The 55,422-nt window shown below is 71.0% G+C and carries 56 protein-coding genes and 1 pseudogene (2 of these 57 cut by a window edge); 33 read left to right on the plus strand and 24 right to left on the minus strand.

The annotated features are described in order from the left end of the window. Positions 1-103, minus strand: partial view of a DMT family transporter gene (locus ACFYRX_RS22700; RefSeq protein WP_389102491.1) — the 5' portion only. It extends 1,223 nt beyond the left edge of the window; the window shows 103 of its 1,326 coding nt (coding positions 1-103); its start codon is at positions 101-103; its stop codon lies off the left edge, out of view. A gap of 210 nt (positions 104-313) precedes the next feature. On the opposite strand from ACFYRX_RS22700, the gene ACFYRX_RS22705 reads away from it, so the two are divergent. The 6 genes from ACFYRX_RS22705 to ACFYRX_RS22730 all read left to right on the plus strand — a co-directional run bounded on the left by ACFYRX_RS22705 (position 314) and on the right by ACFYRX_RS22730 (position 7,036). Then, positions 314-1,057 (plus strand): (2Fe-2S)-binding protein, encoded by a 744-nt coding sequence (locus tag ACFYRX_RS22705; RefSeq protein WP_389102494.1) that lies wholly within the window; start codon positions 314-316, stop codon positions 1,055-1,057. Between the two features lie 36 nt (positions 1,058-1,093). Beyond that, positions 1,094-2,260: a glycogen synthase gene (gene glgA, locus ACFYRX_RS22710; RefSeq protein WP_389102496.1), complete on the plus strand. Its 1,167-nt coding sequence runs from the start codon at positions 1,094-1,096 to the stop codon at positions 2,258-2,260. A 49-nt stretch (positions 2,261-2,309) separates the two neighbouring features. Continuing rightward, the gene (gene glgC, locus ACFYRX_RS22715) at positions 2,310-3,530 is read left to right on the plus strand and encodes a glucose-1-phosphate adenylyltransferase (RefSeq protein ID WP_389102499.1); all 1,221 of its coding nucleotides are present in this window, start codon (positions 2,310-2,312) and stop codon (positions 3,528-3,530) included. A gap of 242 nt (positions 3,531-3,772) precedes the next feature. After that, positions 3,773-5,101, plus strand: coding sequence for a wax ester/triacylglycerol synthase family O-acyltransferase (locus ACFYRX_RS22720; protein WP_389102502.1), 1,329 nt, complete (start codon positions 3,773-3,775; stop codon positions 5,099-5,101). A 106-nt stretch (positions 5,102-5,207) separates the two neighbouring features. Then, a complete protein-coding gene (locus ACFYRX_RS22725) occupies positions 5,208-6,728 on the plus strand; it encodes an SDR family NAD(P)-dependent oxidoreductase (RefSeq protein WP_389102505.1) in 1,521 nt (506 codons plus the stop codon). Positions 6,729-6,805: 77 nt separating this feature from the next. Further along, complete coding sequence (locus ACFYRX_RS22730) at positions 6,806-7,036, plus strand: hypothetical protein (RefSeq protein WP_389102507.1); 231 nt, start codon at positions 6,806-6,808, stop codon at positions 7,034-7,036. 5 nt (positions 7,037-7,041) lie between these two features. Here ACFYRX_RS22730 and ACFYRX_RS22735 read toward each other — a convergent pair whose 3' ends face one another. Further along, positions 7,042-7,833, minus strand: coding sequence for an SDR family oxidoreductase (locus tag ACFYRX_RS22735; RefSeq protein WP_389102510.1), 792 nt, complete (start codon positions 7,831-7,833; stop codon positions 7,042-7,044). Between the two features lie 25 nt (positions 7,834-7,858). Beyond that, positions 7,859-8,254, minus strand: a complete 396-nt coding sequence (locus tag ACFYRX_RS22740; protein WP_389102511.1) for a hypothetical protein — start codon at positions 8,252-8,254, stop codon at positions 7,859-7,861. A 472-nt stretch (positions 8,255-8,726) separates the two neighbouring features. Here ACFYRX_RS22740 and ACFYRX_RS22745 point away from each other — a divergent pair, with 472 nt between their 5' ends. Both ACFYRX_RS22745 and ACFYRX_RS22750 read left to right on the plus strand, forming a co-directional pair. Beyond that, positions 8,727-8,900: a hypothetical protein gene (locus ACFYRX_RS22745; protein ID WP_007386357.1), complete on the plus strand. Its 174-nt coding sequence runs from the start codon at positions 8,727-8,729 to the stop codon at positions 8,898-8,900. Positions 8,901-8,952: 52 nt separating this feature from the next. Next, complete coding sequence (locus ACFYRX_RS22750; RefSeq protein ID WP_389102514.1) at positions 8,953-9,435, plus strand: GNAT family N-acetyltransferase; 483 nt, start codon at positions 8,953-8,955, stop codon at positions 9,433-9,435. A 7-nt stretch (positions 9,436-9,442) separates the two neighbouring features. Here the strand turns inward: ACFYRX_RS22750 and ACFYRX_RS22755 are convergent, their stop codons facing one another. Continuing rightward, a complete protein-coding gene (locus ACFYRX_RS22755; RefSeq protein ID WP_389102517.1) occupies positions 9,443-10,786 on the minus strand; it encodes an amidase in 1,344 nt (447 codons plus the stop codon). Between the two features lie 249 nt (positions 10,787-11,035). Here ACFYRX_RS22755 and ACFYRX_RS22760 point away from each other — a divergent pair, with 249 nt between their 5' ends. Together ACFYRX_RS22760 and ACFYRX_RS22765 are read left to right on the plus strand one after the other, a co-directional pair. After that, entirely contained in the window at positions 11,036-12,859 is a 1,824-nt protein-coding gene (locus ACFYRX_RS22760) for a family 20 glycosylhydrolase (RefSeq protein WP_389102520.1), read from the plus strand. A gap of 13 nt (positions 12,860-12,872) precedes the next feature. After that, positions 12,873-14,408 (plus strand): alpha-L-fucosidase, encoded by a 1,536-nt coding sequence (locus tag ACFYRX_RS22765; RefSeq protein ID WP_389102523.1) that lies wholly within the window; start codon positions 12,873-12,875, stop codon positions 14,406-14,408. 64 nt (positions 14,409-14,472) lie between these two features. Here ACFYRX_RS22765 and ACFYRX_RS22770 read toward each other — a convergent pair whose 3' ends face one another. Beyond that, complete coding sequence (locus ACFYRX_RS22770) at positions 14,473-15,174, minus strand: FadR/GntR family transcriptional regulator (RefSeq protein ID WP_389102525.1); 702 nt, start codon at positions 15,172-15,174, stop codon at positions 14,473-14,475. Between the two features lie 189 nt (positions 15,175-15,363). On the opposite strand from ACFYRX_RS22770, the gene ACFYRX_RS22775 reads away from it, so the two are divergent. The 6 genes from ACFYRX_RS22775 to ACFYRX_RS22800 are packed head-to-tail and all read left to right on the plus strand — an operon-like array spanning position 15,364 to position 22,052. Then, on the plus strand, positions 15,364-16,437 hold the full coding sequence (locus ACFYRX_RS22775) for a sugar ABC transporter substrate-binding protein (protein WP_389102528.1): 1,074 nt from the start codon (positions 15,364-15,366) through the stop codon (positions 16,435-16,437). Further along, positions 16,434-17,924, plus strand: a complete 1,491-nt coding sequence (locus ACFYRX_RS22780; RefSeq protein ID WP_389102531.1) for a sugar ABC transporter ATP-binding protein — start codon at positions 16,434-16,436, stop codon at positions 17,922-17,924. The genes ACFYRX_RS22775 and ACFYRX_RS22780 overlap by 4 nt, the downstream gene beginning before the upstream one ends. Further along, positions 17,917-18,942 (plus strand): ABC transporter permease, encoded by a 1,026-nt coding sequence (locus tag ACFYRX_RS22785; protein ID WP_389102534.1) that lies wholly within the window; start codon positions 17,917-17,919, stop codon positions 18,940-18,942. Before ACFYRX_RS22780 ends, ACFYRX_RS22785 begins: the two co-directional genes overlap by 8 nt. Before the next feature lie 34 nt (positions 18,943-18,976). Further along, on the plus strand, positions 18,977-20,326 hold the full coding sequence (locus tag ACFYRX_RS22790) for an L-fuconate dehydratase (protein ID WP_389102536.1): 1,350 nt from the start codon (positions 18,977-18,979) through the stop codon (positions 20,324-20,326). Beyond that, complete coding sequence (locus tag ACFYRX_RS22795) at positions 20,323-21,078, plus strand: SDR family NAD(P)-dependent oxidoreductase (protein WP_389102538.1); 756 nt, start codon at positions 20,323-20,325, stop codon at positions 21,076-21,078. Before ACFYRX_RS22790 ends, ACFYRX_RS22795 begins: the two co-directional genes overlap by 4 nt. Continuing rightward, positions 21,075-22,052, plus strand: coding sequence for an aldo/keto reductase (locus ACFYRX_RS22800; protein WP_389102540.1), 978 nt, complete (start codon positions 21,075-21,077; stop codon positions 22,050-22,052). Before ACFYRX_RS22795 ends, ACFYRX_RS22800 begins: the two co-directional genes overlap by 4 nt. A 20-nt stretch (positions 22,053-22,072) precedes the next feature. Here ACFYRX_RS22800 and ACFYRX_RS22805 read toward each other — a convergent pair whose 3' ends face one another. Continuing rightward, positions 22,073-23,491 carry a lipase maturation factor family protein gene (locus ACFYRX_RS22805; RefSeq protein WP_389102543.1) on the minus strand — a complete coding sequence of 473 codons (1,419 nt, stop codon included), beginning with the start codon at positions 23,489-23,491 and terminating at the stop codon, positions 22,073-22,075. Positions 23,492-23,641: 150 nt separating this feature from the next. Here ACFYRX_RS22805 and ACFYRX_RS22810 point away from each other — a divergent pair, with 150 nt between their 5' ends. Then, positions 23,642-25,729, plus strand: coding sequence for a SpoIIE family protein phosphatase (locus ACFYRX_RS22810; protein WP_389102544.1), 2,088 nt, complete (start codon positions 23,642-23,644; stop codon positions 25,727-25,729). Positions 25,730-25,760: 31 nt separating this feature from the next. Continuing rightward, positions 25,761-26,624: an Fpg/Nei family DNA glycosylase gene (locus ACFYRX_RS22815; RefSeq protein ID WP_389102545.1), complete on the plus strand. Its 864-nt coding sequence runs from the start codon at positions 25,761-25,763 to the stop codon at positions 26,622-26,624. A gap of 9 nt (positions 26,625-26,633) precedes the next feature. Here ACFYRX_RS22815 and ACFYRX_RS22820 read toward each other — a convergent pair whose 3' ends face one another. The 3 genes from ACFYRX_RS22820 to ACFYRX_RS22830 form a co-directional block, all read right to left on the minus strand. After that, positions 26,634-27,290, minus strand: a complete 657-nt coding sequence (locus ACFYRX_RS22820; RefSeq protein ID WP_389102548.1) for a zf-HC2 domain-containing protein — start codon at positions 27,288-27,290, stop codon at positions 26,634-26,636. A 151-nt stretch (positions 27,291-27,441) separates the two neighbouring features. Then, positions 27,442-27,948 (minus strand): hypothetical protein, encoded by a 507-nt coding sequence (locus ACFYRX_RS22825; protein ID WP_389102550.1) that lies wholly within the window; start codon positions 27,946-27,948, stop codon positions 27,442-27,444. A 201-nt stretch (positions 27,949-28,149) separates the two neighbouring features. Beyond that, positions 28,150-28,695, minus strand: coding sequence for a sigma-70 family RNA polymerase sigma factor (locus ACFYRX_RS22830; protein WP_389102745.1), 546 nt, complete (start codon positions 28,693-28,695; stop codon positions 28,150-28,152). Positions 28,696-28,894: 199 nt separating this feature from the next. Between ACFYRX_RS22830 and ACFYRX_RS22835 the strand changes: the two genes are divergently transcribed. Beyond that, the gene (locus ACFYRX_RS22835) at positions 28,895-30,043 is read left to right on the plus strand and encodes a CapA family protein (RefSeq protein ID WP_389102552.1); all 1,149 of its coding nucleotides are present in this window, start codon (positions 28,895-28,897) and stop codon (positions 30,041-30,043) included. Positions 30,044-30,049: 6 nt separating this feature from the next. On the opposite strand, the gene ACFYRX_RS22840 is transcribed toward ACFYRX_RS22835, so the two are convergent. After that, on the minus strand, positions 30,050-30,526 hold the full coding sequence (locus ACFYRX_RS22840) for a MarR family winged helix-turn-helix transcriptional regulator (protein WP_389102555.1): 477 nt from the start codon (positions 30,524-30,526) through the stop codon (positions 30,050-30,052). A 71-nt stretch (positions 30,527-30,597) separates the two neighbouring features. Here ACFYRX_RS22840 and ACFYRX_RS22845 point away from each other — a divergent pair, with 71 nt between their 5' ends. Beyond that, positions 30,598-31,425: an alpha/beta fold hydrolase gene (locus ACFYRX_RS22845; protein WP_389102556.1), complete on the plus strand. Its 828-nt coding sequence runs from the start codon at positions 30,598-30,600 to the stop codon at positions 31,423-31,425. Between the two features lie 20 nt (positions 31,426-31,445). Here ACFYRX_RS22845 and ACFYRX_RS22850 read toward each other — a convergent pair whose 3' ends face one another. Beyond that, positions 31,446-31,907, minus strand: a complete 462-nt coding sequence (locus ACFYRX_RS22850) for a universal stress protein (RefSeq protein ID WP_328752226.1) — start codon at positions 31,905-31,907, stop codon at positions 31,446-31,448. Between the two features lie 335 nt (positions 31,908-32,242). Here ACFYRX_RS22850 and ACFYRX_RS22855 point away from each other — a divergent pair, with 335 nt between their 5' ends. Beyond that, entirely contained in the window at positions 32,243-33,112 is an 870-nt protein-coding gene (locus ACFYRX_RS22855) for a polysaccharide deacetylase family protein (RefSeq protein ID WP_389102559.1), read from the plus strand. Between the two features lie 30 nt (positions 33,113-33,142). Here the strand turns inward: ACFYRX_RS22855 and ACFYRX_RS22860 are convergent, their stop codons facing one another. Then, positions 33,143-33,817, minus strand: a complete 675-nt coding sequence (locus ACFYRX_RS22860) for a class F sortase (protein WP_389102562.1) — start codon at positions 33,815-33,817, stop codon at positions 33,143-33,145. Between the two features lie 332 nt (positions 33,818-34,149). On the opposite strand from ACFYRX_RS22860, the gene ACFYRX_RS22865 reads away from it, so the two are divergent. Then, entirely contained in the window at positions 34,150-34,641 is a 492-nt protein-coding gene (locus tag ACFYRX_RS22865; RefSeq protein ID WP_389102565.1) for a hypothetical protein, read from the plus strand. A gap of 94 nt (positions 34,642-34,735) precedes the next feature. Here the strand turns inward: ACFYRX_RS22865 and ACFYRX_RS22870 are convergent, their stop codons facing one another. From ACFYRX_RS22870 to ACFYRX_RS22880, 3 genes are all read right to left on the minus strand, one after another. Continuing rightward, on the minus strand, positions 34,736-35,269 hold the full coding sequence (locus ACFYRX_RS22870) for a hypothetical protein (RefSeq protein WP_389102568.1): 534 nt from the start codon (positions 35,267-35,269) through the stop codon (positions 34,736-34,738). Between the two features lie 206 nt (positions 35,270-35,475). After that, positions 35,476-36,240, minus strand: a complete 765-nt coding sequence (locus ACFYRX_RS22875; protein ID WP_389102570.1) for a hypothetical protein — start codon at positions 36,238-36,240, stop codon at positions 35,476-35,478. 21 nt (positions 36,241-36,261) lie between these two features. Beyond that, complete coding sequence (locus tag ACFYRX_RS22880) at positions 36,262-36,393, minus strand: hypothetical protein (protein ID WP_389102572.1); 132 nt, start codon at positions 36,391-36,393, stop codon at positions 36,262-36,264. Positions 36,394-37,173: 780 nt separating this feature from the next. Here ACFYRX_RS22880 and ACFYRX_RS22885 point away from each other — a divergent pair. The 3 genes from ACFYRX_RS22885 (at position 37,174) to ACFYRX_RS22895 (ending at position 41,388) form a co-directional block, all read left to right on the plus strand. Then, positions 37,174-38,142, plus strand: a complete 969-nt coding sequence (locus tag ACFYRX_RS22885; protein WP_389102575.1) for an SCO0930 family lipoprotein — start codon at positions 37,174-37,176, stop codon at positions 38,140-38,142. Positions 38,143-38,425: 283 nt separating this feature from the next. Continuing rightward, a complete protein-coding gene (locus ACFYRX_RS22890) occupies positions 38,426-39,247 on the plus strand; it encodes an SAM-dependent methyltransferase (protein ID WP_389102577.1) in 822 nt (273 codons plus the stop codon). Further along, entirely contained in the window at positions 39,244-41,388 is a 2,145-nt protein-coding gene (locus ACFYRX_RS22895) for a putative bifunctional diguanylate cyclase/phosphodiesterase (protein WP_389102580.1), read from the plus strand. The genes ACFYRX_RS22890 and ACFYRX_RS22895 overlap by 4 nt, the downstream gene beginning before the upstream one ends. 13 nt (positions 41,389-41,401) lie before the next feature. Here ACFYRX_RS22895 and ACFYRX_RS22900 read toward each other — a convergent pair whose 3' ends face one another. Continuing rightward, positions 41,402-42,631, minus strand: coding sequence for a PQQ-binding-like beta-propeller repeat protein (locus tag ACFYRX_RS22900; protein ID WP_389102582.1), 1,230 nt, complete (start codon positions 42,629-42,631; stop codon positions 41,402-41,404). A 40-nt stretch (positions 42,632-42,671) separates the two neighbouring features. After that, positions 42,672-43,559, minus strand: coding sequence for a LysR family transcriptional regulator (locus ACFYRX_RS22905; RefSeq protein ID WP_389102585.1), 888 nt, complete (start codon positions 43,557-43,559; stop codon positions 42,672-42,674). 120 nt (positions 43,560-43,679) lie between these two features. Here ACFYRX_RS22905 and ACFYRX_RS22910 point away from each other — a divergent pair, with 120 nt between their 5' ends. From ACFYRX_RS22910 to ACFYRX_RS22930, 5 genes are all read left to right on the plus strand, one after another. Then, positions 43,680-44,351 (plus strand): succinate dehydrogenase, encoded by a 672-nt coding sequence (locus tag ACFYRX_RS22910; protein WP_389102747.1) that lies wholly within the window; start codon positions 43,680-43,682, stop codon positions 44,349-44,351. 2 nt (positions 44,352-44,353) lie between these two features. Further along, complete coding sequence (locus tag ACFYRX_RS22915) at positions 44,354-46,300, plus strand: fumarate reductase/succinate dehydrogenase flavoprotein subunit (RefSeq protein ID WP_389102588.1); 1,947 nt, start codon at positions 44,354-44,356, stop codon at positions 46,298-46,300. After that, entirely contained in the window at positions 46,297-47,046 is a 750-nt protein-coding gene (locus ACFYRX_RS22920; RefSeq protein ID WP_389102591.1) for a succinate dehydrogenase/fumarate reductase iron-sulfur subunit, read from the plus strand. The genes ACFYRX_RS22915 and ACFYRX_RS22920 overlap by 4 nt, the downstream gene beginning before the upstream one ends. A gap of 246 nt (positions 47,047-47,292) precedes the next feature. Beyond that, positions 47,293-48,063, plus strand: coding sequence for a GNAT family N-acetyltransferase (locus tag ACFYRX_RS22925; RefSeq protein WP_389102593.1), 771 nt, complete (start codon positions 47,293-47,295; stop codon positions 48,061-48,063). After that, entirely contained in the window at positions 48,063-48,875 is an 813-nt protein-coding gene (locus ACFYRX_RS22930; protein ID WP_389102595.1) for a lysophospholipid acyltransferase family protein, read from the plus strand. The genes ACFYRX_RS22925 and ACFYRX_RS22930 overlap by 1 nt, the downstream gene beginning before the upstream one ends. On the opposite strand, the gene ACFYRX_RS22935 is transcribed toward ACFYRX_RS22930, so the two are convergent. Further along, entirely contained in the window at positions 48,872-49,870 is a 999-nt protein-coding gene (locus ACFYRX_RS22935) for an LLM class flavin-dependent oxidoreductase (protein ID WP_389102598.1), read from the minus strand. The genes ACFYRX_RS22930 and ACFYRX_RS22935 overlap by 4 nt on opposite strands. Before the next feature lie 47 nt (positions 49,871-49,917). Here ACFYRX_RS22935 and ACFYRX_RS22940 point away from each other — a divergent pair, with 47 nt between their 5' ends. Continuing rightward, on the plus strand, positions 49,918-50,625 hold the full coding sequence (locus tag ACFYRX_RS22940; protein WP_389102601.1) for a DNA polymerase beta superfamily protein: 708 nt from the start codon (positions 49,918-49,920) through the stop codon (positions 50,623-50,625). On the opposite strand, the gene ACFYRX_RS22945 is transcribed toward ACFYRX_RS22940, so the two are convergent. From ACFYRX_RS22945 to ACFYRX_RS22965, 5 genes and pseudogenes are all read right to left on the minus strand, one after another. After that, positions 50,607-51,788 (minus strand): GTP-binding protein, encoded by a 1,182-nt coding sequence (locus ACFYRX_RS22945; protein ID WP_389102604.1) that lies wholly within the window; start codon positions 51,786-51,788, stop codon positions 50,607-50,609. The two genes, ACFYRX_RS22940 and ACFYRX_RS22945, sit on opposite strands and share 19 nt — an antisense overlap. A 12-nt stretch (positions 51,789-51,800) precedes the next feature. Beyond that, positions 51,801-51,971 carry a 50S ribosomal protein L32 gene (gene rpmF, locus ACFYRX_RS22950; protein WP_389102606.1) on the minus strand — a complete coding sequence of 57 codons (171 nt, stop codon included), beginning with the start codon at positions 51,969-51,971 and terminating at the stop codon, positions 51,801-51,803. A 72-nt stretch (positions 51,972-52,043) separates the two neighbouring features. Next, the gene (locus tag ACFYRX_RS22955; protein WP_389102750.1) at positions 52,044-52,454 is read right to left on the minus strand and encodes a (2Fe-2S) ferredoxin domain-containing protein; all 411 of its coding nucleotides are present in this window, start codon (positions 52,452-52,454) and stop codon (positions 52,044-52,046) included. A gap of 53 nt (positions 52,455-52,507) precedes the next feature. Continuing rightward, the gene (locus tag ACFYRX_RS22960) at positions 52,508-52,888 is read right to left on the minus strand and encodes a hypothetical protein (protein ID WP_389102757.1); all 381 of its coding nucleotides are present in this window, start codon (positions 52,886-52,888) and stop codon (positions 52,508-52,510) included. A gap of 295 nt (positions 52,889-53,183) precedes the next feature. After that, positions 53,184-53,573 (minus strand): annotated as a pseudogene (locus ACFYRX_RS22965) (DUF4328 domain-containing protein); the annotation flags it as partial. Between the two features lie 96 nt (positions 53,574-53,669). Between ACFYRX_RS22965 and ACFYRX_RS22970 the strand changes: the two are divergent. After that, positions 53,670-54,161 carry a hypothetical protein gene (locus ACFYRX_RS22970; protein ID WP_389102608.1) on the plus strand — a complete coding sequence of 164 codons (492 nt, stop codon included), beginning with the start codon at positions 53,670-53,672 and terminating at the stop codon, positions 54,159-54,161. A gap of 45 nt (positions 54,162-54,206) precedes the next feature. Here the strand turns inward: ACFYRX_RS22970 and ACFYRX_RS22975 are convergent, their stop codons facing one another. Further along, positions 54,207-54,422, minus strand: a complete 216-nt coding sequence (locus ACFYRX_RS22975) for a dodecin (RefSeq protein WP_389102611.1) — start codon at positions 54,420-54,422, stop codon at positions 54,207-54,209. A gap of 157 nt (positions 54,423-54,579) precedes the next feature. On the opposite strand from ACFYRX_RS22975, the gene ACFYRX_RS22980 reads away from it, so the two are divergent. Then, positions 54,580-55,422: the 5' portion of a MalY/PatB family protein gene (locus tag ACFYRX_RS22980; RefSeq protein WP_389102752.1), read on the plus strand. Its footprint extends 342 nt past the window's final position; the window shows 843 of its 1,185 coding nt (coding positions 1-843); the start codon lies at positions 54,580-54,582; its stop codon lies beyond the right edge, outside the window.

Consider the following 55,422-nt stretch of genomic DNA (forward strand, 5'->3'; position numbering starts at 1 on the left):
CGTCGGGGTGCGACACCGCGACCTGCTCCTGCACGATCGCTCCGCCCGCGTAGGCGACGGCGGAGACGAGGGAGAGGAGCACGGACAACGCGAGGGCACTCATGAGCTGCTCCTCTGCGTGAGGCGAGGGCGGGCTGCCCGGCGCGACGGACTGTCGTCTTCCATGCCCAACACGATGCCGTGAAAAGTTCTTCCCGTCGTCGTACCTGAGCAGGCAATGGGTCCTACTGCCGATGGAGTACAAAAGGGTCCGTGTCCTCCCCAAGACGGGTGACACGGGGTGGAGGCCCCCTGGTGGGTTCCCCTACGGGTCTTGGTACTACTGCTGGTCGTGGACCTCGACCCTGATCTCGCGGCACTGCGACCGCTCGGCGCCTTCTTCGTACTACGGACGATCGGCGGCGCCCCCGGGGCATCGCACCCGGCGCTGCCGACCCTCGCACAAGTCTACGAGAACCAGGCTTCGGATGTTTACGGAAATTCCATGACTTTTCGTGTCCGGAAGGTCGCCCACGCCCTGAACGCGCCCGAGCCGCGGATCGCCGCCTCCATCGCCCACCAGGGCCTCGCGGCACGGCTGTGGTCGGTGGCGCTCGGCTGCGCGGTCCTGTACGGCCACATCCCGGACCTCGCCCCGCACCGGCTGCACTGGGATCCCGACGCGAGCGCGCCCGACGACCTGTGGCTGGACGCGGTGCGGCCGCTCCCGGGCGATGCCGGGGCGATCGCCGACGTCGTCCTGCACGGTCACCTCGAACCGCTCACGGCGGCGCTGCACGCCGAGTACCGGCTCGCCACCGGACTGCTGTGGGGCAACGCCGCCTCGGCGCTCGCGGGCGCCGCCCGTCAGCTGGGCCGCCGCACCGACGTCTCCGCCCGGGCCCGCGCTCTCGCGGCCGAACTCCTCGCCCACCCCCTGCTCGCCGGCACGCTCGACGGAACCACCCTGCGGCGCCGCAGCTGCTGTCTGTACTACCGGTTGCCGGGCGGTGGCGTGTGCGGTGACTGTTGCTTCACACGAGCCCCGCGCTCTTCCCCGCGCGGCGCATCTGGGTGACCATGAAGTCGACCAGCTCTGAGAAGGGGGTTCCGGGTGCGTGTGGGCCTGCTGACCCGGGAGTACCCGCCGGACGTGTACGGCGGCGCGGGTGTCCATGTCGAGTTTCTCGCCCGGGAGTTGAGAGCCCTCGTCGATCTGGAGGTGCACTGCTGGGGCGAGGTCTCCGTGAAGGAGAGGGCGGCCGGCGTCATCCGGCACCGGCCCTGGTCCACGCTCGACACCGCCAACGACGCGCTGCGTACCTTCTCCGTGGACCTGTCCATGGCGGCGGGCCTCGAAGACCGGGAACTGATCCACTCCCACACCTGGTACGCCAACCTCGCAGGCCACCTCGGCAAGCTCCTGCACGGCATCCCGCACGTGATGACCGCCCACTCCCTGGAGCCCCTGCGCCCCTGGAAGGCCGAACAGCTCGGCGGCGGATACGCGCTGTCGAGCTGGGCCGAGCGCACCGCGATCGAGTCCGCCGACGCGGTGATCGCCGTATCCGGAGCGATGCGCGAGGACATCCTCGGCAGCTACCCGGCGCTGGATCCGGCCAAGGTCCACATCGTGCACAACGGCATCGACACCGCCCTCTACCGCCCCGACCACGGCACCGACGTACTGGACCGCATCGGTCTGGACCGTGACCGTCCGTTCGTGCTCTTCGTCGGCCGCATCACCCGGCAGAAGGGCGTGCCGCACCTGATGCGCGCGGTGCGGGACATCGACCCGGCGGCGCAGGTCGTGCTGTGCGCGGGCGCCCCGGACACCCCCGAGATCGACCGGGAGTTCCGGGAGCTCTTCGAGGAGCTGAGCCGGGTCCGTGAGGGCGTGCACTGGATCCCGCAGATGCTGCCGCGCCCCGAGGTCATCCAGCTGCTCACGCACGCGGCCGTGTTCGTCTGCCCCTCGGTGTACGAACCCCTCGGCATCGTCAACCTGGAGGCGATGGCCTGCGGCACTCCCGTCGTCGCCTCCCGGGTCGGCGGAATCCCCGAGGTCGTGGACCACGGCAGGACCGGGCTGCTCGTACCCCTCGACGACGAGTTCGAGACCGGCCTCACGCGGGCACTCGACTCCGTGATCGGTGATCCGGAGACCGCGCGGCGGATGGGCGAGGCGGGACGGGAGCGAGCGGTGGGCGAGTTCGGCTGGGACGCCGTCGCGCGGCGCACGGCCCGGCTCTACGAGGAGATCGTCAAACAGGCGTACTAAGCCCCTCGCGAGGGCAGTGATGGGTCAAACCAGGGTGAGGGGAGCGGCCATGCGTCGTGGCGGACCTTCGGTGCTCGGCATCGTACTGGCGGGCGGAGAAGGCAAACGCCTGATGCCGCTGACCACAGACCGCGCCAAACCGGCGGTCACTTTCGGAGGAACGTATCGACTGGTCGACTTCGTCCTGTCCAACCTCGTCAACGGCGACATCCTGCGCATCTGCGTCCTCACGCAGTACAAGTCGCACTCGCTGGACCGGCACATCACCACCACCTGGCGGATGTCGAGCCTGCTCGGCAACTACATCACGCCGGTGCCCGCCCAGCAGCGCCTCGGCCCGCGCTGGTACCTGGGCAGCGCGGACGCGATCCTGCAGTCCCTGAACCTGATCTACGACGAGCGCCCCGAGTACGTCGCGGTCTTCGGCGCCGACCACGTGTACCGCATGGACCCGCGCCAGATGCTCGCCCAGCACATCGAGTCCGGCGCGGGCGTCACCGTGGCCGGGATCCGTGTCCCGCGCTCGGAGTCCCCGTCGTTCGGGGTGATCTCCCCGGGCTCGGACGGCCTCACGGTGGAGGGCTTCCTGGAGAAGCCCGCCGACCCACCGGGCCTCGCGGACGACCCGGACAGCGTGTTCGCCTCGATGGGCAACTACATCTTCACGACCAAGGCCCTGATCGAGGCGCTCCAGCGGGACTCCGAGGACCCCCACTCCATCCATGACATGGGTGGTTCGATCCTCCCGCAGCTCACCGAACGCGGCGAGGCCCAGCTCTACGACTTCAGCGCCAACCACGTCCCGGGCGAGACCACCCGCGACCGCGGCTACTGGCGGGACGTGGGCACCCTGGACGCCTACTACGACGCCCACATGGACCTGATCGCCGAGCGCCCCGCCTTCAACCTGTACAACCGGCAGTGGCCCGTCTACACGCACTCCGGCCAGCTCTCCCCGGCCCGCTTCAACGCCGGGGGCATCGCCAGCGAGTCCATCATCAGCGCGGGCTGCCTCATCCGCGGGCAGGTCTCGCGCTCGGTGCTGTCGCCCGGTGTCCTGGTCGACCCGGGGGCCGTGGTCCAGGGCTCGGTGCTGCACGACAACGTCAAGATCGGGCGGGGCGCGGTGGTCCGCGGAGCGGTTCTCGACAAGAACGTGGAGGTCCCGCCGGGCGCGACGATCGGGGTGAACCCGGAGCGGGACGCGGAGCTGTACACGGTCTCCAAGGGCGGGGTGATCGCGCTCGGGAAGGGACAACTGGTGTCGTGAGGACCGGCCTCGCCGCGCGCACCCGAACGGCCGGTCGTGGCGCACCCGAACGGCCGGTCGTGGCGCTCCGGCGGGCTGGGGGACAACCGGCCGATGGTCACTTCCGCACCATGAGTCCCGCCTCTTTCAAGAGGGGCGGGACTTTACGTGACGTTAACTGTGCGTAGCTTGATCGTACTTGACCGTAATCGCCGAGGGGCTGTTGACTGCTGGCTCACCCTTCGTCGACGCGAGGCAAGCCATTGACCTCTGACCTGCTCGCACCTCTCGACCTGGCTTTCTGGAACATGGAATCCGCCGAGCACCCGATGCACCTGGGAGCACTCGGCGTCTTCACCGCGCACTCGCCCACAGCCGGCGCCCACGCGGCCGACCTGCTGGCGGGCCGGGCGGCCGCCGTACCCGGCCTCAGGATGCGGATCCGCGACGTGTGGCCGCTGGGCTTCCCGTACGCCTTCGGGGGCGCGGCCCGGGTGTCCGACCCCGGCTTCGACCCGCGCAGGCATGTCCTGCTGCACGCCCCGACCGCGGACTTCCACACCGAGGCCGGCCGGCTCATGCAGCGGCCGCTCGACCGCGAACGGCCCCCATGGGAGGCGCATGTACTGCCCGGCGAGGACGGCACCTCCTTCGCCGTGCTCTTCAAGTTCCACCACGCCCTGGCCGACGGGCTGCGGGCGCTGACGCTCGCCGCCGCCGTCCTGGACCCGATGGACCTGCCCGCGCGCAGGCCACGTCCCGAGGAGCCGCCCAAGGCACTGCTGCCGGACGTGCGCAAGCTGCCCGGCCTGGTCCGGGGCGCCGTCTCCGACCTGGGCCGCGCCCTCGACATCGGCGCCTCCGTAGCCCTGTCCTCCGTGGGCGTGTGCTCCTCGGCCGCGCTCACCGCCGAGTCCAGCGGCACCCGCCGTACCGCCGGAGTCGTCGTCGACCTCGACGACGTGCACCACGTCCGCAAGGCCCGGGGCGGCACCGTCAACGACGTCCTGATCGCGGTGGTCGCCGGTGCCCTGCGGCGCTGGCTGGACGAGCGCGGCGACGGCAGCGAGGGCGTGGCGCCCCGCGCCCTGATCCCCGTCTCCAAGCGCCGTCCGCGCACCGCGCACCCTCAGGGCAACCGGCTCTCCGGCTACCTGATACGGCTTCCGGTCTTCGACCCCGACCCGCTGGCCCGCCTCGACACGGTCCGTACGGCCATGGACCGCAACAAGGACGCGGGTCCCAACCGGGGCGCGGGCGCGGTCGCCCTGCTCGCCGACCACGTCCCGGCCCTCGGCCACCGCCTCGGCGGACCGCTGGCCGGCCAGGGTGCCAAGCTCTGGTTCGACATCCTCGTCACCAGCGTGCCGCTGCCCAGTATCGGACTGAAGCTCGGCGGCAACCCGGTCACGGAGGTCTACCCCTTCGCCCCGCTCGCCCACGGCCAGTCCCTCGCGGTCGCCATCTCGACCTATCGGGGACAGGTCCACTACGGCCTGGTCGCCGACGCCGAGGCCGTGCCCGACCTGGACCGGCTCGCCCGGGCGCTGGGCGAGGAGGTGAAGGAACTGCTGACCGCCTGCGGTTCTTGATCGTTTGTGGATGTGCGGACCGGCTCCGGCGCTGAAGTAAAATTTCCTGTTCGACAGGCGGAAGCGGCCGGAGCGCCGCGCGGGTGACCAGGGAAACGGCAGCGCGATGACGGTGACAGACGACGGCTCGGCGACGATCACGGACGAGGTCCTGCCCGAGCCCGGTGACGAGGTCGTGCACGGCCCCGGTATCGACCCGGAGCGACTGGCCGTCTGCCTCGGCGTGCTCGAGGAACTCGACAAGCTGGATGTCGACCACCCCGACGCCATCACCGTGCGCCGGGCCACCGCGGGCGTCTACCGCACCGTCAAGCAGCGCCGCCGCCAGGACCGCAGGGCCGCCAAGACCGCGCACGACAAGGCGGTCACGGAGGCCACGGCGACCGGCTCCGCCCAGCGCATCGACGACGAGACCGAGGGCATCCTGCCGTCGTCGGTCACCGAGGAGGGCCGGGTCGCGGGGATACTCCAGCGCCCGCGCTCCTGCTACACCTGCAAGACCCGGTACGTCGAGGTCGACTACTTCTACCACCAGCTCTGTCCGGACTGCGCCGCCCTGAACCGCGCCAAGCGGGACGTCCGGGCGGACCTGACCGGCAAGCGGGCCCTGCTCACCGGCGGCCGCGCCAAGATCGGCATGTACATCGCGCTGAGGCTGCTGCGCGACGGCGCCCACACCACGATCACCACCCGCTTCCCGAAGGACGCCATCCGCCGCTTCAAGGCCATGGACGACTCCGGGGACTGGATCCACCGCCTGGAGGTCGTCGGCATCGACCTGCGCGACCCCGCCCAGGCCGTGGCCCTCGCCGAGCAGGTCGCCGAGGCGGGGCCGCTCGACATCCTCGTCAACAACGCGACCCAGACCGTACGCCGGCTGCCCTCCGCCTACGCCGCCCTGGTCGACGGCGAGAGCGCCCCGCTGCCCGCCGGTGAGCTCCCCGCCCACCACGTCATCGGTGCCTTCGGCTCGGGCGCGGTCGACGGACTCGCCTCCCTGCCCGCCGGGATCTCCGGCCTCGACGCCCAGCAGGTCGCCGATCTCGCCCTGGTCGCGGGCAACGCCAGCGTCGCCCGGCACCTCGACGGCACCGCCATCGACGCGGGCGGCCTCGTCCCCGACGTCGTCGACAGCAACACCTGGGTGCAGACCATCGAGCAGATCTCCCCGGTGGAGCTCCTCGAGACCCAGCTGTGCAACTACACGGCGCCCTTCATCCTGATCAGCGCCCTGCGTCCGGCCATGGCCGACGCGGCGAAGAAGGCGAGGAGCGGACGCGCCTACGTCGTGAACGTCTCGGCGATGGAAGGGGTCTTCGGCCGCGGCTACAAGGGCGCCGGCCACCCCAACACCAACGCCGCCAAGGCCGCGATGAACATGGTCACCCGGACCAGCGCCCAGGAGATGTTCCAGAGCGACGGCATCCTCATGACCTCGGTCGACACCGGCTGGATCACCGACGAACGCCCCCACTACGACAAGCTCCGCCTCGCCGAGGAGGGCTTCCACGCCCCCCTCGACCTGGTCGACGGCGCGGCCCGCGTCTACGACCCGATCGTGCGCGGCGAGGTCGGCGAGGACGTGTACGGGGTCTTCCTGAAGGACTACGCGCCCGGCAAGTGGTGAGCCGGCAGCCCTGACGTGTGGGCCGCCGTCGGCGGGGGAACCCGGAGCCCGGATAGTTCCCCGCGCCAGGAGTTGTCATGGCACGTCCACACAGCATCGATCCGCGCGCCTTCAACGATCCGCGCAACCACTACCCGACCGACGAGGAGTTCTACGCGAGCGACCGTCCGGTCCTGCACGAGCTCCCGGAGGACCGTCCCCGCGGCGGTGCCTCCGATCCGATCAGGCACCCCTGGAGCTGGGGCATGATCGCGCTCGTCGTCTTCGCGGGCGTGATCGTCCTCATGGGCATCGCCCTGTTCCCGTGACGCGGTCATGAGTGCGGCGGCGCGCCGGACCGCAGCCGGTCGTGGACGGCGTACCCGCCCGGGTGCGCCGCCCGCACCCGCGTGCCTCCGTCCACCAGCAGATCCGCCCCAGTGATCCACTCGGCCGCGTCGGACGCGAGCCACACCACGGCCCGCGCGATGTCCCCGGGCTCACCGATCCGCCCCAGCGGCAGCTCGACGGGACCCTTCTCCCACACGAACCGCGCCATCTCCGTCCGTACGAGCCCGGGGGAGACGGAGTTCACCCGCACTCCCGGCGCCAGCTCGCCCGCCAGCTGCTGGGTGAGGTGAAGCAGCGCCGCCTTGCTCGTGCCGTACGCGCCGACGTTCGGCCCCACATGCCCGGCGCCCTCCGTGCACACGTTGACCACCGCCCCGCCGTGCTCCCGCATCCAGCCGTGCCACGCGCCCTGCACGAGCCGCAGGGCCGCCTCCACGTTGACGGTGAACGCCTCCCGCCACCCGTCCGGATCGACGTCCATCAGGGGGCCGTACGGCTGGTTCGTCGCGGCGTTGTTGACGAGGACGTCGACCCGCCCGAACTCGCTCAGGGCCAGTTCGACGAGCGCCCGCAGATGCTCCGGGTCGGCGACGCTGCCCGCCAGGCCGATGCCGCCCAGCTCGGCGGCGGTACGGCGGACCTCCGCCGCGTCCCGGGCCGTCACGCACACCAGCGCCCCCGCGTCGGCCAGCTGCCGGGCGACGGCCAGGCCGATCCCGCGGGTGGCGCCGGTGACGACGGCGGCTCTCCCGGCAAGTCCGTACGACGACGTCATCGCTGTACCGTCTCATGACGGGCCGTCAGTCGACAGTCTGCATACGGGAGTTATGGGAGGCGACCAGTTCCAGCACGCCGCGCCAGTCCTCCAGGACACCCGCGTCGAACCCGGCGGTCCGGCTCTCCTCGGCGGCCTGGCGCAGCCGCAGCAGGTCGTCGTCGGTCGTGGGGCCGTGGTGACGCACCAGCCGGTGGACCCGCTCGCCGAGCAACGGTCGTACGGCCTCGGCGGTCCGTGCGGCCCGCAGCACCTCGTCGTCCGGGCACAGCAATTGCCCGATGCCCTGGACGAGCCCCGCGACCTGGAGCTCCTTGTCGGCGGGGCGCCCCCGGCGCAGCAGCGCGGCGGTCCGCAGCGCGTGTTGGTGCCGGCAGGCGTACAGCAGATCCATCAGCTCTTCGATACTGCGCAGCTCCATACGTCAGACCTTCCGCCGGTCCAGCCGTTGCCGTACGGCAGCAGATCATGGGCGGCTTGCGATTCGGCCAACGGGACTTGAACTGCTCACCCCGGGCCGGTCGAAGAGCCGAGCGACGATGTAGGCCGAGCGGGTGAACCGCACAATGCCCTCAACGGGCCGAAATCCACCGGAAACCGGCCGAAGAGTGCGGGCGACTCGTAATGGTTACACCATGTTTTCCGCCCCTATCGAGCGCGCCTCCGCTCATCTGGTTAATCTGTAGCGGACGGACGGCAGTACGGGGTCCTACCCACACCCACGGTCCGTCCCGGGACAAGCCGGTCACCACGGCCTGCTCTCACCTGAGTTACCGGCGCCACCGCGTCCGAACCCGATCTCGACCCAAGACCCGAGCGGACGCCCTGGCACCCGGCCGTAGCAGTGGACAGGTGACGTTCCGAGGGTGAGCCCGACACATAAGGAGTGCGCGGTGACACCGGAGAAGACGAATCGCGAGCAACGCCCCAAGGAACGCCCGGAGCGTGCGGGCCGACGGCCCGGGGACATCGGCAGTCTCGACGTGTGGGCGCGCTCCGCCCCCATCCGTCTCGCGGGCTACGAGGACGACCTCGCCGAGCCCCACATCCTGCCCAGCGTGGACTGACCGCACGACCCTTCGTGATCGCCGACGGCATGGGCGTGCGAGACTGGCGCCCATGCCGATCAGAGAAGCCGCGGCCGACGACTGGCCGCGGATCTGGCCTTTCTGGCACCGGATCGTGGCCGCCGCGGAGACCTACACCTGGGACCCGGACACCTCCGAGGAAGCCGCGCGCGCCCTGTGGATGCACCCGGCCAAGCGCGTGTACGTCGTCGAGGACGAGAGCGGCGAGATCGTCGCCTCGGCCTACGTCACCCCCAACTACGGCGGCCCGGGCGCCCGTATCGCCAACGCCGGCTTCATGGTCGACCCCGACCGGGGCGGCCGCGGCTTCGGCCGCGCGCTCGCCGAGCACATCCTGGCCGCCGCAGCGGCCGACGGCTACCGCGGGATGGTGTTCAACGCCGTCGTCGAGACCAACCCGGCCGTGAAGCTGTGGACCTCGCTCGGCTTCACGATCCTCGGCACCGTGCCGGAGGCCTTCGAGCACCCCCGGCACGGGCGGGTCGGGCTGCACATCATGTACCGAGCCCTGTAGGCGTAGTTCAGTCGAGCGGTGCCGTCCGCCGCCAGGGCTGCCGCTGCTCCAGTTCCGCCGCCACCTCCAGCAGCAGCGCCTCCGACCCCGGCCGCGCCACCAGTTGTACGGCGGTGGGGGCGCCCGAGGGCAGAGTGCCGAGCGGGACCGACATGGCCGGCCAGCCGGTGAGGTTCCACGGCGGGGTGAGCGGCGAGTAGTTGGAGTTGGCCAGGACGTTGCGCAGCCAGCCCCGCTCGTGCCAGGCCTCGGCCTTGGGGGAGCGGCGGGCCAGCGCCGGCAGCAGCAGGACGTCGTGCTCGGCGAAGAACGGCTCCAGGCGCTCACGCAGTGCCTGCCGGGCCGTACCCTTGCGCACGCCGTTGACGAAGCGCCGGCCGATCGCCGCGTGCACCCGGGTGCGCCGCGCCAGCAGCCGTGGGTCCAGCCCCGCCGCGTCCACCGAGGTGCCCGCCGTCCAGGTGGCGAGCGAGGTGACGCCCAGCGACAGCGGGTAGGGCGGGTCGGCGCGCCGCACCTGGTGCCCCGCCTTGATCAGCAGTGCGGCCGCCTCCCGGACCGCGTTCGCGTACGGGGCGCTGATGGTGACCCCGGCGAGCGGGCTGCGCAGGGACACGGCGACGTCGAGCGTGGCGGGTGCGTCCCGGCGCGCGAACTCGGCGTCGGCGATGACCGAGAGCAGCAGCCGGGTGTCCTCGACCGTGGTCGCGAGCGGGCCGTTTTCGGACATGCCGAACCAGTCGCCGTCGCTGATGCCGGCAGGTACCACCCCCGATCCCGGCTTCAGGGTGACGAGGCCGCAGTTGGCCGCGGGGATGCGCAGCGAGCCCATGCCGTCGTTGCCGAGGGCGACCGGGACCAGGCCCGCGGCGACCGCCGCCGCGCTGCCGCCGGACGAGCCGCCCGCGGTGCGCGAGGTGTCCCACGGGTTGCGGGCGGTGCCGTGGACGCCCTCCGTGGTGCCGAAGACGCACAGCTCGGGCACGTTCGTCAGCCCTACGACCACCGCGCCGGCGGCCCGCAGCCGGGCCACGACGGCATGGTCGGCGTCGGCCGGGGTGTCCGGGGTCGCGGCGGTGCCGACGCGGTTGCTCTCGCCGCGCACGGCGAGGTTGTCCTTGACGGCCACGGGGACGCCGGCCAGCGGGAGTTCGCCCAGGTCGCCCCGGGAGCCCACCTCGTCGGCCTCGGCCAGTGCCGCCTCGGCCCGCACCAGCCGGAAGGCCCCGACCCGCCCGTCGAGCTTCTCGATCCGGGCAAGGTGCTCGGCCACGACCTCCCGGGGCGTGGCCCGCTTCTCGCGGACGGCGGCGGCGATCTCGGCGGCGGTGCGGCCGACCCAGCTGGTCACGTGCGCTCCTCGGGGCTACTGGCGAGTACGTAGGGAGAACTCTGCCCGGAGGCGGCTGTCGAGTCGAGAGCGCTCGCGCTTGGACATTCGGTCCGGTGTTCTTGGACTTTTCGCGGCCACCCGGTCGAGGGGCGGCGACTGACGGGCAGGTCATCCGATCAATGAGGCAACTTTGGCTGTGAATGGCCCCATTGACAGGTCCAAGGCTCAGCTCAATTATCAGGCCTCCGATGAATAGGGGAGTCGCTCATGAGGAAACGGCTGAGATTCGCCGCCGTCGTGGCGCTGCTGACGCTGCTCCTGGCGCCGGTTCCGGCGCTCGCCCGCTCGGACCAGGGGCCGCCGGTCACCGTGCCGGCCCTGACCGACTGGACCGCGGAGTCCGGCAGCTATGTGTACCGGGCCGACGGCACGCGTCTGGTGGCCGACAGCCCTGTCGAACGGCGGGTCGCCGCGACGCTGGCCGGTGATCTCCGGACGGCGGGCCACGGGAAAATCTCCGTCGTGCGGAGCCGAGCCCGGGCCGGTGACATCGTTATCGACGTCGAGCCGTCCCGCAGAGCCCTCGGCGCCGAAGGCTACGAACTCCACGCCGGCAGAAGCCTGTCGATCACCGGCGGCACCGAGACCGGAGCCTTCTACGGCACCCGGACCCTCCTGCAGCTCCTCGCCCAGGGCGACCGGATCCCCGCCGGACACACCGTCGACGTGCCGCGCTACAAGGAGCGGGGCGTGGGCGTGTGCGCCTGCTACATCCACATCTCGCTGCCCTGGCTGGAGAACCTCGTCCGCGAGATGTCCTACAACAAGCTCAACCAGCTGCTCGTGGAACTGAAGGTCAAGAGCGCGGCCCACCCCGAGGCGAACACCTGGGGCTACTACACCAAGGACGAGATACGGCAGCTCGTCGCGCTGGGCGACAAGTACCACGTCGAGATCATCCCCGAGATCAACTCCCCGGGGCACATCGACCCGTGGATCGAGAACCGCCCCGACCTCCAGCTCACCGACTCCGACGGCGTCAAGCAGCCCTCGCGGCTCGACATCACCCAGTCGGCCGCCTTCGACTACTACACGAGCCTGATGGACGAGTACGCCCAGGTCTTCACCTCGAAGTCCTGGCACATGGGCGCCGACGAGTACATGCTCGGCTCCGACTTCGCGAAGTACCCGCAGATCCTCAAGTACGCCCAGCAGAAGTACGGTTCGGGCGCCACCCCGCAGGACGCCTTCATCGACTTCGTCAACCGGGTCCACGACTACGCGGCGAGCAAGGGCGTCAGGCTGCGGATCTGGAACGACGGACTGACCGGCGCCAACACCGTCCCGGTGAAGACCGACACCACCGTCGAACACTGGCTGGACGTGGCGGTGAAGCCGAGCCGGCTCATCGCGCAGGGCTACTCGGTGATGAACGCCTCGTACTCGCTGTACCTGATCCGCGGAGGCTTCCACAGTGACACCGCGTCGCTGTACGACCAGAGCTGGGACCCGCGCAGCTTCGAGGGCGAGAAACTGGCGTCCGCGCAGGGCGTGACCGGGGCGAAGATCAGCCTGTGGCCGGACAACGGGCGCGGTGAGACCGAGAATGAGGTCGCCGTGCGGCTCTGGCCGGCGCTGCGCCATGTCGCTCAGGCGACGTGGGGCGATCCGCATCCCGACGCCACCTACGGCGAGTTCGTGGCGCGCGGTACGGCTGTCGGGCACGCGCCCGGATGGCGGGACCTGACCAAGGTGCCGGTGGCGGACGGGACTTATACCTTCGGGCAGTCCTTCACGGCCTCCGTGCAGCGCACGGCGGACGGCTATGTGACCCTCCGGTCGGCGGCGGGCTGTCTCGCGATCAGCGGTGGCAAGCTCACCCTCAACGTGCCGCTGCAGCCAGGAGTCGAGGCGACCTGGGACACCTGCGACGCCACGAACACCTTGCAGCGCTGGGAGTTGGAGCCCGTGGCGGGCGGCCACCGGCTCGTCGACGCGATCACGCAGATGGCGCTCACCGTCACGGACGACGGCCGGATCGTGCAGTACCCGTCCGATCAACGCACCCCCGCGGTCTGGCACTTGAGCTGAGGAGCCCTACCCCATGACTGTCTCCAGACGCCTCTTCGTCACCGCGGCCACCGCGCTCGCCGTGACCGGCATCCCCACGCTTGCCGCCGCGGCTTCCCCCGGCGACCGCTTCTACCGCATCCCCGTCTCGGCGGACGACACCGAGGCCGACCTCGTCCGCAAGGCCTCCCAGGTCCGGCCCACCGCACGGCAGATCGCCTGGCAGAGCCTGGAGCGCACCGCCTTCCTGCACTTCGGCGTGAACACCTTCACCGGCCTGGAGTGGGGCACCGGCGACGAGGACCCGGACGTCTTCCAGCCGGCCGGCCTCGACACCGACCAGTGGGCGGCCGCCCTGAAGGACGGCGGCTTCAAGCTCGCCATCCTCACCGTCAAGCACCACGACGGCTTCGTCCTCTACCCCTCCCGCTACACCGACCACACGGTGGCGTCCAGCAGTTGGCGTGACGGCCGGGGGGACGTACTGCGTTCGTTCGCCGACTCGATGCGCCGGTACGGCCTCAAGGTCGGCGTCTATCTCTCGCCCGCCGACGAGAACCAGTACCTGCACGGCGTGTACGCCAACGGCAGCGCCCGCACCCCGCGCACGATCCCGACCCTCGTGCCGGGCGACGACCGTACGCCGGACCGCTTCCACACCCTCGCCGCCACCGACTACGGCGCCCACATGCTCAACACCCTGTACGAGGTGCTCACCGAGTACGGACCCGTGGACGAGGTGTGGTTCGACGGCGCCCAGGGGCACATCCCGCCCGACAAGGTGGAGAGCTACGACTGGGACAGCTGGTACACCCTGGTGAGATCCCTCGCCCCCGACGCGGCGATCGCCGTCACAGGGCCCGACCTGCGCTGGGTCGGCAACGAGAGCGGGATCGCGCGCGAGGACGAGTGGAGCGTCATCCCGGTCAAGGAGAACCAGTACGGCCGTACCGACTGGGCCCTGTCCTACGACACCCCCGACGAGGGCGGCCGTGCCGCACTGGTGAAGGCGCAGCCGGCGACGGACTACCTCCAGTGGTGGCCCGCCGAGTGCGATGTCTCCATCCGCGACGGCTGGTTCTACCACCCCGACCAACAGCCCAAGTCCGTGGACTACTTGGCGGAGATCTTCTTCGGCTCGGTGGGCCGCAACGCCGTTCTCCTCCTCAACGTTCCGCCGGACACGGACGGTCTGCTGCACAGCACCGACGTCGTGCGCCTGCGCGAGTTCCGCGAGCGGATCGAGCACGAGCTGCCCCGCGACCTGGCACGGGGCGCCCGCAGGACCGTGGCACCGGACCGCGTCACGGTGGACCTGGGCCGCGAGCAGGAGGTGGACCGGATCCGCCTCGCGGAGGACATCCGGCACGGACAGCAGGTGGAGAGCTTCGTCGTCGAGGCGTTCCGCGACGGCGCCTGGACGCAGGTCGCGGAGGCCGGAACCATCGGCGCCAGCCGCATCCTGCTCCTGCCGGCTCCGGTGAGCGCCCGCCGGTGGCGACTTCGGGTGACGCAGGCCCGAAGCACCGTGCACATCGCGGAGTTCGGGCTGTACCGGTCCCGGGTCTGAGGGAGCGGGTGGTCACCGGGCATCGGCGACCCGGTGACCACTCCGTCCCGGCCTCAGCTCCGCGTCAGGCTCCGAGCTGTGCCCGCAGCCACTCCTCCACCTCGCCCACATGCGCGGCGGCCGCCGCCCGGGCCGCCTCCGGGTCGTGGGCGACCAGGGCGCGGTGGATCGCCGCGTGCTCGCGCCGGGTCCGCTCGAAGGCGCCCTCCTCCTGGTACCCCCGCCACACCCGGGCGCGGAACGTCCTGGACGACAGTCCCTCCAGGATCGCCGCCATCGTGTCGTTGCCGGCCGCCCCCGCGATCTCGCGGTGGAAGGCCAGGTCGTGGGCGAGGATCACCTCGGGGTCGTCGGTGGCGTTCATCGCCGTGAGGTGCTTCTCGACCTCGGCCAGCTGGTCGGCCGTGATCCGGGCGGCGGCCAGCGCGGTCGCCGTCGACTCGAGGATGCGGCGCACTTCCAGCAGCTCCACCAGCTGCGGGCCCCGGGACAGATCGGCGACCACCCCGAAGGTCTCCAGCAGGTCGCCGGCCTCCAGCTGGGTGACGTAGATGCCCGAGCCGTGCCGTGCCTCCAGCACTCCGAGGACGGTGAGCGCGCGGATCGCCTCGCGCATCGAACTGCGGGAGATGCCCAGCTGTACCGCCAGATCGCGTTCGGTCGGCAACCGCTGGCCCGGTTCCAGCCGGCCCTCGCCGATCATCGCCTTGATCTGCTCGATGGCGCGCTGCGTCACAGTGCCCTTCTGCGGGGCTGTCTGGTCCACGCCGTTCCTCCACATCACCGGGTGCGCCGCAGTCTAACCGCCGATGTGGTCGGACCACTATGGCCGAAAGTCGGGAAAAAATGCCGTCGAAGGGTATTGCGGGGGTCGAGTGGTCTGATAAGTATGCGGTCATCGCTCGAACTCGCTCAGCTCGATGACGCTCGGACACGCTCGATGAGGAGCCGCAAGATGCCCGTCAGGACAGTGGGGAAGCGGAACAGATTTCGGATGGTCGGCGCGGTGGCCGCGGTCGCCGGGGCCTCGCTCGTGCTCGCCGCGTGCGGCAGCACCAAGGACACCGGCAGCGCCGGCAGTGAGGGCGGCGACGGGACGGGCAAGGTGGGCGTGGTCCTGCCGCTGCTGACCTCGCCGTTCTGGCAGTCGTACAACGACTACGTGCCCAAGATGGCCAAGTCCGAGGGGGTGGACGCGCTGAAGACCGTCAACTCCAACAGCGATCCCTCCCAGCAGATCACCGACATCAACAACGAGCTCAACCAGGGCGTCAAGGGCCTGGTCGTCGCCCCGCTGGACAGTGCCGCCATCGAGGCCGGCCTCGACCAGGCCGAACGCAAGGGCGTCCCGGTCGTCGCCGTCGACGTGGCCCCCGACAAGGGCAAGGTCGCCATGGTCGTACGGGCGAACAACGTGTCGTACGGCGAGAAGGCCTGCCAGTACCTCGGCGGGCAGATCCCGTCCGGCAAGGTCGTGCAGATCATGGGCGATCTGGCCTCCGTCAACGGACGCGACCGCTCCGAGGCCTTCCGGGCCTGTGTGAAGAAGAACTTCCCGAAGCTGAAGGTCCTGGAGATCCCCGCCAAGTGGGAGTCCGACACGGCCGCCTCGCAGCTGAACACCCTCCTCAACGCCAACCCCGACATCAAGGGCATCTACATGCAGGCCGGCGGCGTCTATCTCGCGCCGACCCTGCAGACCCTCAAGTCCAAGGGGATGCTGAAGAAGGCCGGGCAGGCCGGCCACATCACGATCGTCTCCAACGACGGCATCTCGCAGGAGTTCGACGCCATCCGCAAGGGCGAGATCGACGCCACCGTCTCCCAGCCGGCCGACCTGTACGCCAAGTACGGCATGTACTACATCAAGGCGGCGATGGAGGGGAAGACCTTCAAGCCCGGGCCCACCGACCACGACTCCACGATCGTCAAGCTGGCCGGCGGCATCCTGGAGGACCAGCTGCCCGCGCCCCTGGTCACCAAGGACAACGTCGACGACCCCAAGCTGTGGGGCAACACCGCCAAATGAGCACCCCACTGGTTGAAGCCCAGGGCATCGTCAAGCGGTACGGTCCCACGACCGCCCTCGCCGACGGTCGCCTCACCGTCGTGTCCGGCGAGTCCCACGCCCTCGTCGGGCGCAACGGCGCGGGCAAGTCCACCCTTGTCACCGTCCTCACCGGTCTCCAGGCCCCCGACGAGGGCACCGTCCGCTTCGACGGCGAGCCCGCGCCCCCGCTCGGAGACCGGGACGCCTGGCGCGGCAAGGTCGCCTGCGTCTACCAGAAGCCCACCGTCGTACCCGAGTTGACGGTCGCCGAGAACCTCTTCATCAACCGGCAGCCCTTGAAAAGGGGCTTCATCAGCTGGCGCAGGCTGCAGAAGGAGGCCGCCGAGCTCCTCGACACCTGGGACGTCCGTGTCGACCCGGAGGCGCGCACCGCCGACCTCAAGGTCGAGGACCGCCAAATGGTGGAGATCGCACGGGCGTTGAGCTTCGGCGCCCGCTTCATCGTCCTCGACGAGCCGACCGCGCAGCTCGACAAGCGGGAGATCGAGCGCCTCTTCAGCCGGATGCGGGCGCTCCAGGACTCGGGGGTCACCTTCCTGTTCATCTCGCACCACCTCCAGGAGGTGTACGAGGTGTGCCAGACGGTGACGGTCCTGCGGGACGCCCGGTGGATCACCACGGCGGCGGTGGCCGACATGCCACGGGCCGCCCTGGTCGAGGCCATGGCCGGCGAGACCGTCGCCGAACAGGCCGTGGACGTAAGGGGAGTCGAGGACGGTGCCCCCGTCCTGCTCGAGGCCCGCGGCCTCACCTCCGGCGCCTACCAGGACATCGATCTCACCGTCCGCCGCGGCGAGGTCGTCGGCCTCGCCGGGATCAGCGGCAGCGGCAAGATCGAGCTCGCCGAGTCGTTCACGGGACTGCACACCCCGACGAGCGGAACCGCTCAACTGGACGGCAGGCCACTGCCGTTCGGCGATGTGCAGGCCTCTTTGAAGGCCGGTGTGGGCTTCGTGCCGCGTGACCGGCACTCCCAGGGGCTGGTCTTCGGCATGACCATCGGCGACAACGCCACCCTCAGTGTCCTGGACCGCCTCGGCCGCTACGGCTTCGTCGGCACCGATCGCAAGCGCGGCTTCGCCACCGAGCTGATCGACCGCCTCGACATCCACGCCGAGGGTCCCGACCAGCCCGTCTCCGACCTGTCGGGAGGCAACGCGCAGAAGGTCGTCATGGCCCGCGCTCTCGCCTCCGACCCCCGCCTGCTCGTCCTCGTCAACCCCACCGCGGGCGTCGACGTGAAGTCCAAGGAATCCCTGCTCTCCCGCGTGGACAGCGCCCGCGACGACGGCACCGCGGTCCTCGTCGTCTCCGACGAACTCGACGACCTGCGCCGCTGCGACCGCGTCCTCGTCCTCTTCCACGGCCGCGTGGTCGCCGAGCACCCGGCCGGCTGGCGCGACCACGAGCTGATCGCCTCCATCGAAGGAGTGGACCATGGCTGACACCAAGGCCCCGCCGCTGAAGCCGGTGAGCGTACCGGACCCGCGAGCCGCCCGTGCCGTGATGCTGCGCCGGGCCCGCGAACTCGCCCTTGTACCGGCCCTGTTGGTGCTCCTGGTGATCGGCGCCTTCGTCAACGACTCCTTCCTCACCGAACGCAACCTGATCTCCATCCTGGGCGCGTCCGCCGCGCTCGCCATGGTGGTCCTGGCCGAGTCCCTGATCCTCATCACTGGCAAGATCGACCTGTCACTGGAGTCGGTGGTCGGCATCGCACCCGCCGTCGGCGCACTCCTGGTCCTGCCCTCGGCCCAGTCCGGCTGGGGCACGGAATGGCCGACCGCGCTCGCCCTCGTCGCGATCCTCGTCGTCGGCGGAGCCATCGGCGCCTTCAACGGCTTCCTCGTGGTGCGGTTCAAGCTCAACGCCTTCATCGTCACCCTCGCGATGCTGATCGTCCTGCGCGGACTGCTGGTGGGCGCCACCAAGGGCAAGACGCTGTTCGGCATGCCCGACGGGTTCTTCACCCTGGCCACCTCCACCTTTCTGCGCGTCCCGCTCTCGGTGTGGCTGGCCGCGGTCGCCTTCGGTGTCGCCGGGCTGATCCTCAAGTACCACCGGGTCGGCCGCGCCCTGTACGCGATCGGCGGCAACGCGGACGCGGCCCGCGCTGCCGGTATCCGCGTCGACCGTGTGGTGCTCGGGGTCTCGGTCGTCGCGGGCGTCCTCGCCGCGGTGGGCGGAATCATGCAGACCGGCTACGTCGGCGCGATCAGCGCCAACCAGGGCAACAACATGATCTTCACGGTGATGGCGGCCGCGGTCATCGGCGGCCTGAGCCTCGACGGCGGCAAGGGCACCATGTTCGGCGCCCTGACCGGCGTACTCCTGCTGGGAGTCGTACAGAACCTGCTGACCCTCGCCCAGGTGCCGTCCTTCTGGATCCAGGCCATCTACGGCGGAATCATCCTCGTCGCCCTCATGATCGCCCGTGTGACGACGGGGCGCGCCCAGGACTGAGTCCGGCCGCCCGTCACCTACCGAAAGGTCCTCCGTGTCCTCGACCCCCGCCCGCATCACTGCGGTAGACACCTACGACATCCGCTTCCCCACCTCGCGCGAGCTCGACGGCTCCGACGCGATGAACCCGGACCCCGACTACTCGGCGGCCTACGTCGTGCTGCGCACCGACGCGGCCGACGGGCACGAGGGGCACGGCTTCACCTTCACCATCGGGCGGGGCAACGAGGTCCAGGTCGCCGCGATCGAGGCGTTGCGCGGACACGTGGTCGGACGGCCGGTCGAGGAACTGTGCGCGGACCCGGGGACGTTGAACCGCGACCTGATCGGCGACAGCCAGCTGCGCTGGCTCGGCCCCGAGAAGGGCGTGATGCACATGGCGATCGGAGCGGTCGTCAACGCCGTGTGGGACCTGGCCGCCAAACGCGCCGACAAGCCGCTGTGGCAGTTCCTGGCCGACGCCGAGCCCGAGTGGCTGGTCCGGCAGGTCGACTTCCGCTACCTCACGGACGCGCTCACTCCCGAGGAGGCACTGCAGATCCTGCGGCGGGGCCGGGAGGGCGCCCAGGACCGCAAGGTGCTCCTGTCGGAACGCGGCTACCCCGCCTACACCACCTCCGCCGGCTGGCTCGGCTACGACGACGCCAAGCTCACCCGGCTCGCCGCCGAGGCCGTCGCCGACGGCTTCCGGCAGATCAAGCTGAAGGTCGGCGCGGACCTGGAGGACGACATACGGCGCTGCCGCGTCGCCCGCCGGGTCGTCGGCCCCGACATCCGCATGGCGATCGACGCCAACCAGCGCTGGGACGTCGACGAGGCGATCCGCTGGACCAAGGCACTCGCCGAGTTCGACCCGTACTGGATCGAGGAGCCCACCAGCCCTGACGACATCCTCGGGCACGCCACGATCCGCCGGGCCGTGGCCCCCGTGAAGGTCGCCACCGGCGAGCACGTCCAGAACCGGGTCGTCTTCAAGCAGCTGCTCCAGGCCGGCTCCCTCGACGTGGTCCAGATCGACGCGGCCCGCGTCGGCGGCGTCAACGAGAACCTCGCCATCCTGCTGCTCGCGGCCAAGTTCGGCGTACCGGTCTGCCCGCACGCGGGCGGGGTCGGCCTGTGCGAACTCGTCCAGCACCTCTCCATGTTCGACTACGTGGCGGTCACCGGAACCACCGAGGACCGGGTCATCGAGTACGTCGACCATCTGCACGACCACTTCCTCGACCCCGTTGTGATCAGGGACGGCCACTACACGGCACCCACCGCGCCGGGCTTCTCGGCCGCCATGCGCCCCGAGTCCATCGCGCGGTACACGTTCCCCGACGGCGCCTTCTGGGCAGAAGACCTCGCCGATGACGCACAGAAGAAGGGACGGGCCGCATGAGCGACTTCGAGGGTCTCAAGGCGCTGGTGACCGGCGGGGCCTCCGGCATCGGCCGGGCCACCGCTGAACTCCTCGTCGCACGCGGCGCCCAGGTCGCCGTCCTCGACCTGGACCCGTCCTCGGTCGAGAAGCCGCTGCTCGCTTACCGGGCGGACGTCACCGAAGACGCCTCGGTCCGCGCGGCCGTGGCCGCGGCCGTCGCGGACCTCGGCGGACTGGACGTGGTGGTCAACAACGCGGGCATCGGCGCCCAGGGCACCGTCGCGGACAACGACGACGAGGAATGGCACCGCGTGCTCGACGTCAACGTCGTCGGCATGGTCCGGGTGGCCCGCGCCGCCCTGCCCCACCTGCGCGAGTCCGCACACGCGGCGATCGTCAACACCTCGTCCATCGCGGCCACCGCGGGCCTCCCGCAGCGGGCGCTGTACAGCGCGACCAAGGGGGCGGTGTACTCCCTGACCCTCGCCATGGCCGCCGACCACGTCCGCGACGGCATCCGCGTGAACTGCGTCAACCCCGGTACGGCGGACACCCCGTGGATCGGCCGCCTGCTCGCCAAGGCCCCCGACCCGGCCGCCGAACGCGCCGCGCTGGAGGCCCGACAGCCCACCGGACGTCTCGTCTCCGCAGCCGAAGTCGCGGGCGCCATCGCCTACTTGGCCAGTCCCCTGTCCGGTGCCACCACCGGCACCTCCCTCGCCGTCGACGGCGGCATGCAGGGCCTGCGCCTGAGGCCGGTGGGCCAGTGAACACGCTGGGCAGCAGCGGCGTCCGGGTCGGCGGACTCGGCTTCGGCGCCGCCGCCATCGGCAACCTCTTCACCGAGGTGAGCGACGAGCAGGCACACGAGGCGGTGGCCGCCGCCTGGCAGCGAGGCATCCGCTACTTCGACACCGCCCCGCACTACGGCCTCGGACTGTCGGAACGGCGGCTGGGGGAGGCCCTTCGGGAGCGCCCCCGGTCCGAGTACACGATCTCCACGAAGGTCGGCCGCCGCCTGGAACCCTCCATGGGCGGCGGGGACGACCTGGCCAACGGCTTCGCGGTCCCCGCCACGCAGCGCCGCGTCTGGGACTTCAGCGAGGACGGCATACGACGCACCCTGGAGGCCAGCCTGCAACGGCTCGGCCTGGACCGCGTGGACGTCGTCTACCTCCACGACCCGGACGACCACGCCGAACAGGCCTTCCGCGAGGCCTGTCCGGCCCTGGAGAAACTCCGCTCGGAGGGCGTGGTCGGGGCGATCGGCGTCGGCATGAACCAGGCGGAGATGCTCACCCGTTTCGTCCGCGAGACCGACGTCGACGTGGTGCTGTGCGCCGGCCGCTACACCCTGCTCGACCAGAGCGCGCTCACCGAACTGCTGCCCGCCGCCGTCGAGCGGGGCGTCTCGGTGGTCGTCGGCGGTGCCTTCAACTCGGGCCTGCTGGCGGATCCGAGGCCCGAGGCGGCGTACAACTACGCCCAGGCCCCCGCGCGGTTGCTGGACAAGGCCCTGCGCATGAAGGAGATCGCCGAGCGGCACGGCATCAGCCTCCGGGCCGCCGCCCTGGCGTTCTGCGCGTCCCACCCCGCCGTCGCGAGCGTCCTGGTGGGCACCCGCACGGCGGACGAAGTCCGGGACGCGGCCGACCAGTTCGCGATGCCGGTACCCGCCGCCTTCTGGCAGGAGCTGCGGGACACGGGCCTCCTGACCGACCTGGCGGTGCGCGACCCGGGCTGAATCGCCACCCTTCTCGCTCTTCAGGGCGTCGCGCCCCCCGTCAGCCGTGTCGGCGGCCAGAACTCCCGGACGTACGTCCGTTCCCAGTGCGCGCCCGTCTCCCGCAGCTCCCGCCACGTCGTGTACCGGTACCGGAAGAGACGGGCGCGGACATGGCGCGGCGGAGCGTCGGCCGGGAACGGGGAGTGACGCAGCAGCTTCAGCGTGGCCGGGTCGTTCTCCAGGAGCCGTTCGATCATCGGGCCGAACCACGCCTCGGCGTACGCCGGGGACAGCGCGGCGAACCACATCATCCAGTCCAGGCGCAGATGGTAGGGCGCGAACTGACGTGGCCGACGCCGTGGATCGCCCGGCTTGCCCTTGAAGTCGTACTCCTTCCACTCGGAGTCCCTGCGCGGTACGGCGTCCGCCGTGCCCTCGACCACCACCTCGTAGCGGATCCGGCTGACGCTGCCGAACGCGCCGTAGGAGTTGACGAGATGGAGCGGGTCGAAGGAGCGGTTCATGATCTGGCGGCGGGAGATCATGTTGCGGACCGGGTGAAAGCTCAGGCCGAGCAGGAGCGCGGCGACGGCGAGGACCAGGACCTCGTACCAGAGCGGGGCGGCGCGAAGGCCGGGTGCGTCGCCGGGGAGTTCCAGCGCCGGGACCGCGAGCACGACGGTGATCCAGTTCAGCCAGGCGAAGTTGCCCGAGAGCACCAGCCACAGCTGGGTGACGATCATCAGTGACGCGGCTGTCATGGCGATCGGCTGCGGGGTGAACAGCAGGAAGGGCACGGCGAGTTGGGTGACGTGGTTCGCGGCCGCCTCCACCCGGTGCACGGGCCGGGGCAGATGGTGGAAGTACCGGCTCAGCGGACCCGGCATCGGCTGGGTCTCGTGGTGGTGGTAGAGGCAGGTGAGCCTGCGCCAGCAGTCGTCTCCCCGCATCTTGATCAGTCCCGCGCCGAACTCGACCCGGAACAGGAGCCAGCGCAGCAGGAACAGCACCACGACGGGCGGGGCCACGTCGTCGTTGCCGAGGAACACCGCGAGGAAGCCCACCTCCAGCAGCAGCGACTCCCAGCCGAAGCCGTACCAGGTCTGGCCCACGTTGACGATCGACAGATACAGCAGCCACGGCAGCAGCCACAGCAGCATCCCGCCCCACAGCGGCAGCCGGGAGTCGACGCCCGCCGCCAGGGCCACGGCCACCGCGCAGCCCGTCCACGCGCACATCGCGAAGAACCGGTCCGAGTAGTGGAGCTGGAAGAGGCTCGGCGCCCGCCGGAACGGCACCCGCGCCACGAATCGCGGGACCGGCAGCATCCCGCGCTCCCCGAGCAGGGCCCTGAACTGGAGGGCCGCCGCCAGGAACGCGACGACGTACAGCACGGCCAGGGCCCGCTGGAAGACCAGCCGGCCCAGCCAGTAGTCGGGTGCGGTGAACCAGTCCACAGCCGTGCGCTCCTGCCTCCATTGTCACGCCGCCACCCCGCGTGACTCTCCGTGTACCTCCTCCGCACGTGCGTAACCCGGACGAGCATGCCGGGCCCGGCGCGCCTCTCCCCGGTCGAAGAATCGGACAAATCCTGTCAAGGTGGCCCCATGGTTGATCGGGGAGCGAGCGCCCTGTCACTCCCGGACGACTGGCCCGCCCACCCGGATCCGATCCTGGCGCTCAACCGCATGGGCAGCTTCGACTGGGACCTCGGCACCGGTCTGTTCCACATGGACGCCCAGGCCCACGAGGTCTTCGACCTGCGCCCCGACGAATACGACGGACACCCCACGAGCCTTGCCGTACGCGTCCCGACCGCCGAGGCCCACCGGCTCGACGCCCTGGTCGCCCAGGCCATGAAGGACGGCAGCGAGAACTACGGCACCTACTTCCGCCTGCGGTGCCGCGACGGGAGCCTGCGCTGGACCCACACCCAGGGCTACATCCGCCGCGACGAGACGGGCCGCCCGCGCCGGATCATCGGCATCGTCCGCGACGCCACCCAGGAGATGGGCGAACTCGAGGCCCGCAGAGCGCAGGCGGCCCAGGACGAGGCCCAACGCCGGCAGACCAACGTCGTACAGCTCACCACGGCCGCCCTCGCCCACGCCCGGACCGTCCAGGACGTCATCGACGTCCTCAAGGACACCCACGGCCTCACCCACCTCGGCGCGACCAGCCTCGTCATGGGCCTGGTCGAGGCCGGCCGGATCAGGCTGATCGCCGAGGGCCCCGCGGGCAGCTTCGTGCCCGGCACCGACATCACCCGGATCGACGAGCCGTACCCGATGAGCGAGGCCGTACGGACCCTCAGCCCCCGGTTCATCGAGTCGCCGGAGGAGTTCGCGGACCGCTACCCGATCCTGTGGCCGCACATCACCGGCCTGAACATCACCTCCGCCGCCTACCTCCCGCTCATCGCCGAAGCCCGCCCGATCGGCGCCATGGGACTCCTCTACAGCGACCGCCACGGCTTCACCCCCGAGGACCGCAACGTCCTCATCGCCCTCGGCAGCAGCATCGCCCAGAGCCTTCAGCGAGCCATGCTGTACGAGCAGGAGAAGGATCTCGCCACCGGCCTCCAGCAGGCCATGCTGCCGCGCAGCATCCCCAGCGTGCCCGGCGCCGACGTCGCCGTCCGCTACCGGGCCGCCACCGCCGAGGGCTCGCTGGGCCGGGACATCGGCGGCGACTGGTACGACCTGATCCCCCTGCCCGGCGGCCGCGTCGGCGCCGTCATCGGAGACGTCCAGGGCCACGACACGCACGCCGCGGCCGTCATGGGCCAGCTGCGGATCGTCCTGAGGGCCTACGCCGCCGAGGGCCACACCCCGGCCACCGTGATGGCCCGGGCCTCCGTGTTCCTGCACGAGCTCGACACCGCACGCTTCGCGACCTGCCTGTACGCGGAGGCCGACCTGGCCACCGGAGTCGTCCAGGTGGTCAGGGCGGGCCATATCGACCCGCTGGTCCGGTGGGCCGACGGGAGCTGCCACCGGGTGACCGTGGACGGCGGGCTGCCGCTGGGCCTGTCCGCCGAGTTCGGGCAGCTCGACTACCCCGTCGGCACCGTCGAGCTCGACCCCGGGGGCACCCTGCTGCTGTGCACCGACGGTCTGGTCGAACAGCCCGGTGCGGACCTCGACGAGGGCATGCAGACCCTCATGGCCCTCGTCGCCGGCGGCCCGGCCGACGTGTGGGAGCTCGCCGACCGGCTCATCGACGTGGCCGAGGAGCGCAGCGGCGACGACGACGTGGCGCTCCTGCTGCTGCGCCGCCGCGGCCTGGACACCCCGCAGACCGGAGGCCGTCTGCAGCAGCACGTGGCGCCCGGCGACCCCGAGGCCCTCACCCAGGCCCGGCACATGATCAGGGCCGCGGTCGTCGCCTGGGGGGCGCGGGAGCGCTCCGACGAGATCGAACTGGTCGCCGACGAGCTGATCACCAACGCCCTGATGCACACCGAGGGCGCGGCGATCGTCACCCTGCGGGTCCTGACCGGCGCCGGCCGGCGGCTGCGTGTCGAGGTCGAGGACTCCTCCAGCGCCCTGCCACGCCGCAGGGAGGCGGGGGCGTCGGGGGTCTCCGGCCGGGGTCTGCTCCTGGTCGACCTGCTGTCCGACGTCTGGGGCGTGGAGGCGCGGGGCGGCGGCAAATGCGTGTGGTGCGAGTTCGTCGTACCGGAGCGGAACTGACCACAGCCGTCCCCGGTGGCACTCTGGACCTATGCCGGAACTCCCCGAGGTCGAAGCACTCAAGGACTTCCTGACCGACAACCTGGTCGGCCACGAGATCGTGCGCGTACTGCCGGTCGCCATCAGCGTCCTGAAGACGTACGACCCGCCGCTCACCGCGATCGAGGGCCGCGAGGTCGTCGCCGTGCACCGGCACGGCAAGTTCCTGGACCTGGAGACCGCCGACGGCCCCCGCTTCGTCACCCATCTGGCCCGGGCGGGCTGGCTCCACTGGAAGGACCGGCTCCCCGACGGCCCGCCCCGCCCCGGCAAGGGCCCGCTCGCCCTGCGGGTGGCCCTGGAGACCGGTGCGGGCTTCGACCTGACGGAGGCGGGCACGCAGAAACGCCTCGCGGTCTACGTGGTGCGGGACCCGCTGGAGGTCCCGGGGGTGGCACGACTTGGCCCGGATCCCTTGGCGGACGACTTCGACGAGGCCCGCCTGACGGCGATTCTGACGAAGGAACGACGGCAGCTGAAGGGCGCCCTGCGCGACCAGGGCCTGATCGCCGGAGTCGGCAACGCGTACAGCGACGAGATCCTGCACGCGGCGAGGATGTCCCCGTTCAAACTGGCGGCATCCCTGACCCCCGAGGAGACGGAAACCCTCTACCGGGCCCTGCGGACGACACTCACCGAGGCGGTCGAACGCTCCCGGGGCGTCGCGGCCGGCCGTCTGAAGGCGGAGAAGAAGTCCGGCCTGCGTGTCCACGGCCGCACCGGCGAGCCCTGTCCCGTCTGCGGTGACACCGTCCGCGAGGTCTCCTTCAGCGACTCCTCGCTCCAGTACTGCCCCACCTGCCAGACGGGTGGGAAGCCGCTGGCGGACCGGAGGATGTCGAGGCTGCTCAAGTGATCCGGCCGCTCAGCTCGGATCCAGTGTCACCAGGTGCTCCCCGCCCGACGTCCTGACCTCGTAGTGGTCGATCTGGTCGGCGTGGAAGGTGGAGCTGCCCATCATGGTGTCGTCGTCGGTGGCGTGGCCCGTGGCGTTCCAGCCGGTGACGGTTTCCTCCTTGCCGTCGCGGCTGATCGCGACGAGGTGACAGGCACGGGGGCCGGACTCGTCCTTGACCTTGAGTTCCACCTGGGTGCCCCAGTCCTCGTCCTCGGTGGTGACCTGGGCCCACACACCGGAGCGGGCGTCGGTGGCCTCGACGCTGGCGGCCTGCCCCGAGTCGCCACCGGCGGCCGTCAGCGCGAGCGTGGGACCGCCCACCGCCAGGACCACCGAGGCGGCCACGGCGTACAGGACCCGCCTGCGGCGCGCCCGGTGCCGGACCGCGACCTCGGCGAGGAGGCGGTTCAGGAGCTGGGGGCCCGGCTGTGCCATGGGGTGCACCACGCGGGGCGTGGCCCGTCGGTACAGCATCATCTGACGGGTCACAGGACCGAACTCGGTCACGTGTGCCGCGCACTTGGGGCACTCCATGAGGTGGTCCTCGAAACGGAAGGCCTCCGCCTCGTCCAGCACGCCGAGCGCGTACGCGCCGACGTCGCGATGCCTTTCCAAGGACCTCATGCGGAAACCTCGTGCCGTTGAGTGTGGGTGGGGTTACTCCTTGCTCCCACCGGTACGCACCAGCCCGCCGAATCACTCAAGGCATGCGCAGAATCGTGACCAAGGGATTCGGAGCGGTCGGCGCCGCGGATTGGTCCGAATCGAAAGGAATCTAGAACAGGTGGATGGCGAGGTGACCGAGCGGCAGGCCGAGCTGCCACGCAGGCGTCCACACCTTGGGGCCCTCGTCCTCACCGAGGCCCCCTCCGCCGCCCGGCACGGCGTTCAGATCGGGTGCGAGCAGCTCCGTCTCCTCCAGCCAGCGCCATGCCGCCGCCGCGAGTTCGAGGTCCGGCACCGGCTCTCCGGAGGCGACCGCCTCGGCGGTCAGCGCGGCCATCCGGTCGTCCACCCAGTCCTGCCAGGGCTGGTCGTAGGCCGTCAGGGACAGCCAGGTCTCCAATTGGGAGACCACCTGGATGCCGGAGAGTTCGCCGTCGGCGTCGGCGAGGAAGACGGTGAGCGCCAGCGCGTCGCGCCCGGCGCGGAACTCGAAGGACGTCGGCGGCATCAGATCGCCGGAACGCAGCAGCTCGTCGGCGATGTACTCGGCGTACAACCAGGCCATGGGGACGACGAGTTCGCCCCCGTCCGTGCTCTCTTGCCCTCTGTGCAGCATCCCTTCCTGCCTTCCTCCGGTGCGTGCGCGTAACCCGTCGCCGGGCCGGTGGGGTCCGGGCGCGGGATTCCCACCTGCCCTTCGGGCGGACGGTGTGAATCCCGCGCCCGGACCCCATCCGGAACACGGATGAGGACAGCCGATTACTCAACCGGGGTCCTCAGCAAGGCACTTTACGGAGGTTTGACTTTTCCATTGGTTTCACCGCAGGTCGGCCGCGTATCCCGGAAGCACCCGGCGCAGGGCGCGCAGCGCGTAGTACGCGCGGGACTTCACGGTACCGGGCGGAATCCCCAGGATTTCGGCGGCCTCCGCCACACTCGCCCCCTGGAAATACACCAGCACCAGGACTTCACGGTGCTCCGGAGTGAGTGTCTTCACAGCTTCGCGTACGTCGAGGGTGGCCGCCGCCCGTTCCGCGTGATCGGCGCACACCCGCGCGTTCTCCAGAACCGCGTCGCCGACCTCCGCGGGACGCGCCTGCCGGGCCCGCCGGGCGTCGATCGCGAGCCGCCGCCCCACGGTCAGCAGCCACGGCCGTACGGAGTCGAAGTCGTCGGCGCGCAACGCCTCGGGGTGCTGCCAGGCGCGGACGAGGGTCTCCTGCACGAGGTCCTCGGCGCGTTGCCGGTCGCCGTCGCTGAGCCGGAGCAGGAGCGCGAAGAGGGGCCGGCCGTGCTCCCGCTGCAGTGCGGCGAGCTCGTGCTCGGCGGTCGTCCCGTTCGTGAGGGTGGTTCCGGCCGTCATGGCCGTATGGCACCTCAGGCGGGGGCCCAGGGACAGGGCGCGCACAAGGATCTGCGGCGGACGGTCGATCGCGTCGACGAACGGTTCGGTGAACGGTTCGTTCCGCCCCGGAAGGGTCAACCAGCCGTCCGGGCCGTTTGCGGACACGGACAAGCTCATACCTATTCGTCAGTAAATATGACCAGAGTGGGGTGAGCTGATGATTGCACGCAGACGGCAGATTGCCCTGGCCCTCACGGCACTTCTCGCCGGAGGGGCCGCCTGCCAGGCGCACGACCACGAGACGCCCGGGCATCCGGCCCCGTCCGCCGCCGCACCACGCGGCTTCACACTCGTCGCCTCCGGGGACGTCCTGCCGCACAGCTCGATCATCGATCGGGCCCGCTTCGACGCGGGAGGCAACGGCTACGACTTCCGGCCGATGCTCGCCGGGGTCCGATCCGTCGTCTCCCGCGCCGATCTGGCGCTGTGTCACATGGAGACCGTCTACGGCGCGAACGGGGACTACACCGGCTATCCGACCTTCAAGTCGCCGCCCGAGGTGGCCCAGGCCCTGGCCGCCACCGGCTACGACGGCTGCTCCACCGCCTCCAACCACAGCCTCGACGACGGTGCCGACGGTATCCGCCGCACCCTCGACGCCCTCGACCGGGCGGGTGTACGGCATGCCGGATCGGCCCGCACCGAGCAGGAGGCGCGCACGGTCACCGTCCTGCGCGCGGGCCCGGCGAAGGTGGCCCACCTCGCCTACACCTACGACACCAACGGCTTCCCGCTGCCCCAGGGACAGCCCTGGGCGGTCGACCTGATGGACGAGAACAGGATCCTGGCGGACGCCCGGGCCGCCCGGAAGGCGGGCGCCGACGTGGTCGCCGTATCGCTGCACTGGGGCACGGAATGGCAGGACGCGCCCGACGAGCAGCAACTGGCCCTGGCCCGCGACCTCACCGCCGCCCGCACCGGCGGGCGCCCCGACATCGACCTGATCCTCGGCACCCACGCCCATGTCCCGCAGGCCTACGAGAAGGTCAACGGCACCTGGGTCGTCTACGGCATGGGCGACCAGATCGCCGGTGAGATGTTCAACCACGAGGGTGCCCGGGACCCGCGCGGCAACCAGTCCACCCTCGCCCGCTTCACCTTCGCCCCGCCCGCCCGGCCCGGTGAGCGCTGGCGGGTCGCGAAGGCGGAGTTCGTGCCCCAGATGTTCGACGTGGACGCGGGCCGGGTGGTGAACCTGAACCGGGCGATCGCGCAGGGCGCCGACCTGGACGGCGTGCGCGACCGCATCCGGGAGGTCGTGCTGAGTCGGGGAGCGGGCAAGGACGGGCTCACGATGGGGCGGTAGCCCGGGTCAGTCCACCTCCACGTGGTCGAACGTCCGCAGCATTTCCTTGAGTACGCGTACGCACGCCCGAAGCTCGGCGTCGGTCAGCTCGCCGCCACCGACCTGCCGGTTGAGGGCGTGCTCGCGCGCGAGGATCGCGGTGATGACGGCCTCGCCCTCCGGGGTGATGCGGATCAGCGAGGACCGCTGGTGCGCCGGGTTGGGGGCGGTCTCCGCCCAGTCGCGGTCCAGCGCGTCGTTGACCATGCGCTGGACGAACTGCCGGCTCAGTGCCATCAGCCGGCCCATCTGAGGCACCGTCATGGGGCCGTACCTGTGCAGCAGGACCAGGACGGAGCGCACCCCGACGGACGCCCCCTCGACGTCCTCGCCCTGCTCGAGCTTGCGAAGGCCGCGTCGGTAGAGCGCCCCGATCAGGTCGAACACCTCGCTGACCCGGTGGCCGAGATCGTCCGGTGGCAGCGGCTCGTCGATGTCGTTCACCTGGCCATGATGGCACCCGGATCATGACACCTGGGTTGTCAAAGTCGACCGATGATGACACCTTGGTTGTCATGACGGCTGCTTCGGAACTGAGCTTCTTCGCATCTGCCGACGGGGAGATCGCCTATCTCGACACCGGCGCCGGGGACCTGGTCGTCCTCCTGCACGCCGGCTACGTCGACCACCGCCTCTTCGCGGCCCAGACACCGGTCCTGGCCGCCGGCCACCGCGTCCTCGCCGTGGACATCCGCGGCCACGGCTGGACCGCCAACGCCACCAGGCCCTTCCGCTGGGCCGACGACCTCGCCGCCCTGCTGCGCCACCTCGACGTGGGCCCCGCGGTCCTGGTCGGCGTCTCGATGGGCGGAGCCGTCGCCGGGGACACGGCGATCGAGTATCCGGAACTGGTCCGCGGGATCGTCCTGAGCGGCGCCTCCGTCAGCGACTTCCAGTACACCCACGAGGCGACCCGGAAGGTCGTCGAGGACTCCCAACGGACCCTGCACTCGGGCGACATCGAGGGCTGGCTGAAGATCTTCCTCGGGTCCGCCGCCGGCCCGTTCCGCTCACCCGACGAGCTCGACCCCCGCATCCTGGACCACCTGCGCGAGATGGCCCTGCACACCATCGCCAAGCACACGCCGGGCGAGCGGAACTGGCACGTGCCCATGAGCGACACCTGGGCCCGGGTCCCGAAGATCGACGTCCCGGTACTCATGGTCAACGGCGCGCTCGACTCGCCCGACCTGATCGAGGACGCGGAACGCTTCGCCCGTACCGCCCGCCACGGCCGCTCGGTGCTGGTGGAGGGCGCCGCGCACTTCCCGAACCTGGAGCGGCCCGAGGAGTTCGACGCGCTCCTCCTGGAGTTCCTGCGCGGACTCCGGCACCCCGGGTGATCACCCGGCCCCGCCCGGGGTTACGGCACCACCGTCACCGGCCATCGTCCGGCCTTGACCAGCCGTACCGCGACGGAGCCGACGATCCGGTGGCCCGCCTGCTCCGAAGCGCCCACGACGACCGCGTCGGCCTTGAGCTCGTCCGCGGCCTTCGTCAGCCCGCTGTAGGGGTCGCCGCGGAAGGTGTGGAACTCCCAGCGCACATCGAATATCCCCTTGTTCTGCTCGGTCGCGCGCCGGATCTGGGCCACGAGGTCCTCGGCGATCTCGTCCGTGGTCTCGGCGACCGGAGCGCCGAGCGCGGCGCCCGCGGCGAGCACCGGCTGCACGTACACCACGGCGAGCAGCGCGTGCTGCCGCCGGGCCAGGCCTCCGGCGTACGCGGCGGCGCGGAGCGAGGAGTCGGAGCCGTCCACGCCTACGACGATCACCTTGGGCCCGTCCGTGCCCCGTTCGAACTGGTGCGAGTGCTGTTCCGTCACGGCTGTGAGGCTATCGGAAGCCGCAGGTCCGGACGGCATACGAGATCCACGCGACCTGACCGCGCAAGCTTTGCGGAAACGGGGCACCCGAACGGCGGGCCGTGAGCGGGCCATCACCGAAAGCCCGCCGCGGCTCTCGGCACCCGGCCTCGACGGAGTCGCCGGAGGGGACGAGGCCGGGTGCCGGTGCCGATCGACCTCCTACGGCCTCGTCCTGACGTACCGTCGTGCGTCGCCCGCGGGCCCGGGCCTTCGCTGGGCCGGCCGGGTGTATTCGTGCCGCCGCACCGGTGTTGCTGAGGTGCGTCGGTCGTCCGCCGGGCGACTGATGAGTCATGACGAAGGATCAGTTGCTCACACGGCTGTCGTCGAAGGCGGCAGCCGTGCTCACACGGCGTCGGGCCCTGCTGGCCGGCGCAGTCGCGGTCGCGTCCGCCGGCACGGCCGGTGTGCTCACGGCGGTCACCGGCGAGGAGCCGGTCCGCCCGGCCCTCCCCGCCGCCGGCCCCCCGGCCCACCGCGTGGCCAAACCCTCGGCCTACCGCCTGCAGCCCCTGACCGGATACGGCCCGCCGCGCGCCGCCCCCCACAAGACGCTCGTACGCCACGAGCCGTTGCTGAAGATCTCCGGACGCGGCCGGACCATGGTGCTGACCTTCGACGACGGCCCAGACCCGCGCTACACCCCGCACATCCTGGACACCCTCGCCGAGTACGACGTGCGCGCGATGTTCTTCGTGTGCGGCGAGATGGCCGTCGACAACCAGGACCTGCTGGCCCGGATGGCGGACGAGGGACACATCGTCGGCAACCACACCTGGTCCCACCCCCTGCTCACCCGGCTCACCCGCTCCCGGATCCGCTCCGAGATGGAACGCACCTGCGACGTCATCGAGGACGGCTACGGCGAGCGGCCCGAATGGTTCCGCGCCCCCTACGGCGCCTGGAACCGCACGGCCTTCCAACTCGGCGCCGAACTCGGCATGGAGCCCCTCGCCTGGACGGTCGACACCCTCGACTGGACCACCCCCGGCACCCGCAGCATCGTCGGGCGCGTGGAGAACGGCGCCGCCCCCGGCGTCGTGGTGCTCTCGCACGATGCCGGGGGCGACCGCTCCCAGAGTGTCCGGGCGCTGCGCGACTATCTTCCGCAGCTTCTCGATTCCGGCTACCACATCACCGTCCCGCGACGGCAGTACACATAACCGGAACACGCCCGCCCGGTCGGGGAACGCTCAGCGGACCTCGACCAGGCGGGCGAAGGCGACGACGTTCCCGGCGTAACCGCTCTGTTTGGAAAAGCCGCCCCCGCAGGTGATGACCCGCAATTCGGGCGTGCCCTTCGAGCCGTAGACGCGGTCGCCCGGGAAATCGTTCTTCTCGAACACCTCGATGCCGTAGATCTCGAAGACCGCCGTCTTTCCGTCCTTGCGTCTGATCTCGACGCGATTTCCCTTCTTCAGGGCCCCGAGTCCGTAGAACACGGCGGGGCCCTGTTTGTTGTCGACGTGGCCGACGACGACGGCGGTGCCCTTCTCGCCCGGGGAGACCGCGCCGGTGAACCAGCCGGCCAGGTTCGGGTCCTCCGGCGGCGGCGCGCCGACCCAGCCGTCCGCGTCCAGGCCGACCGGCATCACCGGCGCGTCGACCCGGATCGACGGGATGGAGACCCGGTCGGGCGCGGCGTACGGCAGGGGGGCGGGGGAGTTGCCGAAGGTGCTGCCGGGTGCCACCCGGCTGTCCGCCGCGGCCGCCGACGCGGGCTGCGGCGGCCCGACGTCGAACTCCCCCGAACCGTTCCGGATGAGCGCGAGGCCGGTCAGCAGAACTAGCGCTATCACGCCCCAGGGAGCGCGCTTCCTGCGCCGCTCCTCCTCTTCGGCCAGACCGGCCAGCTCGGACGCAGACATTGACTTCCCCTCTCGACACGGCCGTCGCCACGTCATGCGCGCATGGAAGAACGCTAAGTCCCGCGCGTGAATGCGGCGACGGGGCAGACGCGAACGGGTGGCCCCGAATGCGTGTGGTGCGCCATCCGAGTTGCCGTGAACAGGAATTTTCTGACGGTCCGTGACCTGCGGAGATATCCGATTGTGCGATGTTCGTTCGGCGTGTCCTCTCACCAGGACGGAGCATTGCCGAAATGCGGTCCGGCGCAAGGCATCTGAGGGTCTGTCTGGGAGGCGCTTTCTCGCCGATCAACCGGGGGACCGTTCCCGGGGCGTCTTCCGCGGAGGATCACATGCGTACTACTCGTGCCCTGGCGGCCGCCGGCGCCGCGATCGCCGTACTCGGACTCGCCGCCCCGGCGGCCGTCGCGCGGGACGGCATGAACCTGAACCCGAGCAACGCCGTCGCCCTGCCCAGCGTCATCGCCCGGGGCGGCCAACTGACCATCACCGTCAACAACTGCACCAACCCCGCCACCGTGAGCTCGGACGCGTTCCCGGCGACCAAGCTGACGGTGAGTCCCGGCAACGTGGCGACCGGGACCGCCACGGTCAACCAGAACGCCGCGACGGGGTCCCACAGCATGAGCGTCGTCTGCGCCAACGGCACCGTGATCAACCCCACGGCGTTCACCGTCATCGGTGGTGTCCGCGGTGGTCTCGGCGGCAGCAGCTCCACCGGGGCCACCCCGACCGACATGGCCATCGGCGGCGGTCTCGTGGCCCTGGCGGTCATCGGCGGCGGAGTCTTCTGGATGCGCCGCCGGTCCGAGCGGCACATCTGATCCCCGCCGCTTCGGAGAACTCCGACCGCACGTGACACGGACGTCCGCCCCCGGTTGCCGAAAGGGACCGGGGCGGACGTCCGTGTACGTAGGGTCAGCCGCCGTCCTCGCCGGTGCGGCGACGGGAGAAGTGGTACGCCGCCCCGATCGAGCCCGCGATGAGCGCGGCACCCATACCGATCTCCTTGAGGTCGAACCCGGCGAGGCTGCCGCCCTCACCGGCGTGCACGCCGCGGCCGGGCTGGAGCGGCACAGGGGTGGGGCCGACCGGGCGGCCGCCGGCGATGGTCAGGCCCGTGGACCCGCTCACCCCGTCACAGGTGAACGTCACCTGGTACGCCGCGCCGGGTCTCGCGTCCCAGTCGACGACGGCCGTCGCCTGGTTCCTGTGCGAGGGGATGGTGATGGTGTCGAAGACCGCCGAGGTGACCGTCGCCGAGCCCTTGCAGCCGCCGTGGTCCCGCTCCAGGCGCAGCGTCACCTGTCCGCCCGCGGCGATGGTCGAGGGCAGGACACTGAAGCCGAAGGGCGTGATGTTGTTGTCGCCCTTCGCCACGGCGGCCGGCGCGGAGAAGGTCAGGGCGCTGATGCCCAGCAGTGCGGCCGAGGCGACGCGTATCGCGCGCATGGTGGATCCTCCGGTCCCCGAGGAGCAGCTGCGGACCTTTTCCGCCTACGTCGGAAATGCACCTCGATGACCGAAACGCTAGGAACAGGTGTACGTCCGCGCGATCGCAGTCGCGCCGAATGGGGCACACGTGTGGGCCGCTCAGGGGACGCCGGCGGCGTGTCGGACGCCGGACGTCCCCCGAAGGTGCCCGTGGTGAGACGCCGTCAGCCCTTGACGCCCGGGAAGAGCGCGAGGAACGGTTCCGCCGATGCCGTGATGCCACGGCTGTAGGGGGCGTCGAAGTCCCAGATCAGGAAGAGCAGGAACGCGATCAGCGAGGAGAACAGGGCGGCGAGCACCAGTTCACGCGGTGTCCGGCGGATCTGGAGGGCGAAGACCATCCCGATGGTGATGACGCCACCGCCCAGCAGGCCGAACCACACCACCCCGGGCATCGTCGGTGCGACCGAGTCGGCGCGGGCGTTGCGGGCCTGGTCCACGGCCGCCACCTGGTCGACGAGGGGCTGGTAGGCCTGGGCCTCGAAGTCGGACTTCGGCTGGTAGGAGGTGACGTCCGTGCGGAGCCGGTCCAGGAGCTCGGTGCCGCGCTCGGTCGTGCGGTCGTGGTCGGCCATCTCCTTCCACTCGACGGTGACGACGTGTCCGACATAGGCGTTGACATCGCCCCGAATACGGTCACGGACGTCGACCGGATACACCTGGACCCGCTCCGAGACCTCGTGGAGCGCCTGGGCCTCCGCCTGGACGTGGTCCTGGGCGGCGCTGCGGGCCTCCCAGACGCCTGCGATGGCCAGGCCCAGGACGATGGCGTAGACCACCCCGATCCACATCGTCATGTACTCGATGACGTCCGGGGTCTCGCTGGGGTCCTCGTCCACGGCGGCCGTCTTGTGGCGGACGAGGGTGATGGTGACCACCACGGCGCACACGGCCACCATCGCGAGGATGAGAACAAGCCATTCAGGCAAGGTGTGCCTCCAAGATCGGCACTAGCGGGGCCGCAGGGCGGCCACGGCCACCACCGCGGGGACGGTGATGAGCAGGACGTAGATCACGGGTGAGGTCGTGCTGTGCGGCGACCGGTCGGGCGCCTTCGCGCGGTGGTAGACCGGGTAGTTCACCGGGGACGCGGAGGGGCCGGGGGCCGGCCTGGGCGGCGGCGTCCGGCTGGGGGTCGGGGTGGGAGTCGGTGTCGGAGCGGGGGGCGGGGCAGGTGCCGGGGGCGGCGTCGGTCGCGGCCGTGGTGCCGCCGGCTCTGGTGCCGGGGCGGGCGGCGGCGGGGGCGTGGGCGTCGGCTCGGGCGTCGGCGTCGGCGTCGGCTTCGGGGGCCTCGGCGTCGGGCGCGGCGTCGGTGTGGGGTCGGGGGAGGGCGTCGGAGTGCAAGGCGGCTCGGGTGGAGTGGGGGTCGGGGTGGGCGTGGGTTTCGGCTTGTGGCACGACGGCGGAGTGGGCCACGTGAGGCTCCCGGCGGCCGCGACGACCTCGGCGCCGTCGGGACCGACCGAGGCGTAGGCGCAGGCATCCGCCTCGGCCACCCCGGCCGTCGGACCGATGAGCGCCCACGTCAATGTCAACAGGGCCAACATCCGTATGGCGGAGGCCGCTTGGGGCGATTCGGGTCGGTGCACGACGGAGATCATGAGGCCTGCCGCGCCGTCTCACGCGCGGGCGCGAAGAGATTGCTCCGAAAGAGGGATAAAACATCGCCCGATGTTTGAATCCGGAACGCTCGCCCGTCCGAGAAGACGTACGTGTGTGCGACCTGAGGCGGGTGCGGTCACAGTCTCCGGAAAGAAATTTGTGGGACGGCTGAACGCAACCCCTGGTCCGGTGCGTATCCATTGTCGTGCGGCGGCGCAGACGGGCGCTGCAACACCCTTAGCAATTATGGGGAGTTGACGATGAAGACCTCCTGGCGGAACGCCTCACTCGTGGCGAGTGCTGCGGTCGTGCTGGCGCTGACGACGGCGTGCGGCCAGGAAGGCGGCACCTCGTCGGTGGGCAGCCAGAACGTCGGTGCCACAGCGCCGGCGGGCGGCTACGGCGGTGTGGGCACCGGTGTCGGCACCGGCACCGAAACCAGCCCCAGCGCGAGTTCGACCGCGATCGGGCAGGGAAACCTGGGAGCCCAGTCGGCCTCGGCCGGCAAGCTCGAGGTTTCCGCGAACGCCGAGATCGGGAAAGTGCTGACCGACAGCAACGGCCTCAGCCTCTACCGATTCGACGAGGACACCGCGGAGCCGCCGAAGTCCAACTGCGACGGTGACTGCGCCTCGGCCTGGCCCCCGGTGCCCGCGGACGACGCCTCGGCGGGTGCCGGTATCGACAAGGCGCTGCTCGGTGAGGTGACCCGCACCGACGGCACCAAGCAGCTGACCATCGCCGGCTGGCCGGCCTACCGCTACGCCAAGGACACCAAGGCCGGCGATCTGACCGGCCAGGGTGTGGGCGGCAAGTGGTACGCGCTGGCCCCCACCGGCAAGAAGGCGACACTCGCCAGCCTGCCCGGACTGTCCACGCGCAACGACCCCAACCTGGGCGAGATCGTCGTCGACAAGAACGGCATGACGGTCTACCGCTTCGCCAAGGACAAGGCGTGGCCCGAGCCGGTCTCCAACTGCACGGGCGCCTGCCTGGAGAAGTGGCCGGTCGTGGGTCCCGTGTCGGCGAACGACACCAAGGACGTCCAGAAGAAGGGCCTGATGAGCTTCACCCGCTCCGACGGCGTCAAGCAGCAGACGGTCAACTGCTCGCCGATCTACACCTTTGCGGGTGACAAGGCGGCGGGAGACACCAACGGACAGGGCGTCGGCGGCACCTGGTACGCCGTCCGCCCCAACGGAGACATGGTCGGCGTCTCCGACAAGTGACACCGGCCTCACCGATCCACCGGCCCGACCCCTCCGCACCGCACGGAGGGGTCGGACCGGTTTGCCGTCATTCCCCCCAACTCCCCGCGAGTCGGCGCCCACTTCGGAACTCTCCGCAGTGCGGCGCCTACTTTTCGTAGGGATCCGAAAGGGGCGTCACAGCGGCACGTGCCGTAGGCAGTGACCGGGAACGGACGGTCAATTTCCGTTTCCGCTCGCTCCTTTGGCGGGCGATCAGTAGCCTCAGCTCGAACACCGGATCGCCTACGCCTTGGAGAGATACATGGAGCGTCCCGCCTGGGCTCCCCGGAGCATCGACATCTCGGTGCCGAGCGTGGCGCGTATCTACGACTTCTACCTGGGCGGTTCGCACAACTTCGAGGCCGACCGGGAGGCGGCCCGCAAGGCCATGGAGCACGTTCCGGGACTGCCGAAGATCATGCAGGCGAACCGGGCGTTCATGCGGCGGGCGGTGCGGTTCGCGGTCGATCAGGGCATCACCCAGTTCCTGGACGTCGGCTCCGGCATCCCCACCTTCGGGAACGTCCACGAGGTCGCCCAGAGCGCCAGCCCCGGCGCCCGCGTCGTCTACGTCGACCACGACCCGGTGGCCGTCGCGCACAGCCGGGCGGTCATCGCGGACAACGCGGACGCGGGCGTCGTCGCGGCCGACCTCCTCAAGCCCCAGGAGATCCTGGACAGCCCCGAGGTCCAGCGGCTGATCGACCTGAACCGTCCGGTGGCGCTGCTCCTCGTTGCCATACTGCACTTCGTGGAAGACGCGGACGACCCCTACGGAGCGGTGGCGCGGCTGCGCGACGCGCTCGCGCCCGGCAGCCTGCTGGTGCTGACGCATGCCGCGTACGAGGGAATCCCGCTGTCGCAGGAGCAGGTTCAGGGCGCGATGGACGTGTACGAGGACATTCGCAACCCGCTGGTCATGCGCTCGCACGACGAGATCGCACGGTTCTTCGAGGGGTACGACATGGTGGAACCCGGACTGGTGCCGATGCCGCGGTGGCGGCCGGAGTCGGAGAACTGGGACCCCGACGACGAGGACCCGTGGGCCTTCTCCCAGTTCGGCGGCGTGGGGCGGACGGCGTGAGCGCGGAGCCGGACAGCCCGGAGGACAGACTGCGCCGGTTCGTGACGATCTGGAGCCGGGCCGTGTTCCCGGTGACGTCGACGTCCTCGACCCGCCCGGAGTTCGAGGAGCAACTGCTGCCGCTGGCCCGCCGGTTGAGCGAGGCTCTGCTGGCCAGGATCCCCGACACGGACGAGGGCCGGGCGGTCGGCGCCGCCCTCGTCGCCGCGCACTGCACCGACCCGGACGCGCTGACCCGCTCCCTGGACTGCGTCGACGCCTATCTGGTGCTCTACTGCGGCGGCGACGGCGACCCCGAGGACCTGCGCAGCCGGTCCGCGCGGCTCCAGCACGCCATGGCCGCGGGGTTCGCGCAGGCGCTGCGGGAGCGGACGCTGGCCGAGCAGGAGGCCATCGCACAGGCCGCGCTGGAGGCGCAGGGCGTCGTGGCGCAGGCGCTGCACGCGACCGAGGCCCGCTTCCGGGCGGTCTTCGAGGGCGCGGCCATAGGGATCGGCATCGCCGACCTGGACGGCAACGTCCTCCAGGTCAACGGCGCGCTGCTGCGCATGTTCGGCCTCACCGACCAGACGATGCGCGGCCGCAGGGTCCAGGAGTGGACCCACCCCGACGACGCGCCCCAGACCTGGACGCTGTACGACGAACTCGTCCGCGGCGACCGCGAGCACTACCACGTCGAAAAGGCCTTCTCCCGCCCGGACGGAACCGTCCTGTGGACCAACCTGACGGTGTCCCTGCTGCGTGACGCCGACGGCGTCCCGCAGTACCAGCTCGCCCTCATGGAGGACACCACCGAGCGCCGGCTGCTCAACCTCCGGCTGCGCTACGAGGCCACCCACGACGCCCTCACCGGACTGCCCAACCGGACGCTGTTCTTCGAGCGACTGGAGAAGGCGGTCAGCGCGGGCGAGGGCCAGCGGTTCGGCCTGTGCTACCTCGACCTGGACGGCTTCAAGACCATCAACGACAGCCTCGGCCACGCGGCCGGCGACCGGCTGCTCGTCGAGGTCGCCGACCGGCTCCAGTCCTGCGCGACCGCGCCCGGCGAGATGGTCGCCCGCCTCGGCGGCGACGAGTTCGTGGCGCTGACCACGGGCCCGGACACCGAGGCCGAGGTCGACGACCTCGCGGCGCGCATCATGAACGCGCTGCTCGCCCCGGTCCGCATCGAGGGCCGGGAGCTGACCGTGCGCGGCAGCATCGGCATCGTCGAGGGCCCGGCGGGGGAGCGCGGCCCCGCGGAGGTGCTGCGCAGCGCCGACATCACGATGTACCGGGCCAAGTCGGCGGGCGGCAACCGCTTCGAGCTGGCCGACCCGGAGGCCGACGCCCGCGCGATCACCCGGCACGGACTGACCACGGCGCTGCCCGCGGCCCTGGAGCGGGGCGAGTTCTTCATCGAGTACCAGCCGCTGGTCCACCTCGGCGACGGCAGCGTGCGGGGCGCCGAGGCGCTGGTGCGCTGGCTGCATCCACAGCACGGCGTCCTCGGCCCGGACCGGTTCATCCCGCTCGCCGAGCACACCGGGCTGATCGTGCCGCTGGGCCGGTGGGTCCTCGAGCAGTCGGTGCGACAGGTCCGCGAGTGGCGAGAACGCTACGGTGCGGACGAGGCGAACGGCCCTCTCCGCATCAATGTCAACCTCTCGCCGTGCCAGCTCACCCACCCCGGCCTGGTCCAGGAGACCGTGGACATCCTGGAGCGCACCGGCGTCGAACCGGAGGCGCTCTGCCTGGAGGTGACCGAGTCGGCCCTCATCGGCGCCGACGACGACCTGCTCAAGCCGTTGCGCCGGCTCGCCGAGATGGGCGTCGACATCGCCCTCGACGACTTCGGCACCGGCTACTCGAACCTGGCCAACCTGCGCCGCCTCCCGGTCAGCATCCTCAAGCTCGACCGCTCCTTCACCCAGAGCATGCAGCAGTTCCCCGCCGACACCGTCGACCTCAAGATCGTCGAGGGGATCGTCTCGCTCGCCCACAGCCTGAACCTCGCGGTGACGGTCGAGGGCGTCGAAACCGGCGCCCAGGCCGAGCAGTTGCGGATACTGGGCTGCGACACGGCCCAGGGCTGGTACTACGCCCGCCCGGGCCCGCCGGACCGGCTGCACGACCTGGCGCTGGCGGACGCGACGGGCTGAGGCCCGCCTCGGACTAGGGCAGCGGGAGCGAGCGCAGGGAGCCGTGGGTGCGGGCCATGACGACGACATGGCCCGCGTCTCCACCCGGCGCGATGAGCGTGGGGTGTTCGCCGTCCCGCGTCTGCGCGTACGGCGGGGCCATGCGGGGCGCGGCGGTCCCAGTCCCCTGCGGTCCGGCGTGCAGGTCGATCGTGAGCACGCGGCCCCGATTGGTCTGGTCGTTGACGGGGGTGAAGGTCACGAACCGGCCGTCGGCCACGGCGGCGTCCGCCTCGGTGGCGTACGTGCTCCACAGCTTGCGGTCGTTCTTCAGGTCGTACGCGAACCAGTTGCCCGCGCTCGTATCCTCGGCGCCGGCCTCGTACAGCACCAGGACCCCGTCCTCGGAGATCACCCCGCGTACCGGCTTGTCGATCGTGTTCCTGGGGGTCGGCAGCGGCCTCAGCGTCGCCGGATCCAGGCGCCGCATGGGCGGGAAGATGTCCCCGGCGGAGAACGGGCTGCCGGTGCAGACCAGGTAGTGGCCGCCGGTGACGAGGTGCTGGCACTCGACGCTTGCGGGGCTGGTCGCGACCGTGGCGCCGGTACGGGCGTCGCGGGCGGTGACCCGGCGGGTGCCGTCGCCGGTGTAGACACGGCCCCCGAAGGCGGCGAGGGGTTCGCCCGTGCTCCAGGCGACGGTCCGGTGCCAGAGGGGCGCGCCGTCGGATGCGCGAACGGCGTCCAGTACGGCGGTACTTGACGTGGGGTCCGTCGCTCCGACGGCATAGACGACACCGTCCGCCGCGCCGAGGGCGGCGTAGATGCTCCCGGTGGCCGACCGATGGGTCCACGCCTGCGCGCCCGTCCTCAGGTTCGCCGCGCGCAGCACTCCGGCGACCCCGGTCACGGCCCGTTCGGCGGCCGCGTCGACGACCAGTCCGGCGCTCTTGCCGTGGCCGTCGGAGGGCACGGTCCAGGTGATACGGCCGTCGGCCCGCGAACGGCCCACGAATCCGCCGGAGTCGGTCGCGCACACCACCTGGTGCGCCGTCGCGCCGCAACCGCCGTGGGCCTCCTGGCGGGTGAGGGTCGCCGTCCACGCGCGCCACGGGCCCGAGACCGACATCGAAGTCGTCGCCATTGAGGACCGGGAACCGCCGGAAGCCGTCGGGCCCCCGGAACCGTCGGACGCGGCACTACCCGCGCACCCCGCGAGCGCCATCAGCGCCGCGCCCACCGCGATGATCCGCTGTCGTGCCATCCGCCCACCCCCGTGCGAGAAAACCCCATGCTATGACCGCTCACCGCTCCAGCAGCATCCGCTGCAACTCCCGTGCCGCCCGCGGCGGAGCCACGTCGCTGCGGTGGGCCAGCGCGATCGTCCGGTGCAGGCCGGGCCGGGCGAGCGGGGTGACCCGCAGCCCCCGTCCCGAGCGCGTGGCGACCATGCGCGGTACGACGGCCACGCCCAGGCCCGCCCGCACGAAACCCAGCACCGCGTCCATCTCGCCGCCCTCCACCGCGAAGTCCGGCTCGAAGCCCTCGGCGCGGCACGCGGCCACGGTCAGCTCGCGGAGGTCGTAGCCGTGCCGGAACATCACCAGGGGCTCGTTCTCCAGGTCGGCGACACGCACGGTCCGCCGGCCCGGACCGCCGGGCGGGGGCGACTCCGGCGACGAGACGACGACCAGGTCCTCGCGCAGCAGCTCCACCGTCGTCAGTGCGGGGGACGGAGTGGGCAGCGGGAGGACCACCAGGGCCAGGTCGAGGGCGCCGCGCGCGAGTTCCCGTACGAGGTCGTGGGAGCCGCCCTCCTCGATCATCAGCCGGATCCCGGGATAGCGGTCGTGGAAGGCCCGCAGCACGTCCGGCAGCAGTCCGGTGCACAGGCTCGGGGTCGCGCCGAGCCGGACCCGGCCGCTGCGCAGCTGCACCAGCTCCTGCACCTCGTGCCGTGCCGTGTCCGCGTCGGCGAGGATGCGGCGGGCCAGCGGCAGCAGGGCCTCGCCCGCGTCGGTGAGGGTGATGTTGCCGCGCGCCCGCAGGAACAGATCGGCCCCGAGTTCCCGCTCCAGCGCCTTGATCTGCTGGGAGAGGGACGGCTGCGCGACATGGACCAGGTCGGCGGCGCGGGTGAAGTGACGGGCCTCGGCGACCGCTACGAAGTACTGGAGCTGCTGGAACTGCACCCCCTCACGATAGCCGTTCCCTATGGAAACGAGCCGGACCATGTCTTGGACCGATCAGGTCCTCCGGCTCTAGCGTCTTGACCCATGGCTCTGGCAACGCGGACGGACCGACGGCCGTCCATGGCACGCACCGTGTGGGACAGCTCCGTCGGAAAGAAGACCGTGATGGCCGTGAGCGGCCTGATCATGCTGCTGTACCTGGTCGTCCACATGATCGGCAACCTGAAGATCTTCTTCGGGGCGACCGAGTTCAACCACTACGCGCACTGGCTGCGCACGGTCGGGGAACCGTTCATGCACTACGAGTGGACGCTCTGGCTCATCCGGATCGTGCTGGTGGCCGCCGTCGTCGCCCATGCCGTCTCGGCGTACCAGCTCAGCCGCCGTGACATCAGGGCGCGGCCCGGCAAGTACGTCCACAAGAAGCCCCGGGCGAGCTACGCGACCCGCACCATGCGCTGGGGCGGCATCATCCTCGCCCTGTTCATCGTGTGGCACATCCTCGACCTCACGACCGGCACCGTGCACTCCGGCGGCTTCCAGGAGGGCCACCCGTACCAGAACGTCGTGGACACCTTCTCCACCTGGTACGGCAACGTCATCTACATCGTCGCGATGCTCGCCCTCGGTCTGCACGTCCGGCACGGCTTCTGGAGCGCCGCCCAGACCCTCGGCGTCGGCAGCCGCACCCGCGACCGCGCCCTCAAGACGGTCGCCAACGTCCTCGCACTACTGCTCACGGCCGGCTTCATCGCCGTACCCGTGGGCGTCATGACCGGAGTGGTGAGCTGAAGATGACGTACACCGACTACACGACCGGCGAGCCGGTCGTCGACACCAAGGCGCCGACGGGCCCCGTCGACCAACGCTGGGACAAGCGCCGCTTCGAGGCCAGGCTGGTCAACCCCGCCAACCGCCGCAAGCACACCGTGATCGTCGTCGGGACGGGGCTCGCGGGTGGTTCCGCCGGGGCCACGCTCGCCGAACAGGGCTACCACGTCGTCCAGTTCTGCTACCAGGACTCTCCGCGCCGCGCCCACTCGATCGCCGCGCAGGGCGGCATCAACGCGGCCAAGAACTACCGCAACGACGGCGACTCGATCCACCGGCTGTTCTACGACACCGTCAAGGGCGGCGACTTCAGGGCGCGGGAGTCGAATGTGCACCGGCTCGCGCAGATCTCCGTCGAGATCATCGACCAGTGCGTGGCACAGGGCGTGCCCTTCGCCCGGGAGTACGGCGGACTGCTCGACACCCGCTCCTTCGGCGGAGTGCAGGTCTCCCGGACCTTCTACGCCCGCGGGCAGACGGGCCAGCAGTTGCTGCTGGGGGCGTATCAGGCGTTGTCGAGGCAGATCGCCGCCGGGAACGTCGAGTTGCACGCGCGCACCGAGATGCTCGACCTGATCGTCGTGGACGGACGGGCGCGGGGGATTGTGGCCCGGGATCTCGTCACCGGGCGCGTCGAGACCTACTTCGCGGACGCCGTCGTACTGGCCTCCGGCGGCTATGGCAACGTCTTCTACCTGTCGACGAACGCCATGAACTCCAACGCGACGGCGATCTGGCGGGCCCATCGCCGAGGCGCCCACTTCGCCAACCCCTGCTTCACCCAGATCCATCCGACGTGCATCCCGCGCACCGGTGAGCACCAGTCCAAGCTCACCCTGATGAGCGAGTCGCTGCGCAACGACGGCCGGATCTGGGTGCCGAAGGCCAAGGGTGACGACCGTCCGCCGAACAGGATCCCCGAGGACGAGCGCGACTACTACCTGGAGCGCATCTACCCGTCCTTCGGCAACCTGGTCCCGCGCGACATCGCCTCCCGCGCCGCGAAGAACGTCTGCGACGAGGGCAGGGGAGTCGGGCCCGGCGGACAGGGCGTGTACCTGGACTTCGCCGACGCCATCGAGCGGATGGGGCGGGGGGCCGTCGAGGCCAAGTACGGCAACCTCTTCGACATGTACCAGCGGATCACCGACGAGGATCCGTACGAGGTGCCGATGCGGATCTACCCCGCCGTGCACTACACGATGGGCGGATTGTGGGTCGACTACGACCTCCAGACCACCGTCCCCGGCCTGTTCGCGATCGGCGAGGCCAACTTCTCCGACCACGGGGCGAACCGCCTGGGCGCCTCCGCGTTGATGCAGGGCCTGGCCGACGGCTACTTCGTGCTGCCGGCGACCATCAACGACTACCTCGCCCGCAACCCGACCCAGGGCGAGGTGAGAGACGAACACCCCGCCGTGCAGGAGGTGTTGGCGGAGACCGAGGACCGGCTCCATCTGCTCCTCGCCGTCGACGGCGACCGCACCCCCGACTCCTTCCACCGTGAACTCGGCGAACTCATGTGGGAGTTCTGCGGGATGGCACGCACCGACTCCGGTCTGCGCAAGGCGCTCGAGCGCATCCCGCAGATCCGCGAGGAGTTCTGGCGGCGCATCAAGGTCCCGGGCACCGGCGAGGAGTTCAACCAGTCGCTGGAGAAGGCGAACCGTGTCGTCGACTACCTGGAGCTCGCCGAGCTGATGTGCCTCGACGCGCTGCACCGCGAGGAGTCCTGCGGCGGCCACTTCCGTGAGGAGTCCCAGACACCCGACGGCGAAGCCGCCCGCAGGGACGAGGAGTTCACCTACGCGGCGGCCTGGGAGTTCACCGGAACCGGCGAGGCTCCCGTCCTGCACAAGGAAGACCTGGTCTTCGAGTACGTCCACCCCACTCAGCGGAGCTACGCATGAAGCTCACCCTGCGAGTCTGGCGGCAGCGGAACACCGACGCCGACGGAGCGATGTCCACGTACGAGGTGGACGGCATCTCGTCCGACATGTCCTTCCTGGAGATGCTGGACACCCTCAACGAGGAGCTCATCCTGCGCGGTGAGGACCCCGTGGCCTTCGACCACGACTGCCGCGAGGGCATCTGCGGCGCGTGCTCGCTCGTCATCAACGGCGATGCCCACGGGCCCGAGCGCACCACCACCTGCCAGCTGCACATGCGGTCCTTCGCCGACGGCGACACGATCGACATCGAGCCGTGGCGGGCGTCCGCGTTCCCCGTGATCAAGGACCTGGTCGTCGACCGGTCGGCCTTCGACCGGATCATCCAGGCCGGCGGATACGTCACCGCGCCCACCGGAGCGGCTCCGGAGGCGCATGCCACGCCGGTGCCGAAGCCGGACGCCGACTTCGCCTTCGAGCACGCCGAGTGCATCGGATGCGGGGCGTGTGTCGCCGCGTGTCCCAACGGGGCGGCGATGCTCTTCACCTCGGCCAAGGTCAACCACCTGAACGTGCTGCCGCAGGGGGCGCCCGAGCGGGAGACGCGGGTGCTGGACATGGTGGCGCAGATGGACGACGAGGGGTTCGGGGGGTGCACATTGGCGGGCGAGTGCGCGACCGCCTGCCCCAAGGGGATTCCGCTGGTGTCCATCACGAGCATGAACAGGGAATGGCTGCGGGCCACGCGGAAGGCGGGCAAGCGGTAGTTCGCCGGGCGCGGGTGCGTCGTGGCCGGTCGCGCAGTTCCCCGCGCCTCTGAACGGGCGCTGCCCTCCGGTCACCGGTGGGACACCGTCCGGTCGACGGAGTCGCAGGCCCCGGACACCTTGTCCGAGCCGTTCAACCTCCCCACATCCGCGCTCTCCGACCTGGTCACGTACACGCCAACCAGCATCGGGAGAACAGGGACAGCGGCACCGCTCGCCGCCTCCGCATGAGACCTGGAGAGTGCCATGACCGGCGTTTCCACCCTCGACCGTCCCCCGCAGAGCGTCGCCCCCACCCGCTACACCGTCAGCCTGGCCCGCGACGAGGACGACGTACGGGCCGCGCAGCGGCTGCGGCACGACGTGTTCGCCGGGGAGATGGGTGCCCTCCTGCCCACCCAGGAGCCCGGCCTCGACGTCGACGCCTTCGACGCCCACTGCGACCACCTTCTCGTCCGCGACACCGTGACCGGCCAGGTCGTCGGCACCTACCGGCTGCTGCCCCCGGAACGCGCCGCCGTGGCCGGACGCCTGTACTCGGAGAGCGAGTTCGACCTCTCACCCCTCGCCGCCATCCGCCCGGGCCTCGTCGAGGTCGGCCGCTCCTGCGTGCACCCCGACCACCGTGACGGGGCCGTCATCGGCCTCATCTGGGCCGGGATCGCCCGCTACATGGTGGACCGCGGCCACGACTGGCTGGCCGGCTGCTGCTCGATCCCGCTCGCCGACGGCGGGGCGCTCGCGGCCGGCACCTGGGACCGGGTGCGCACCAAGTACCTCGCCCCCGAGGAGTTCCGGGTACGGCCCCTGCTGCCATGGGAGCCGGCCGAGGGCACACCCGCCGCCCACACCGAGCTGCCCCCGCTGCTGCGCGGCTACCTCCGTCTCGGTGCCTGGGTGTGCGGCCGGCCCGCCCACGACCCCGACTTCGGGGTCGCCGACATGTACGTGCTGCTGTCGATGCGCCGGGTCAACGCCCGCTACCTGCGGCACTTCCTCTCGCTGGCCCCGGTCTGATGAGCGTCTGGCTGCCCAGTGCTCCCTGCACCCCCGGGGTGTGCGTGGGTCCGGCGGCATCCGCCACGGCCGTACCCCGTGCCGTGCTGCGGCTGGTCGCGGTCACCGCGGTGCTGCTCGCCGGGATCGCGTTGCTGCCGGTCGGCCGCCGGGTGCCGGCCGGGGCGGTCCGGTGGTGGTGCCGGACGGTGGTGCGGGCCGCGGGGGTCCGGGTCCGCATGACCGGCGCCACCGCGCCCGAGGGCGGTGTGCTCCTGGTCGCCAACCACATCTCCTGGCTGGACATCCCGCTGCTCGCCGCCGTACGCCCCGCCCGGATGCTCGCCAAGTCCGATATCCGGCAGTGGCCCGTGGCGGGCCGGCTGACGGCCCGCAGCGGCGCGCTGTTCATCGAGAGGGACCGGCTGCGGGCCCTGCCGGACACGGTCGCCCGCATCGCCGAAGCCCTGCGTGGGGGCGCCGCGGTCGCCGTCTTCCCCGAGGGAAGCACCTGGTGCGGCCGTGCCCAGGGCCATTTCCGCCGCGCGGTGTTCCAGGCGGCCCTGGACGCGGGGGTGCCCGTCCAGCCGGTGAGCCTGCGCTACCGCCTCGTCGACGGCGGGCCCGGCACGGCCGCCGCGTTCATCGGCGACGACTCCCTGCTCGCCTCGGTGTGGCGGGTGGTGTCGGCGCGCGGGCTGGTGGCGGAGGTGGACGTCCCGGAGCCGGTCGGCCCGGGCAGCCACCCCGACCGCCGCTCACTGGCCCGGGCGGCACAGTCGTGCGCGTGCCACGGGCCGACCGGGGAGCACGCGGCCGGCCCCAGCCGCTAACCGGCGGTGATCGCGGCCAGCCGCCGGTAGGAGTCCACAAGGGCGCCACGGTCGTACGTGCTGGTGGTGACCAGGACCTCCTGCGCGCCCGTCTCCTTCAGCAGCGTCTCCAGTGCATGCGCGACCTGTTCCTCGGTGCCCGCGATGTGCCCGGTGAGACCGGACTCGTAGAAGCCGCGCTCCTTCTCCGACATCGTGAGCCCTTCGACGCGCTCGGCGGAGGGCAGGGGAGGGAAGGTGCCGTGGGTTCGGGAGTACGCCATCGACCAGGCCTCCGGGATCAGCAGACGGCGGGCCTCCTCGGGGGTGGCCGCGACGGCGATCGTGCCGGAGACCACGACGTACGGTTCCGGCGCCCAGGGAGAGGGGCGGAACTGGGCGCGGTAGTGGTCGATGCCGCGCTGCATCTTCTCCCGGTTCCGCAGGTCGCCGATGACCATCGGCAGACCCGCTCGGGCCGCGATCTGGGCGCCCTCGCCCATGGCCAGCACGAAGGGCGGCACGCTCAGGCCCTCGGCCGGACGGGCGTGCACCCCCGTCGGGGAGGTCCCGCGGAACCAGCCGAGCAGTTCCTCCAGCTGTACGGCGAAGTCGTCGGCGTCGTCCTTGCCGCGGCCCAGCGCCCTGCGCACGCCGTCGGTGAAGCCGACCGAGCGTCCCAGGCCCATGTCGATACGGCCGGGGAAGAGGGACTCCAGTACGCCGAACTGTTCGGCCACGACGAGGGGTTGGTGGTTGGGCAGCATCACGCCGCCGGTGCCGACCCGGATCGTGTCGGTGGCGGAGGCGACGGCGGTTGCCAGCACCGTCGGTGCGGAGCCCGCGACTCCCGGCACACCGTGGTGCTCCGAGACCCAGAAGCGGTGGTAGCCGAGCCTTTCCAACTCCCGCGCCAGCTGGACGGTGTCCTGCAGTGCCTGCGCGTTCGTGCCGCCCTCGCGGGTGCGGGAGCGGTCCAGGACGGAGAAGCGGGTGGCGGCGATCACGGAACTCACACAGGGTTCAACGCCCGACCGGCAGCGGTATTCCCCCGGAAAACCTGATGACCGCGATCACCGCAGGTCAGCACAATGGGCCGGTGACCGTCCAGAACATCCTGCTCTCCGGCATCGTCGGTTCGACCGCGTACGGACTCGCCCGCGAGGGCTCCGACGTGGACCGGCTCGGCATGTTCGCCGCGCCCACCGAGACCCTGCTCGGTCTGCACACGCCCAGGGAGTCCCACGTCACCACGGCGCCGGACCGCACCCTGCACGAGGCGGCGAAGTGGTGCCGGCTCGCCCTCGGCGGCAACCCGACCGTCATGGAACTGGTGTGGTTGCCCGACGAGCTGTACGAGGTGCGCGCCCCGCTGGGTGACGAACTCATCGGCATCCGCGGGTCGTTCCTGAGCGCCGAGCGGGTCCGGGACGCCTATCTCGGGTACGCCGCCCAGCAGTTCAGGCGGCTGGAGAACCGCGGCGGCGACCGGCGCACCGCCAAGCACGCCCGGCACCTGAAGCGGCTCTGCCACCAGGGTCTGGAGCTGTACGTCACCGGCCGGCTGGCGGTGCGGGTCGAGGACCCCGAGGAGTACCACCGCTTCGGCGACTCGGTCGCCGCCGACACCTCGGCGGCCAGGTCGCTGCTCGCGCGCTACGAGACCGCCTTCGCCGAGACCCGCAGCGCCCTGCCCGACCGGCCCGACGAGGCGCCGGCCGAGGCGTGGCTGCGTCGGGTGCGCGCCGAGTTCTACGACACTGCCGCGTGAGCGTGGGCTTCGGCGGGTTCGTGGTCGCAGGTGTCGTCGACGCCGTAGGTCTCCCAGGCGGGGAACGGGTCGACCACGGGGGAGTGCTCGTCAGGGGCGAGCAGACAGGCGCTGAGCGCCTTGTGCAGCTCGGCGTGCTCCAACTGGGTGCCGATGAAGACCAGTTCCTGGGCGTACGACGCCTCGGTGTCGCGGGCCGCGGACGGCTCGAAGCGGGCCACCGAACCGGCCTGGGACCACAGGCCCGTCACGTGCGGGCGGCTGGCCAGGGTGAAGAAGCCCTTCGAGCGCAGGATCCGCCCGTACGCCCCGCTGTCCAGGCCCGCGGTGACGAGGTCCCACAACCGGCCGGGGTGGAAGGGCAGTTCGGCGCGGAAGACGGTGGAGGAGACGCCGTACTCCTCGGTCTCGGGCACGTGCTCGCCGTTGAGCTCCTGGACCCAGCCCGGCGCCTGCTGGGCGCGCTCCAGGTCGAACAGGCCGGTGCCCAGGACCTGTTGGAGATCCACGCGCGAGTGCTCCGCCTCGACGATCCGGGCGACGGGATTGAGGCGGATGAGAGCAGCCCGCAGCCGGGCCGCCGCCTGCGCGTCGACGAGGTCGAGCTTGTTGAGCACGAGGACGTCCGCGAACTCGATCTGGTCGACGAGCAGATCACTGACTGTGCGTTCGTCGTCCTCGAAGGGGGCGAGCCCGCGCTCGGCGAGTTCGTCGCCCCTCTCCAGCTCGGGAAGGAAGTTGGCCGCGTCCACGACGGTGACCATGGTGTCGAGGCGGGCCACGTCCCCGAGGGCGGCGCCGTCGTCGCGGGCGAAGGCGAAGGTGGCGGCTACTGGCATGGGTTCGGAGATTCCCGAGCTCTCGATGAGCAGATGGTCGAAGCGGCCCTCGCGGGCCAGCCGGTCCACCTCCTCCAGCAGATCGTCGCGCAGGGTGCAGCAGATGCAGCCGTTGGTCATCTCGACCAGGCGTTCCTCTGTCCGCGACAGCGCGGCCTCGCCGCCGCGCACCAGCGCCGCGTCGATGTTGACCTCGCTCATGTCGTTGACGATGACGGCGACCCTGAGGCCCTCGCGGTTGGCGAGGACGTGATTGAGGAGCGTCGTCTTGCCCGCCCCGAGGAACCCGGAGAGGACGGTGACGGGCAGACGGTCGTACGGCATCCGGTCCGGCCCTCAGCCCTCGGGGCGCAGCAGGCCGCGCTCGTACGCCTTGACCAGGTGCTGCGGGACGAGATGCGCGACGCCCTCGATCGTGACCGGCACCAACTGCGCGGTGGTGGCCTTCCATTGGGAGCGGCGGTGGCGGGTGTTGCTGCGGGACATCTTCCGCTTGGGGACAGCCATGGCGGGAACCTCTTCGGTGGCCTCGGTGGGTGAGCACCGAGGACGCTACATGAAAATGGATCCCATTAACAATCAGCGGCGGCGCCGGGACTTCACCCGGGCCTCCCGGGGCGGCTCGATGAACTGCAACTCCAGCGTGAGCGGCGGCTCGGCGACCCCCGGCCCGCCCGCCGCCGCCCACCGCACGACCTCCTCGGTGGCCTCGTCGTCCATGACGAACCCGATCCAGGCGGCCCGCCCACCCGCCCGGCGCCCGGCGGCCGAGGGGCGCACGACGATGACGTTCGCCTGGTCGCAGGGGCCCAGGCAGTCGGTCGTACGGACCTGGAAGCCGTGCTCCGCCGCACCGGCCCGCAACAGCTCCAGCTGCCAGGCGTGGTCGGTGCCGGGGTTTTTGCGGGCGTCGCCGCAGCAGCAGCCCCGGCAGACGACGAGGGTGCAGGAGCCGGAGCCGGCCAGGAAGGTACGAGACGTCGAGGACATGGGAGAAGCATGCGGCCTGCACCGATCACCGCGTGTGGGTGGGGTGGCTCCCGCTAGAAGCGCGCTCCGATCGCCGCCCCGCCACGCGGCACCAGGAAGGAAGGAGCCGACGGCAGAGAACCATCCGCCGCGCGCGGTCCCGTGATGGCCGCCGGATCCGTGCTCAGGACCGAGGCCGCGTTCCAAGTGCCGCCCAGGTCCCAGGAGTTGCCACTGGAGACGGTCGCCGAACCGAGGGCGGCCGCCTTCGTGTCGGCGACGGACAGGTTCGCGGTCAACTTGGCCGTGCCGCCGGAGACATCGGCGTCGAAGCCGGTTCCGCCGTTGGCCCAGGTCGTGTTCCGACTCACGGCGAGGGCGCCGGTGTTGCCGTTGTCGGTGACGCCGTGGGCGGCGTTCTTGAAGGCGATCGAGTTGCGCAGGGTGTGTGCCACCGCCGGCGCGGGACTGCCCCCGCCGAGCTTGAAGCCGTTGCCGTCGCCTGGTTGCTGTGGGGCGGTGCCGGGGGAGCCGCCCTACGCCTGGGCGAGGGGTGCGACCGGGACCGCGGCGCCGAGTGCGGCACTCTGCAGCGTCGTGATGCGTTCGATGACGAGCCCCAGCAGCACGGCCGCCGCGATCATGAGCGCCTCCGCCACCCCCGAGGGAGACCATCGATCCCGGGGACACCCCGCCCGCCACCACGAGCACGACCGCGTGCCCGATCCAGGCAGCCCACCACAGGTTCACCAGCGTCGTGTCGCGCTTCCGCGCCCACGACGCGGAGCTCGCGCCCCCGATGTCGAGGACGAGCCTGCGCGGGACGAAGAGGTTGACCACCGGTATGAACCACGCGCCGATCGTCCAGCCCGTGCCCGGGACCGGGGACCCGGCCGACAGCTCCTGGGCGTTGCTCCGGGACCGGGCGAGCCAACCGAGGAACAGCACGATCGCGAGCGTCATCAGGTACAGGAAGATCATGGAGATGAGGCCCGACCTGTGCAGGGACGCGTCCGTGCGGCGCACCTGATGATCGCGGACCGCCGCCGCGCGGAACACGTCCGCCACGGCGGCCACCGCTATCGCCGCCTGCGCGGAACGGGCAAGGAACCAGGGAGCTTTGCGGACGCTGCCGGTCATCGTCTTCGGCCTGTCTCGGAGGGCGGGTACGGCCGCGGCGGACGCCGAAGCGGAGCGATCATAGGGGGACCGGCCGCGCCTGCGTAGGGTGGCGGTGTGATCGACAGTGACAAGCGCCCGCTCGCCGTGTTCGACCTGGACAACACACTGGCCGACACGGCCCACCGGCAGCGGTTCCTGGAGCGCGCGCCGCGCGACTGGGACGCCTTCTTCGCGGCCGCGCCCAAGGACCCGCCGCTCGCGCAGGGCATCGCGCTGGTGCTCGAGAAAGCTCAGGAGTGCGAGATCGTCTACCTCACCGGCCGCCCCGAGCGCTGCCGACGCGACACGCTCGCCTGGCTGGCCGCGCAGGGGCTCCCCGAGGGGCGCGTGCACATGCGGCGCAACGACGACCGGCGGCCCGCCCGACGCACCAAGCTGGAGATCCTGAAGCGACTCGCCGGCAGCAGGGAGATCAGGGTCCTGGTGGACGACGACGAACTGGTCTGTCAGGACGCCGAACGAGCCGGGTTCACCGTGGTCCGGGCACGCTGGACCGCCCCCTCCGCCGAGCTCGAGGTGGCGCAGGAGCGGGAGGGGCGGACCTGAGCCGGGAAGTGGGCCCGGGGTGTTGCAGAGGGGTTGGGCGGACCGTCAGTCGGACTCGTCGAGGCGGAAACCGACCTTCAGCCCCACCTGCCAGTGGGCGACCTGCCCGTCCTCGATCTGGCCCCGCACCTGGATCACCTCGAACCAGTCGAGGTTCCGCAGGGTCTGCGAGGCACGCCGGATCCCGTTGCTGATCGCCTGGTCCACGCCGTCGGGCGAGGTGCCCACGATCTCGGTGACCCGGTACGTGTGGTTCGACATGCGGGTGCTCCTCTCCGCCGTGACTGCTGTGTCACGCGTCACTCCACCGTGCCCCAGGCCACGGCGGAACGCGAGCCGTCCGCAGGCACTCTCCGCGCACACCGGGCGATCCAGGGGACCGCAGGAGGCCATCACCTACCTTTGGCCCATGGACGGTATGCCTCGTGACATCCCCGCACCCAGCCCCGCCACCGCCGTGAATCCGCTGCGCCTGCTCTCCCTGGAACAGCTCCGGCGGCGTACGAGCATGAAGTGGCGGACCTATCCGGAGGACGTGCTGCCGCTGTGGGTCGCCGAGATGGACGTCCCCCTGGCCGAACCGGTCGCAGCGGCGATCCGGGACGCGGTGGCGCTGGGCGACACGGGCTACCCGGCCGGGACGGCGTACGCCGAGGCGCTGGCCGACTTCGCCGCCGAGCGGTGGGGCTGGGACGGGCTCGCGGTGGAGCGTACGACGATCGTCCCCGACGTGATGCTGGGCATCGTCGAGATGCTCAAGCTGATCTCCGGGACGGGTGATCCCGTCATCGTCAACTCGCCCGTGTATCCGCCGTTCTACCAGTTCGTCGGCCACATGGGCCGACGGGTCGTCGAGGCTCCGCTCGGAGAGGACGGCCGGATCGACTTCGGCGTACTGGAGGAAACGTTCGGGCGGGCCCGGAAAGGTGCCGGGCGGCCCGTGTATCTGCTGTGCAGCCCGCACAACCCGACCGGCACCGTCCACACCGCCGACGAACTGGCGGCCGTGGCGGCGCTGTCGCAGACCTACGGCGTGCGTGTCGTGGCCGACGAGATCCACGCCCCGGTCATGGCGGCCGGTCAGACCTTCGTGCCCTACCTCGGCGTCCCCGGCGCGGGGAACGGGCTGTCGCTGATGTCGGCCTCCAAGGCGTGGAACCTGGCCGGGCTCAAAGCCGCCGTGGCCGTCGCAGGGCCCGACGCGGCCGACGACCTCGCGCGCATCCCGGAGGAGGTCGGTCACGGCCCCAGCCACGTCGGC

This window comes from Streptomyces sp. NPDC005374 (assembly GCF_042872225.1).
GTDB lineage: Bacteria > Actinomycetota > Actinomycetes > Streptomycetales > Streptomycetaceae > Streptomyces.

What these genes read in the sequence shown, in the direction of transcription:
- glgC (WP_389102499.1), top strand. Translation starts at nt 2,310, where the DNA reads ATGCGTCGTGGCGGACCTTCGGTGCTCGGCATCGTACTGGCGGGCGGA.
- ACFYRX_RS22725 (WP_389102505.1), top strand. Translation starts at nt 5,208, where the DNA reads ATGACGGTGACAGACGACGGCTCGGCGACGATCACGGACGAGGTCCTG.
- ACFYRX_RS22730 (WP_389102507.1), top strand. Translation starts at nt 6,806, where the DNA reads ATGGCACGTCCACACAGCATCGATCCGCGCGCCTTCAACGATCCGCGC.
- ACFYRX_RS22735 (WP_389102510.1), bottom strand. Translation starts at nt 7,833, where the DNA reads ATGACGTCGTCGTACGGACTTGCCGGGAGAGCCGCCGTCGTCACCGGC.
- ACFYRX_RS22740 (WP_389102511.1), bottom strand. Translation starts at nt 8,254, where the DNA reads ATGGAGCTGCGCAGTATCGAAGAGCTGATGGATCTGCTGTACGCCTGC.
- ACFYRX_RS22750 (WP_389102514.1), top strand. Translation starts at nt 8,953, where the DNA reads ATGCCGATCAGAGAAGCCGCGGCCGACGACTGGCCGCGGATCTGGCCT.
- ACFYRX_RS22760 (WP_389102520.1), top strand. Translation starts at nt 11,036, where the DNA reads ATGAGGAAACGGCTGAGATTCGCCGCCGTCGTGGCGCTGCTGACGCTG.
- ACFYRX_RS22765 (WP_389102523.1), top strand. Translation starts at nt 12,873, where the DNA reads ATGACTGTCTCCAGACGCCTCTTCGTCACCGCGGCCACCGCGCTCGCC.
- ACFYRX_RS22775 (WP_389102528.1), top strand. Translation starts at nt 15,364, where the DNA reads ATGCCCGTCAGGACAGTGGGGAAGCGGAACAGATTTCGGATGGTCGGC.
- ACFYRX_RS22780 (WP_389102531.1), top strand. Translation starts at nt 16,434, where the DNA reads ATGAGCACCCCACTGGTTGAAGCCCAGGGCATCGTCAAGCGGTACGGT.
- ACFYRX_RS22785 (WP_389102534.1), top strand. Translation starts at nt 17,917, where the DNA reads ATGGCTGACACCAAGGCCCCGCCGCTGAAGCCGGTGAGCGTACCGGAC.
- ACFYRX_RS22795 (WP_389102538.1), top strand. Translation starts at nt 20,323, where the DNA reads ATGAGCGACTTCGAGGGTCTCAAGGCGCTGGTGACCGGCGGGGCCTCC.
- ACFYRX_RS22810 (WP_389102544.1), top strand. Translation starts at nt 23,642, where the DNA reads ATGGTTGATCGGGGAGCGAGCGCCCTGTCACTCCCGGACGACTGGCCC.
- ACFYRX_RS22815 (WP_389102545.1), top strand. Translation starts at nt 25,761, where the DNA reads ATGCCGGAACTCCCCGAGGTCGAAGCACTCAAGGACTTCCTGACCGAC.
- ACFYRX_RS22820 (WP_389102548.1), bottom strand. Translation starts at nt 27,290, where the DNA reads ATGAGGTCCTTGGAAAGGCATCGCGACGTCGGCGCGTACGCGCTCGGC.
- ACFYRX_RS22825 (WP_389102550.1), bottom strand. Translation starts at nt 27,948, where the DNA reads ATGCTGCACAGAGGGCAAGAGAGCACGGACGGGGGCGAACTCGTCGTC.
- ACFYRX_RS22830 (WP_389102745.1), bottom strand. Translation starts at nt 28,695, where the DNA reads ATGACGGCCGGAACCACCCTCACGAACGGGACGACCGCCGAGCACGAG.
- ACFYRX_RS22835 (WP_389102552.1), top strand. Translation starts at nt 28,895, where the DNA reads ATGATTGCACGCAGACGGCAGATTGCCCTGGCCCTCACGGCACTTCTC.
- ACFYRX_RS22845 (WP_389102556.1), top strand. Translation starts at nt 30,598, where the DNA reads ATGACGGCTGCTTCGGAACTGAGCTTCTTCGCATCTGCCGACGGGGAG.
- ACFYRX_RS22855 (WP_389102559.1), top strand. Translation starts at nt 32,243, where the DNA reads ATGACGAAGGATCAGTTGCTCACACGGCTGTCGTCGAAGGCGGCAGCC.
- ACFYRX_RS22860 (WP_389102562.1), bottom strand. Translation starts at nt 33,817, where the DNA reads ATGTCTGCGTCCGAGCTGGCCGGTCTGGCCGAAGAGGAGGAGCGGCGC.
- ACFYRX_RS22865 (WP_389102565.1), top strand. Translation starts at nt 34,150, where the DNA reads ATGCGTACTACTCGTGCCCTGGCGGCCGCCGGCGCCGCGATCGCCGTA.
- ACFYRX_RS22870 (WP_389102568.1), bottom strand. Translation starts at nt 35,269, where the DNA reads ATGCGCGCGATACGCGTCGCCTCGGCCGCACTGCTGGGCATCAGCGCC.
- ACFYRX_RS22885 (WP_389102575.1), top strand. Translation starts at nt 37,174, where the DNA reads ATGAAGACCTCCTGGCGGAACGCCTCACTCGTGGCGAGTGCTGCGGTC.
- ACFYRX_RS22890 (WP_389102577.1), top strand. Translation starts at nt 38,426, where the DNA reads ATGGAGCGTCCCGCCTGGGCTCCCCGGAGCATCGACATCTCGGTGCCG.
- ACFYRX_RS22900 (WP_389102582.1), bottom strand. Translation starts at nt 42,631, where the DNA reads ATGGCACGACAGCGGATCATCGCGGTGGGCGCGGCGCTGATGGCGCTC.
- ACFYRX_RS22910 (WP_389102747.1), top strand. Translation starts at nt 43,680, where the DNA reads ATGGCACGCACCGTGTGGGACAGCTCCGTCGGAAAGAAGACCGTGATG.
- ACFYRX_RS22915 (WP_389102588.1), top strand. Translation starts at nt 44,354, where the DNA reads ATGACGTACACCGACTACACGACCGGCGAGCCGGTCGTCGACACCAAG.
- ACFYRX_RS22920 (WP_389102591.1), top strand. Translation starts at nt 46,297, where the DNA reads ATGAAGCTCACCCTGCGAGTCTGGCGGCAGCGGAACACCGACGCCGAC.
- ACFYRX_RS22925 (WP_389102593.1), top strand. Translation starts at nt 47,293, where the DNA reads ATGACCGGCGTTTCCACCCTCGACCGTCCCCCGCAGAGCGTCGCCCCC.
- ACFYRX_RS22930 (WP_389102595.1), top strand. Translation starts at nt 48,063, where the DNA reads ATGAGCGTCTGGCTGCCCAGTGCTCCCTGCACCCCCGGGGTGTGCGTG.
- ACFYRX_RS22940 (WP_389102601.1), top strand. Translation starts at nt 49,918, where the DNA reads ATGACCGCGATCACCGCAGGTCAGCACAATGGGCCGGTGACCGTCCAG.
- ACFYRX_RS22945 (WP_389102604.1), bottom strand. Translation starts at nt 51,788, where the DNA reads ATGCCGTACGACCGTCTGCCCGTCACCGTCCTCTCCGGGTTCCTCGGG.
- rpmF (WP_389102606.1), bottom strand. Translation starts at nt 51,971, where the DNA reads ATGGCTGTCCCCAAGCGGAAGATGTCCCGCAGCAACACCCGCCACCGC.
- ACFYRX_RS22955 (WP_389102750.1), bottom strand. Translation starts at nt 52,454, where the DNA reads ATGTCCTCGACGTCTCGTACCTTCCTGGCCGGCTCCGGCTCCTGCACC.
- ACFYRX_RS22975 (WP_389102611.1), bottom strand. Translation starts at nt 54,422, where the DNA reads ATGTCGAACCACACGTACCGGGTCACCGAGATCGTGGGCACCTCGCCC.